General features: G+C 58.8%; 49 protein-coding genes, 3 tRNA genes and 1 other RNA gene (2 of these 53 only partly in view). 37 read left to right on the forward strand and 16 right to left on the reverse strand.

The window, feature by feature from the left end; genetic code table 11:
- Positions 1–1,705: the 3' portion of a type I restriction endonuclease subunit R gene (locus OC71_RS07760; protein ID WP_041066733.1), read on the forward strand. It extends 1,391 nt beyond the left edge of the window; 1,705 of the gene's 3,096 nt are visible here — the last part of the coding sequence; its start codon lies off the left edge, out of view; its stop codon occupies positions 1,703–1,705.
- 458 nt (positions 1,706–2,163) lie between these two features.
- On the opposite strand, the gene OC71_RS07765 is transcribed toward OC71_RS07760, so the two are convergent.
- From OC71_RS07765 to OC71_RS07800, 8 genes are all read right to left on the reverse strand, one after another.
- The gene (locus OC71_RS07765; protein WP_041066736.1) at positions 2,164–2,904 is read right to left on the reverse strand and encodes a hypothetical protein; all 741 of its coding nucleotides are present in this window, start codon (positions 2,902–2,904) and stop codon (positions 2,164–2,166) included.
- Between the two features lie 122 nt (positions 2,905–3,026).
- Positions 3,027–3,416, reverse strand: a transfer-messenger RNA (tmRNA) gene (ssrA, locus tag OC71_RS26840).
- Positions 3,417–3,513: 97 nt separating this feature from the next.
- A complete protein-coding gene (locus OC71_RS07775) occupies positions 3,514–3,792 on the reverse strand; it encodes a hypothetical protein (RefSeq protein ID WP_041066743.1) in 279 nt (92 codons plus the stop codon).
- A gap of 129 nt (positions 3,793–3,921) precedes the next feature.
- The gene (locus tag OC71_RS07780) at positions 3,922–6,732 is read right to left on the reverse strand and encodes an FAD-binding and (Fe-S)-binding domain-containing protein (RefSeq protein ID WP_041066746.1); all 2,811 of its coding nucleotides are present in this window, start codon (positions 6,730–6,732) and stop codon (positions 3,922–3,924) included.
- Complete coding sequence (locus tag OC71_RS07785; RefSeq protein ID WP_041066749.1) at positions 6,729–7,400, reverse strand: lactate utilization protein; 672 nt, start codon at positions 7,398–7,400, stop codon at positions 6,729–6,731. The genes OC71_RS07780 and OC71_RS07785 overlap by 4 nt, the downstream gene beginning before the upstream one ends.
- On the reverse strand, positions 7,400–8,854 hold the full coding sequence (locus OC71_RS07790) for a LutB/LldF family L-lactate oxidation iron-sulfur protein (RefSeq protein WP_041066752.1): 1,455 nt from the start codon (positions 8,852–8,854) through the stop codon (positions 7,400–7,402). The genes OC71_RS07785 and OC71_RS07790 overlap by 1 nt, the downstream gene beginning before the upstream one ends.
- Positions 8,851–9,675 carry a (Fe-S)-binding protein gene (locus OC71_RS07795; RefSeq protein WP_041066755.1) on the reverse strand — a complete coding sequence of 275 codons (825 nt, stop codon included), beginning with the start codon at positions 9,673–9,675 and terminating at the stop codon, positions 8,851–8,853. The genes OC71_RS07790 and OC71_RS07795 overlap by 4 nt, the downstream gene beginning before the upstream one ends.
- Positions 9,676–9,825: 150 nt before the next feature.
- Positions 9,826–11,520 carry a lactate permease LctP family transporter gene (locus OC71_RS07800; RefSeq protein WP_027610771.1) on the reverse strand — a complete coding sequence of 565 codons (1,695 nt, stop codon included), beginning with the start codon at positions 11,518–11,520 and terminating at the stop codon, positions 9,826–9,828.
- 261 nt (positions 11,521–11,781) lie between these two features.
- Here OC71_RS07800 and OC71_RS07805 point away from each other — a divergent pair, with 261 nt between their 5' ends.
- Positions 11,782–12,549 carry an FCD domain-containing protein gene (locus OC71_RS07805; RefSeq protein WP_041066759.1) on the forward strand — a complete coding sequence of 256 codons (768 nt, stop codon included), beginning with the start codon at positions 11,782–11,784 and terminating at the stop codon, positions 12,547–12,549.
- 129 nt (positions 12,550–12,678) lie between these two features.
- On the opposite strand, the gene smpB is transcribed toward OC71_RS07805, so the two are convergent.
- The gene (gene smpB, locus OC71_RS07810; RefSeq protein WP_003221505.1) at positions 12,679–13,161 is read right to left on the reverse strand and encodes an SsrA-binding protein SmpB; all 483 of its coding nucleotides are present in this window, start codon (positions 13,159–13,161) and stop codon (positions 12,679–12,681) included.
- A 119-nt stretch (positions 13,162–13,280) separates the two neighbouring features.
- Here smpB and OC71_RS07815 point away from each other — a divergent pair, with 119 nt between their 5' ends.
- From OC71_RS07815 to OC71_RS07825, 3 genes are read left to right on the forward strand one after another with little or no spacing between them, the layout of a single operon-like run.
- Positions 13,281–14,684 (forward strand): sodium-dependent transporter, encoded by a 1,404-nt coding sequence (locus OC71_RS07815; RefSeq protein ID WP_041066764.1) that lies wholly within the window; start codon positions 13,281–13,283, stop codon positions 14,682–14,684.
- A 7-nt stretch (positions 14,685–14,691) separates the two neighbouring features.
- Positions 14,692–15,126: a type II toxin-antitoxin system RatA family toxin gene (locus tag OC71_RS07820; RefSeq protein WP_003221509.1), complete on the forward strand. Its 435-nt coding sequence runs from the start codon at positions 14,692–14,694 to the stop codon at positions 15,124–15,126.
- Positions 15,119–15,433 (forward strand): RnfH family protein, encoded by a 315-nt coding sequence (locus tag OC71_RS07825; RefSeq protein ID WP_041066768.1) that lies wholly within the window; start codon positions 15,119–15,121, stop codon positions 15,431–15,433. Before OC71_RS07820 ends, OC71_RS07825 begins: the two co-directional genes overlap by 8 nt.
- A 61-nt stretch (positions 15,434–15,494) precedes the next feature.
- Here OC71_RS07825 and OC71_RS07830 read toward each other — a convergent pair whose 3' ends face one another.
- Positions 15,495–16,022, reverse strand: coding sequence for an outer membrane protein assembly factor BamE (locus OC71_RS07830; RefSeq protein WP_027610774.1), 528 nt, complete (start codon positions 16,020–16,022; stop codon positions 15,495–15,497).
- A gap of 97 nt (positions 16,023–16,119) precedes the next feature.
- On the opposite strand from OC71_RS07830, the gene fur reads away from it, so the two are divergent.
- Positions 16,120–16,524 (forward strand): ferric iron uptake transcriptional regulator, encoded by a 405-nt coding sequence (gene fur, locus OC71_RS07835; RefSeq protein ID WP_003221515.1) that lies wholly within the window; start codon positions 16,120–16,122, stop codon positions 16,522–16,524.
- Between the two features lie 75 nt (positions 16,525–16,599).
- Here the strand turns inward: fur and recN are convergent, their stop codons facing one another.
- Positions 16,600–18,273 carry a DNA repair protein RecN gene (gene recN / locus OC71_RS07840; RefSeq protein ID WP_041066773.1) on the reverse strand — a complete coding sequence of 558 codons (1,674 nt, stop codon included), beginning with the start codon at positions 18,271–18,273 and terminating at the stop codon, positions 16,600–16,602.
- A gap of 240 nt (positions 18,274–18,513) precedes the next feature.
- On the opposite strand from recN, the gene grpE reads away from it, so the two are divergent.
- The 8 genes from grpE to OC71_RS07880 all read left to right on the forward strand — a co-directional run bounded on the left by grpE (position 18,514) and on the right by OC71_RS07880 (position 28,984).
- Complete coding sequence (grpE, locus tag OC71_RS07845; protein ID WP_007961425.1) at positions 18,514–19,080, forward strand: nucleotide exchange factor GrpE; 567 nt, start codon at positions 18,514–18,516, stop codon at positions 19,078–19,080.
- 102 nt (positions 19,081–19,182) lie between these two features.
- A complete protein-coding gene (dnaK, locus tag OC71_RS07850; RefSeq protein WP_041066777.1) occupies positions 19,183–21,099 on the forward strand; it encodes a molecular chaperone DnaK in 1,917 nt (638 codons plus the stop codon).
- Positions 21,100–21,395: 296 nt separating this feature from the next.
- Positions 21,396–22,520, forward strand: a complete 1,125-nt coding sequence (gene dnaJ / locus OC71_RS07855) for a molecular chaperone DnaJ (protein WP_003221522.1) — start codon at positions 21,396–21,398, stop codon at positions 22,518–22,520.
- Between the two features lie 9 nt (positions 22,521–22,529).
- Positions 22,530–23,336 carry a 4-hydroxy-tetrahydrodipicolinate reductase gene (gene dapB, locus OC71_RS07860; RefSeq protein ID WP_041066780.1) on the forward strand — a complete coding sequence of 269 codons (807 nt, stop codon included), beginning with the start codon at positions 22,530–22,532 and terminating at the stop codon, positions 23,334–23,336.
- 257 nt (positions 23,337–23,593) lie between these two features.
- Positions 23,594–24,730 (forward strand): glutamine-hydrolyzing carbamoyl-phosphate synthase small subunit, encoded by a 1,137-nt coding sequence (gene carA / locus OC71_RS07865; RefSeq protein ID WP_041066782.1) that lies wholly within the window; start codon positions 23,594–23,596, stop codon positions 24,728–24,730.
- 126 nt (positions 24,731–24,856) lie between these two features.
- The gene (gene carB, locus OC71_RS07870) at positions 24,857–28,078 is read left to right on the forward strand and encodes a carbamoyl-phosphate synthase large subunit (protein ID WP_041066785.1); all 3,222 of its coding nucleotides are present in this window, start codon (positions 24,857–24,859) and stop codon (positions 28,076–28,078) included.
- Positions 28,075–28,551 carry a transcription elongation factor GreA gene (gene greA / locus OC71_RS07875; RefSeq protein WP_041066788.1) on the forward strand — a complete coding sequence of 159 codons (477 nt, stop codon included), beginning with the start codon at positions 28,075–28,077 and terminating at the stop codon, positions 28,549–28,551. Before carB ends, greA begins: the two co-directional genes overlap by 4 nt.
- 28 nt (positions 28,552–28,579) lie before the next feature.
- Entirely contained in the window at positions 28,580–28,984 is a 405-nt protein-coding gene (locus tag OC71_RS07880) for a hypothetical protein (protein ID WP_041066791.1), read from the forward strand.
- Between the two features lie 9 nt (positions 28,985–28,993).
- Here OC71_RS07880 and OC71_RS07885 read toward each other — a convergent pair whose 3' ends face one another.
- Positions 28,994–29,302: a YhbY family RNA-binding protein gene (locus tag OC71_RS07885; RefSeq protein WP_003221534.1), complete on the reverse strand. Its 309-nt coding sequence runs from the start codon at positions 29,300–29,302 to the stop codon at positions 28,994–28,996.
- Between the two features lie 101 nt (positions 29,303–29,403).
- Between OC71_RS07885 and rlmE the strand changes: the two genes are divergently transcribed.
- The 16 genes from rlmE to OC71_RS07965 all read left to right on the forward strand — a co-directional run bounded on the left by rlmE (position 29,404) and on the right by OC71_RS07965 (position 45,045).
- Positions 29,404–30,033 carry a 23S rRNA (uridine(2552)-2'-O)-methyltransferase RlmE gene (rlmE, locus tag OC71_RS07890; protein ID WP_003221536.1) on the forward strand — a complete coding sequence of 210 codons (630 nt, stop codon included), beginning with the start codon at positions 29,404–29,406 and terminating at the stop codon, positions 30,031–30,033.
- A gap of 202 nt (positions 30,034–30,235) precedes the next feature.
- Positions 30,236–32,143, forward strand: coding sequence for an ATP-dependent zinc metalloprotease FtsH (gene ftsH / locus OC71_RS07895; RefSeq protein WP_027610779.1), 1,908 nt, complete (start codon positions 30,236–30,238; stop codon positions 32,141–32,143).
- Between the two features lie 8 nt (positions 32,144–32,151).
- Positions 32,152–33,003, forward strand: a complete 852-nt coding sequence (gene folP / locus OC71_RS07900) for a dihydropteroate synthase (RefSeq protein WP_041066794.1) — start codon at positions 32,152–32,154, stop codon at positions 33,001–33,003.
- 16 nt (positions 33,004–33,019) lie between these two features.
- Positions 33,020–34,357, forward strand: coding sequence for a phosphoglucosamine mutase (gene glmM / locus OC71_RS07905; protein WP_041066797.1), 1,338 nt, complete (start codon positions 33,020–33,022; stop codon positions 34,355–34,357).
- 65 nt (positions 34,358–34,422) lie between these two features.
- Positions 34,423–35,178 carry a triose-phosphate isomerase gene (tpiA, locus tag OC71_RS07910; RefSeq protein WP_008088336.1) on the forward strand — a complete coding sequence of 252 codons (756 nt, stop codon included), beginning with the start codon at positions 34,423–34,425 and terminating at the stop codon, positions 35,176–35,178.
- Positions 35,179–35,182: 4 nt separating this feature from the next.
- Positions 35,183–35,569 (forward strand): preprotein translocase subunit SecG, encoded by a 387-nt coding sequence (secG, locus tag OC71_RS07915; protein ID WP_027610782.1) that lies wholly within the window; start codon positions 35,183–35,185, stop codon positions 35,567–35,569.
- A 22-nt stretch (positions 35,570–35,591) separates the two neighbouring features.
- A tRNA-Leu gene (locus tag OC71_RS07920) sits at positions 35,592–35,677 on the forward strand.
- A gap of 97 nt (positions 35,678–35,774) precedes the next feature.
- Positions 35,775–35,851 (forward strand) — tRNA-Met (locus tag OC71_RS07925).
- Positions 35,852–35,989: 138 nt separating this feature from the next.
- Positions 35,990–36,448 (forward strand): ribosome maturation factor RimP, encoded by a 459-nt coding sequence (gene rimP, locus OC71_RS07930; RefSeq protein WP_007973115.1) that lies wholly within the window; start codon positions 35,990–35,992, stop codon positions 36,446–36,448.
- Between the two features lie 47 nt (positions 36,449–36,495).
- Positions 36,496–37,977 carry a transcription termination factor NusA gene (nusA, locus tag OC71_RS07935; protein ID WP_003221546.1) on the forward strand — a complete coding sequence of 494 codons (1,482 nt, stop codon included), beginning with the start codon at positions 36,496–36,498 and terminating at the stop codon, positions 37,975–37,977.
- Positions 37,978–38,004: 27 nt separating this feature from the next.
- Complete coding sequence (gene infB, locus OC71_RS07940) at positions 38,005–40,524, forward strand: translation initiation factor IF-2 (RefSeq protein ID WP_041066807.1); 2,520 nt, start codon at positions 38,005–38,007, stop codon at positions 40,522–40,524.
- A gap of 160 nt (positions 40,525–40,684) precedes the next feature.
- On the forward strand, positions 40,685–41,083 hold the full coding sequence (gene rbfA / locus OC71_RS07945) for a 30S ribosome-binding factor RbfA (RefSeq protein ID WP_007961438.1): 399 nt from the start codon (positions 40,685–40,687) through the stop codon (positions 41,081–41,083).
- A 4-nt stretch (positions 41,084–41,087) separates the two neighbouring features.
- Positions 41,088–42,005, forward strand: a complete 918-nt coding sequence (gene truB, locus OC71_RS07950) for a tRNA pseudouridine(55) synthase TruB (protein WP_024011571.1) — start codon at positions 41,088–41,090, stop codon at positions 42,003–42,005.
- A gap of 141 nt (positions 42,006–42,146) precedes the next feature.
- On the forward strand, positions 42,147–42,416 hold the full coding sequence (rpsO, locus tag OC71_RS07955) for a 30S ribosomal protein S15 (protein WP_003221553.1): 270 nt from the start codon (positions 42,147–42,149) through the stop codon (positions 42,414–42,416).
- Between the two features lie 193 nt (positions 42,417–42,609).
- Positions 42,610–44,715: a polyribonucleotide nucleotidyltransferase gene (gene pnp / locus OC71_RS07960; protein ID WP_007961443.1), complete on the forward strand. Its 2,106-nt coding sequence runs from the start codon at positions 42,610–42,612 to the stop codon at positions 44,713–44,715.
- 254 nt (positions 44,716–44,969) lie between these two features.
- A tRNA-Thr gene (locus tag OC71_RS07965) sits at positions 44,970–45,045 on the forward strand.
- 6 nt (positions 45,046–45,051) lie between these two features.
- Here OC71_RS07965 and OC71_RS07970 read toward each other — a convergent pair.
- Positions 45,052–45,546, reverse strand: a complete 495-nt coding sequence (locus OC71_RS07970) for a hypothetical protein (RefSeq protein ID WP_041066814.1) — start codon at positions 45,544–45,546, stop codon at positions 45,052–45,054.
- Between the two features lie 276 nt (positions 45,547–45,822).
- On the opposite strand from OC71_RS07970, the gene OC71_RS07975 reads away from it, so the two are divergent.
- On the forward strand, positions 45,823–46,122 hold the full coding sequence (locus tag OC71_RS07975) for a DUF6388 family protein (protein WP_041066817.1): 300 nt from the start codon (positions 45,823–45,825) through the stop codon (positions 46,120–46,122).
- 51 nt (positions 46,123–46,173) lie between these two features.
- Here the strand turns inward: OC71_RS07975 and nadC are convergent, their stop codons facing one another.
- Positions 46,174–47,022, reverse strand: coding sequence for a carboxylating nicotinate-nucleotide diphosphorylase (nadC, locus tag OC71_RS07980; RefSeq protein WP_027610785.1), 849 nt, complete (start codon positions 47,020–47,022; stop codon positions 46,174–46,176).
- A 305-nt stretch (positions 47,023–47,327) separates the two neighbouring features.
- Between nadC and OC71_RS07985 the strand changes: the two genes are divergently transcribed.
- The 5 genes from OC71_RS07985 (at position 47,328) to OC71_RS08005 (ending at position 53,894) form a co-directional block, all read left to right on the forward strand.
- On the forward strand, positions 47,328–49,514 hold the full coding sequence (locus OC71_RS07985; protein ID WP_041066820.1) for a DUF1631 domain-containing protein: 2,187 nt from the start codon (positions 47,328–47,330) through the stop codon (positions 49,512–49,514).
- Between the two features lie 64 nt (positions 49,515–49,578).
- Positions 49,579–50,139 (forward strand): 1,6-anhydro-N-acetylmuramyl-L-alanine amidase AmpD, encoded by a 561-nt coding sequence (ampD, locus tag OC71_RS07990; RefSeq protein ID WP_041066823.1) that lies wholly within the window; start codon positions 49,579–49,581, stop codon positions 50,137–50,139.
- Positions 50,136–50,975 carry a regulatory signaling modulator protein AmpE gene (gene ampE / locus OC71_RS07995; protein ID WP_041066826.1) on the forward strand — a complete coding sequence of 280 codons (840 nt, stop codon included), beginning with the start codon at positions 50,136–50,138 and terminating at the stop codon, positions 50,973–50,975. Before ampD ends, ampE begins: the two co-directional genes overlap by 4 nt.
- A gap of 197 nt (positions 50,976–51,172) precedes the next feature.
- Positions 51,173–53,203, forward strand: coding sequence for a methyl-accepting chemotaxis protein (locus OC71_RS08000; RefSeq protein ID WP_041066829.1), 2,031 nt, complete (start codon positions 51,173–51,175; stop codon positions 53,201–53,203).
- Positions 53,204–53,498: 295 nt separating this feature from the next.
- Positions 53,499–53,894: a hypothetical protein gene (locus OC71_RS08005; RefSeq protein WP_041066832.1), complete on the forward strand. Its 396-nt coding sequence runs from the start codon at positions 53,499–53,501 to the stop codon at positions 53,892–53,894.
- Positions 53,895–53,990: 96 nt separating this feature from the next.
- On the opposite strand, the gene OC71_RS08010 is transcribed toward OC71_RS08005, so the two are convergent.
- Together OC71_RS08010 and cra are read right to left on the reverse strand one after the other, a co-directional pair.
- The gene (locus OC71_RS08010; RefSeq protein WP_041066835.1) at positions 53,991–54,767 is read right to left on the reverse strand and encodes a TatD family hydrolase; all 777 of its coding nucleotides are present in this window, start codon (positions 54,765–54,767) and stop codon (positions 53,991–53,993) included.
- A gap of 3 nt (positions 54,768–54,770) precedes the next feature.
- The gene (cra, locus tag OC71_RS08015) at positions 54,771–55,766 is read right to left on the reverse strand and encodes a catabolite repressor/activator (RefSeq protein ID WP_041066838.1); all 996 of its coding nucleotides are present in this window, start codon (positions 55,764–55,766) and stop codon (positions 54,771–54,773) included.
- A gap of 306 nt (positions 55,767–56,072) precedes the next feature.
- On the opposite strand from cra, the gene ptsP reads away from it, so the two are divergent.
- Positions 56,073–57,457: the start of a phosphoenolpyruvate--protein phosphotransferase gene (gene ptsP / locus OC71_RS08020; RefSeq protein WP_041066841.1), read on the forward strand. The gene runs 1,477 nt beyond the window's last position; the window shows 1,385 of its 2,862 coding nt (coding positions 1–1,385); the start codon lies at positions 56,073–56,075; its stop codon lies beyond the right edge, outside the window.

Consider the following 57,457-nt stretch of genomic DNA (forward strand, 5'->3'; position numbering starts at 1 on the left):
TGCCATCCGTGACGAGAAGGTGCTCAAATTCAAGGTGGACTACAACGATGTCCGTCCACAGTTCAAGGCTCTGGAAGCCGAGCAGGACGAGAAGAAGCTCAGCGCTGCGGAGAACCGCCAGGCTTTGCTCCACCCCACGCGCATCCGTGAAGTCTCGCAGTACCTGCTCACGCATTTTCGCCAGAAGACCCATCGTTTGCAGGGAGCAAACAAGGGCTTCAATGCCATGTTAGCGGTGAGCAGCGTTGATGCCGCCAAGGCTTACTACGAGACGCTGCAGGCGCTGCAGGACGGCAGTGACAAGCCGCTGCGCATAGCCACCATCTTCTCCTTTGCCCCCAATGAAGAACAGGACGCCATTGGCGACATTGTCGATGAGAGCTTCGAAGTGTTGGCGATGGATAGCACCGCTAAAGAGTTCCTGAGCGCGGCGATTGCTGACTACAACGCGTTGTTCAAAAGCAGTTTCGGCGTTGACAGCAAGGGCTTCCAGAACTACTACCGCGACTTGGCAAAGCGCGTGAAGGATCAGGACATCGACCTTCTGATCGTGGTAGGCATGTTCCTGACCGGCTTCGATGCGCCAACGCTCAACACGCTATTCGTCGACAAGAATCTGCGCTATCACGGCCTGATCCAGGCCTATTCACGTACCAACCGCATCTTCGATGCCACCAAGACTTTCGGTAATATCGTGACCTTCCGCGATCTGGAGCAGGCCACGGTCGACGCCATCACGCTGTTCGGTGACAAGAATACGCGCAACGTGGTGCTGGAAAAAAGTTATAAGGAGTATATGGAGGGCTTCACCGACACGATGACCGGTGAGGCGCGGCGTGGCTTCATGGATGTGGTGACGGAGCTGGAGCAGCGTTTTCCCGACCCGGCCAACATCATCAAGGAATCGGAGAAGAAAGCCTTCGCCAAGTTGTTCGGCGACTACTTGCGCGTGGAAAACGTGCTGCAGAACTACGACGAGTTTGCCGCGCTCAAGGCGCTGCAGACGGTCGATATCAGCGATGCTCAGGCCGTGGAAGCACTTAAGCTTGAACACCATCTGGATGACGAGAAGTTAGCCGAGCTGCAGACCATCCGCCTGCCTGTCGAGCGCAAAGTCCAGGATTACCGGTCCACCTACAATGACATCCGAGATTGGCTGCGGCGGGAGAAAGTGGGTAACGAAGTAGGGAAATCCACTATTGACTGGGATGATGTGGTGTTCGAAGTGGATCTGCTCAAGTCCCAAGAAATCAACTTGGATTACATCCTCGAGCTGATCTTCGAGAAGAACAAGAAGGTCAAGGGCAAGGCGGCACTGGTCGAGGAGATGCGCCGGGTGATTCGCGCCAGCTTGGGCAATCGCGCCAAAGAAAGCTTGGTGGTGGACTTCATCAACCAGACCGAGCTTGATCGGATTGGTGACAAGGCTAGTGTGATCGACGCTTTTTACTCTTTCGCTCAATCAGAGCAGCGGCGCGAGGCGCAAGAGCTGATCAGCGATGAGGAACTGAATGAAGGGGCAGCTAAGCGCTACATCGCCACTTCGCTAAAGCGGGAATTCGCTAGCGATAATGGAACTGAGCTCAGTTCCGTTTTACCTAAGATGAGTCCGCTTAATCCGGCTTATTTGGCAAAGAAACAAAGTGTCTTTCAAAAAATTGCTATTTTTGTTGATAAGTTTAAGGGTGTTGGGGGGCAAATTTAAAGGGCGACCTGTTAGCGATACCTTGCCTAATATTTGGAGTGCTGGAATGATTGTTATACACCGTCCCCTCCGAGAATAAACTGAAAAGTTCTCGCGCAGCCCACGCGATTGGGCTGTAGGCTTCTCATACCCAGTAAGTGCAGTCATTTCGTCTTTCGTTAGAAACATAATGTTCCGCTCGTCCGATGATGCATTCGTGCCGCACCTGCCCCAAACTCATGTTCAAAGAGTTAATCATCGCCATCGACCATGAACTGATCGCGTTACAGGCGTGCACAATTCACTGTGCGACAATCACACGCTGACAGGGCGTGTCTGGTCGAGGCCTTGATTTCGGACTTTGCTTACAATGCAGGCGACTTTGAGCTGCTCGAAAGCCCTGGATAGAAGATGGGCATCCAGATGTAGACTGAAAAGTTACCAGTTTTGACATCTGGGCGATCGGTCATTTATAGGGTTCAGTTGATCAGTGGTAGCAAAAGAGTCAGCGCAGCGGATGATGCTATCTGAGCGGTTGTCTGATACCCGGAAACCAAATCATTGACCTTGCCCAAAACGTTAAAAAAGTCAGCAATAAATGCTTTCCCAGTTTCCGACTCGGATTTTATATTCTCTCCATGCCTGAGCATTGCGCCGACCGCGCCATCAACCGCCGCCTCTAGGGCTTCAGGCCCATCGACTAAGAAACCAAGAATCGCGGCTCTGATTGACTCCAAGTGTTTGATGAACACTTTTTTCAATGCTGGAGTCATTTCTGACTCAAGGCATTCGGCGAGTAGTTGATCTAGTTTTTGCACGAAGCCGTCGATTTTTCCTGATTTCTCTGGTGACGTAGCTGGATGAAACTGCGACATCGCATATACGCCGAATTCCAGTGCAAGCATTGTATTTTCGTCCAGATAGCTGACGTAACTGCTCCATTGCGCATTCAAATCCATTTGCTTGAGTAACTGTTGCGTGCGTTCTAGTGGAGCAATAAATTTTTGTTTGTCGCCTGGAATAAATTTTTCAGCGAGCTCCTTGCATTGCTGGACCTCGGCATCCAGGTCCATCAGCGCCCTTGCGATATCAACCACGCCCGTGGCGGGAACGCCCAGAGTCAAAGCCCACGCTCTGAGCACTGTCAAGTGTGTAGCTTGCCCTCGTGCTTTATCAAGCCGCTCGTAGATTCGCGCAAACGGATTCTGTAACTCGCCCATGCCCTTTTCCCCCGCGGAATTGGTGACGCTACTAAGGTGGCATAACGAGCCAAAAACCACCCATTCAGACACAAAAAAGGCACTCGCGAGAAACGCTAAGTGCCTTATTTGTAACGCTTATTTGGTGGAGCCGGGGGGATTTGAACCCCCGTCCGCCAGTGCTCCGCTGTCGGTACTACATGCGTAGCCGTGTCTATTAAGTTAACCCTCAGCGACCCGACGGGCAGGGTGCTTTGGGCGAGTTGTGTAAGTTTTAGCCGCTTCGTCCACAACGTACTGCACGGCGATTCTGTTCTATATGACAATCATTTCGGGTTTACAGACATCCCCTGATGATTGCTGGGCCCGAAGGCACCAGGAGTGCATGTCAGCTGCAATTAAGCAGCGAGAGCAGCACCGTATTGGTCGTCATTGGCAACTATAAGAAGTTGCAACAGTGGATTTACGACTTCTGTTACCAAGTCGGCATGCACCTAAAGTTTCGTCACCGGCGTCGAATCCTAATCGGCCCCGAACTCATTGCCTCGTACATCAGCTGAGGCAACAAGCCTGTGCAGTGTACGCCAAACGGCCGGCAAGGCCAACCCGAAGGTTGGCCGAGGCCTTGAATCAGTTGTTGGTGCCGGTGGATTTACGCAGTTCTGTGATGGTTTGCGAGGTTTCCGCTACGCAGTCATCAATCTTGCCCTGGGCTTTCAGCGCCTGTGCCTTGCTCACACTGGCTTCGGCACGCTGACTGAGTTCCGGGTTCGCTGACAACTGCCCCTTGGCATTGTTGATGGTCTGGATGTTGGCATCGCACAGGTCGGCAGGTTTGTCGGCGGCGAACGAGGTGGAGGCCATCATCGAGGCAGTAACGAACAGACCTAACAGTACAGAACGTTTCATGTGTATCTCCTTGAACTGAGGGATCCAGACTGCGCTGGCCGTCAGGACGGGCAACCGATGGGAGGAAAAGCCCCGTTTTCCGGGGCCTGTTCTGTGGACTACGGTCGCACGCAAGGGTTCTATTTTTCTTCAGCAGGCCTTGGCCCGGGTCACCCGATCCACCAGATAGACCAGTCCGTGATAGTCGATACCGCCGTGTTGCGTCAGGCCGATCTCACAGGTGCGGCTGGTGGAAATCCCCTCGCTGCAATGCTGCACCGCGTCCTTGAGGGTGCGCAGCGAATGGCTGTTCAATTCCGGGGTGGTGAAGCCCTTGTCGCCGGCAAACCCGCAGCAATGAATGCCTTCGGGGATGACCACGTTTTTGCTGCATTTGCGCGCCAGATCGATCAGCGCCTGGCTTTCGCCCAGATGCTGCGTGCTGCAGGTCACATGAACCGCAATCGGTGCCTCTTGCGGGGTGAACTCCAGTCGATCGAGAAGATGCGTACGAATGAAGCGCACCGGGTCGTACAGATCCAGGCGCACATCTCCCACGTGCTGCACCAGGCGCAAGGTGCAGGGGCTGGTGTCGCAATAGATCGGATCGAGCCCGCCACGACTGGCATGGAGGAGGGCGCTAATCAGTTCCTGGCGTTTGTGTTCGGCCTGCTCGGCGTAGCCCTTGGAGGCAAACGGCTGACCGCAGCAGAGGTTGTCCTGATTGTCCGGGATCACCACTTGGTAACCGGCCTTTTCCAGTAGGCCACGGGTTTTGTCGTACAGCGACATCTGCTCCTTGTCACCCGCCGCCGGGCCCATCACCCGCGATACGCAGGCCGCCAGATACACCACGCGCGGGCGTTCGTCGGAGACGCTCGGGCTGAAGCGAATGGCTTTTTCCGGTTGCGGCATCGCGTTGGTCCACAGCGGCACCTGGCCCTTGGACAAGCGCGTCAGGGTTGCCGACAGCTTCGCCAGACGCGGTGCGCCCAGCAGCATCCGTGCGCCATTGGCCACGTGCAAAGTGAAACGTGCACCTTGCAGGGTCTTGGCGAAATTTCCTTCGATCCAGTCAGCGGTTTTCTGATGCGTCGCGTGTCGGCCGCGAAGCTTTTTCACCAGTTCGCCGGTATTGATGCCCACAGGGCAACGCTGAGCGCACAATCCGGTCGCGGCGCAGGTCTCGATGCCTTGGTACTCGTAGGCCTTTTCCAGCTCGGTGGTGTCAACGCCGGCGCGTTTTTTCGCCTGAATGTCACGCCAGATCACGATGCGCTGGCGCGGGCTGAGGGTCAGGCCTTTCGACGGGCAGACCGGTTCGCAGAAGCCGCATTCGATGCATTTATCGACAATCTCGTCAGCTGCCGGCAGCGGTTTCAGGTGCTTGAGGTGGATCTGCGGATCTTCGCTGAGCACCACGTCCGGGTTGAGGATGCCGTTAGGGTCGAGCAGGCGTTTGAGCTGCCACATCAACTGATACGCATCGCTGCCCCATTCCAGCTCAACGAACGGCGCCATGTTGCGCCCGGTGCCGTGTTCAGCCTTCAGCGAACCGCCGAACTCCACCGCCACCAGTTGCGCGACGTCGTCCATGAACGCTTGATAGCGTGCGACTTCTTCCGGACTGTTGAAGCCTTGGGTGAAGACGAAGTGCAGATTGCCCTCCAGCGCGTGTCCGAAAAGGATCGCTTCGTCGTAGGCATGTTTGTCGAACAGCTCGATCAGGCGGTTGACGCCGATCGCCAGTTGCTCGACCGGGAAGGTCACGTCTTCGATGATCACCGTGGTGCCGGTTTTACGCACGGCACCGACGGCGGGAAAGGTGTCCTTGCGGATGGCCCAGAGCTTGGCGTTCTCGGCCGGGTCTTCGGTGAAGTCGACCTGCTTTTCCACTGGGAAACGGGTCAGCGAAGCCATGATCTGCGCCAGTTGTTCCTGCAGCAACGTGGAAGAGGCGGCGCGGGATTCGATCAGCAGCGCGCAGGCATTGTTCGACAGGTGTTGTACGAAATCCGGCATGCCCGGTTTGTCCTGCACCGAACGCAGACTGCGTCGGTCCAGCAGTTCCACCGCTGACACCGGTTGGTTTTTCAGCACCGTGACCGCGTTGCAGCAGGTTTCCACATCCGGGAACACGATCAGCGCCGAGGCCTTGTTCGGGTGATCGATCACCGTGTCGTAGGTCACCGCACTGATGAAGCCGAGCGTGCCTTCGGAGCCGACCAGCAGGTGGCTCAAGATATCCACAGGCTCGTCGAAATCCACCAGGGCGTTGAGCGACAGGCCGGTGGTATTTTTCAGACGGTATTTGTGGCGGATTCTCGCCGCCAGTTCGGCATTGGCGCGGGTCTCGCGGCCCAACGTCGCCAGGCGCTCCAGCAGTTCGCCGTGGCTTTCGCGAAACGCGGCGACACTGGCTGCGTCTTCGGTGTCGAGCCGGCTGCCGTCGGCCAGTACCAGACGAATTCCGGCGAGTGTGTGATAGGTGTTTTGCGCGGTGCCGCAGCACATGCCGCTGGCGTTGTTGGCGACGATGCCGCCGATTTTGCAGGCGTTGATCGATGCCGGATCCGGGCCGATCTTGCGCCCGAACGGTGCCAGCCACGCGTTCGCTTGTGCGCCGATCACGCCAGGCTGCAGGCGGATTTGCAGGCCCTGATCGCGAATTTCGCGAGCGTTCCAGTTATCCCCCAGCACAATCAGCACCGAATCGCTGATCGCCTGCCCGGACAAACTGGTGCCGGCGGCGCGGAAGGTCACCGGGACTTGATCGCGCTGGGCCAGTTTCAGCAGCGCTACCACTTCATCTTCGGACTCGACGCGGATCACCAGTTTGGGAATCAGCCGATAAAAACTGGCGTCGGTGCCGAAGGCCAAGGTCGACAGCGGATCGTCGAAGCGGCGCTCCGCTGGAATCAGTTGCTGCGCATCACGCAGGAAATTCACCGGAAGCGTCATTGGTCCTCCAGGATCAGTACCACCAGGTCTTTCGGGCCGTGGGCGCCGTAGGCCAACACTTGTTCGATGTCGGCGGTTTTCGACGGGCCGGACACCAGCAGCGCGTTGGTCGGCATGCCTTGGGCCCACTCGAATTCCTGTTGCACCTGATAGAAGTTGTCGCGGATTTCGCTGGCCTTGAGCAGGGCGAAATGCACCGGCGGCACCAGGCTCATCAGTCGCGGCTCTTCACGGGTTGGCCAGAGGATCAGGCTGCCGGTGGCGGCGATGGCGCCGAGGGTGCCGGTCAGGCTGGCCGGGGTGTCGTTGAACAGCTCGGCTTTCCACTCTTCCATCGGGCGGTTGTAGGACTTCAGCGTCGGCAGATCAGGATTGTTCGCCCAGTGTTGTGAGATGCGCTGCCCGTGAGGCGTCGTCGGTGCGATCAGCAGGCTTGGCAGTTGACGGTCACGCAGCAATTGCGCGAGCAGCGCCGGCCAGTCTGCGCCGGTAGTCAGATGGATTTCGGTGTGTACCGCTTCCATCAGTTTGCGCAGTTGCGGGATGCGTTGCTCGGCGCTGTAGGTATAAGGCTGGGTCACCAGATCGACGTCGAAGTCGTCGGCAATCGGTGTGGCGCCGGTCAGACTTTTCTGTAGCTTGGCGAGGATATTTTGCTTGGCGCTCATCAGCGGTCTCCCTGTTTGGCCAGATGTTCGCGGGCCATGTCGTGCAGTGAGCGGGCGGCGGGTTTCGGTGCGCTGTGGTTTTGCGTCCATGGCCCGACATTGCTCGGGGTCAGGGCGCGCAGGCGCGTGGCGAAGAACCCAAACAACCGATACAGCGTCGGCGAGCTGTTGAGTTTCGCCCAGGCGTTCCAGATGAAGCGTTCCTTGCGCGAATACTTGCTGCCCTGGCCGCGCATCACTTGATGCGGACTGTCCGGGGCTTTGACGTTTTCTTCGCGCAATCGGCGCAGAATTGCCGGGATCGGAATTTTCACCGGGCACACTTCACCGCAGGCACCGCACAACGACGAAGCGCTCGGGTGATCCGGGACTTTCGCCAGACCGACCATGTGCGGGGTGATGATTTTGCCGATCGGTCCCGGGTACACCTCGCCGTAGGTGTGGCCTCCGACGCGGGTGTAAACCGGGCAATGGTTCATGCAGGCACCGCAGCGGATGCAGTTGAGGGTCTGGCGCAGTTCGCTGTCGGCAAAGGCCTGGCTGCGACCGTTATCGAGCAGCACCAGATGCACTTCTTGCGGGCCGTCGAGTTCATGTTCCTTGCGCGGACCGGAGATCATGTTGACGTAAGTGGTGATCGGAATGCCCAACGCCGAGCGGGTCAGCAGCGACAACAGCGGCACCACGTCGCGCAGGTTTTCCACGACCTTTTCGATGCCGGTGACGGCGATGTGCACCGGCGGCACGGTGGTGGTCATGCGCCCGTTGCCTTCGTTTTCCACCAGCAGCAGAGTGCCGGTTTCGGCCACGGCGAAGTTGACGCCGGAAACGCCGATGTCCGCTTCGAAGAATTTCTGCCGCAGGACTCTGCGACCGATCTGAATGAGTTGGTCAACGTCCTTGGTGTACTCCACGCCAAGTTTGTCGTGGAACAAGGACGCGACCTGACCGGCATTCTTGTGGATCGCCGGCATAATGATGTGTGAAGGCTTCTCGTGGTCGAGTTGGACGATGTATTCCCCCATGTCGGACTCCAGGCATTCAACACCTTGAGCCTCGAGGAAATGGTTCATCTCCATCTCTTCGCTGACCATCGATTTGCCCTTGATCACTTGCCGCGCCTCGTGAGCGCGGATGATCGAAAGGACGATGCCATTGGCCTCGTCCACCGTTTCCGCCCAGTGCACTGTCACACCGTTGCGGGTCAGGTTCTGTTCCAGTTGCTCGAGCAGGTCGGGCAACTTGGAGAGCGCACGCGCCCTGATCGAGTTGCCCAGGGCACGCAAGTGTTCTCTTTCATGGGCATCGCTGAACGCCGCGGCCCGCTTGGTCATCAGTGAATCCATGGCAGTACGGAAGTTGTTCCGTAACTGCTGATCACCCAAGGCGTTATGCGCCCGGGTGCGGAAGTCTTCTTCTACGGCAACCGTAGGAATAATCGTCGAGGTGCTCATTGCGCACCTCCGGTCCGTTGCCAAAGAAAGCTGGCGAGATGTTGCCCGCGCAGCGCTTCTTTTTGTTTCTCCAATGCGCCGTTGATGTTCATCAAACAGCCACAGTCGGCGCTCAAGACCTGATGCGCGCCGGATTCCTTCAACGCCCGGGTCTTGTCCGCCACCATCGCGCCGGAAATGTCTGGCATACGGACGCTGAATGTCCCACCAAAGCCACAGCATTCGCTTTCGTGATCGTGGTTGACCCGTTCCACGTTGCTCAACTGCGCCAACAGCTCGCGGCCGTGCAGGTGGGTATTCATTTCGCGACGTGCCGAACACGAAGTGTGCAGCGCCACTTTGACCGGTTCGCCGCTGTCCTTGAGCTGCACCTTGCAGACGAACAGCAGGAACTCGGCCAGTTCATAGGTGCGGGCCGCGAGGGCCTGTACCTGTTTCAGCGTTGCCGGCTCGTCCTTGAACAAGTCGGCGTAATGCTCGCGCAGCATGCCTGCGCAGGAACCCGACGGCACCACCACCGGATAATCCCCGGCAAACAGCGCCAGTTGCGCGCGCGCGACCGTCCGCGCCTGCTCGGTGTAACCCGAGGTGTAGGCCGGTTGCCCGCAGCAGCTCTGCCCTTGCGGGTACTCCACACGGATGCCTTCGCGCTCCAGCAAGTGGATCGCGTCCATCCCGGCTTCGGGGTAGAACAGGTCTACCACGCAGGTGCCGAACAGGTAGACCCGCGACGGTTTTTCGCTGGGGTACTGCCGAGGTTCGGGCAGTGGCGGTGCGACGCGCGTGGCGTTGGGCACAGCGTTGTAAAAAAGCTCGCTCATCAGGCGTGTCTCCGGGTGGGCCCGGTTATCCGTCTGTGGCGGCTGCTGAATATAAAGCGCCTTGCTTTCAGCAGCCTTACAGACCGGGTGGTGAATTGCTGACGCCGGAATCACGAACCGGCGTCGGTTATTTCCGTTTTGTTTATAGGATTAGTGCACCAGCATGCCGGTGAACCAGTAGGCCTGGGCCAGAGTGATCAGGCCGACAATCGTGGCAAAGAATAGGCTGTGCTTGAGGGTAAAGCGGAACAGATCCGATTCCTTGCCCACCAGCCCGGTCGCAGCGCAGGCGACGGCAATCGATTGTGGCGAGATCATCTTGCCGGTCACGCCGCCGCTGGTGTTGGCCGCCACCAGCAATGTGTCGTTGACGCCGATCTGGTGTGCGGTGGTCGCCTGCAGCGAACTGAACAGGGCGTTGGACGAGGTATCCGAGCCGGTGAGGAACACGCCCAGCCAGCCGAGGAACGGCGAGAAGAACGGGAAGGCTGCGCCGGTCGCGGCCAGGACCAGCGCCATGGTCGAAGACATGCCCGAGTAGTTGGTGACGAAGGCGAACGCCAGGACCATGCCGATCGACAGAATCGGCCAGCGCAGTTCGTAGAAGGTCTCTTTCAAAGTGGTCAGACCAGTTTTGAAGTTGATCTTCAGTACCAGCATCGAGATCAGCGCCGAGAAGAAAATCGCCGTGCCGGTCGCCGAGATCGGGTCAAGTTTGAATACGGCCGGAATCGCGGTCGGGGTAGCGACGATCGGAGCCGTCTTGATCACCAGTTGATCCAGGTGCGGGATGGCAAAGTTGAACACCCAGGCATACATCGAACCGCCGGCGGCGAACATGGCTTTGAAGGGTTTCAGCGTCCAGATGGTTACCAGCACGGTGAGGATCAGGAACGGCGACCAGGCAATGAAAATTTCCCAGAGGCTGTAAGGCGACGCCACGGTGCTGCGTTTCTGGCCGAAACCGCCGGCGCTGGCGGTTACCACCGAGGCTGACACGGCGCCGGCGATGTGCTGACCGGCGGCGCGTTTTGGCTGCCAGACTTTGAGGAACAGGGTCAGGGAAATCAGGCTGGCCAGGGCCGAGGTGATGTCCGGCAGCTCCGGGCCGATGAAGTTCGAAGTGAAGTACTGGGTCACGGCGAAGCTCAGGCCTGCAACCAGCGCTGCCGGCCAGGTTTCACGCACGCCACGCAGGCCGTCCATCATGAACACCAGCCAGAACGGCACGAACAGCGACAGCAGCGGTAGCTGGCGGCCGGTCATGGCGCCGATCTTGAACGCGTCGATGCCAGTGACCTGGCCGGCCACGATGATCGGAATCCCCAGTGCGCCGAAGGCAACCGGCGCGGTGTTGGCAATCAGGCACAGGCCGGCGGCGTACAGCGGGTTGAAGCCGAGACCGACCAGCAGCGCGGCGGTAATCGCCACTGGCGCGCCGAAGCCGGCGGCACCTTCAAGAAATGCACCGAAGCAGAAACCGATCAGCAACACCTGCAGGCGCTGGTCGTCGGTGATCGACAGTACCGAACTGCGAATGACCTCGAACTGACCACTCTTGACCGTCAGTTTGTAGAGGAACACCGCCGCGACGATGATCCAGGCAATCGGCCACAGACCATAGGCAAAGCCGTATCCGGCAGCGGCGAAAGCCATGTCGACCGGCATGTGGAAGGCGAAAATCGCCACGGCAATCGACAGGGCGAGCGTGATGCTGCCGGCCACATGACCCTTGAGGCGGAACACCGCCAGAGCCAGGAAGAAGAAAACGATGGGGATGACGGCCGCGAGTGCGGAGACGCCGAGACTGCCGAGCGGGGTATAGAGCTGTTGCCAGGTTTGCATATGGGGTGGCCCCTAATTGTTGTTGGTCAGGCACTGTCAGCGTTCTTGGTTAATTGGTAATACCAATTTACAATCGCTGTTGGCTAGGGTAAAAGCCTTGATATCGGTGTGTCAATTTGTCGCCCTGAAACTTTTGTCGAATAAGCGGTGCAGAAGGCATCTGATCCGGTCGGGCAAATGTGCTCTGACAGGTGTCGGCGGGGCGCCGATAGGCCAGAATAGAGAGCCCGGCGAGCGGTCGGGATCGTGGAGAAATGAGTTATGGGGTTTGATCAGATTCGTCAGCGCCGTTTGTCTGACGATATTGTCGAGCGCCTCGAGGGGATGATCCTCGAGGGCACGCTGAAGTCCGGCGAGCGGCTTCCGGCTGAGCGCACCTTGGCCGAGCAGTTCGGCGTGTCGCGTCCGTCGTTGCGTGAAGCGATCCAGAAACTGGCGGCCAAGGGCTTGCTGGTCAGTCGCCAGGGCGGCGGCAATTACGTGGTGGAAACCCTCGGATCGACCTTCAGCGACCCCCTGCTATTGCTGCTGGAGAGCAACCCCGAAGCACAGCGCGATTTGCTGGAGTTTCGGCATACACTGGAGGCATCGTGTGCCTATTACGCAGCATTGCGCGCCACGGATGTGGATCGTGAGCGCCTGACCGCAGCGTTCAACGAGCTGCAGGATTGCTACACGCGGCATGACGAAGTGAGCCGGGTGGAAGAGGGCGCGGCGGATGCGAAGTTTCATTTGGCGATTGCCGAAGCCAGCCACAACGCGGTGCTGCTGCACACCATTCGCGGGCTTTTCGATTTGCTCAAGCGCAACGTGGTGACCAACATCGGCGGTATGTACAAACAACGCACGGAAACCCGCGACATGCTGATCTCTCAGCACCGGGAGCTGTATCTGGCGATTATCGAAGGGCGTGCGGAGCAGGCGCGGGAGGTTTCCAGTCGGCACATTCTGTATGTGCAGGAAGTGCTGGAAGAGGTGCGGCAGGAAGTTCAGCGCATGGCTCGGGCGGAGCGGCGCAAGGGAATGTGACGGCAGTTTGATTGTGGCGAGGGAGCTTGCTCCCGCTCGCATGTGCAGCAGAAGCCCTCTGCTAAAGCGAGGGCCGCTACGCGCCCCAGCGGGAGCAAGCTCCCTCGCCACAGTATCAGGCAGAAGAAATTATTCTTCCTTGCCCTTGTTGCGCACAGCGCGCTGCAGCTCTCGACCGGCGTCGCGTTCGCGCTCGGTGTCACGCTTGTCGTATTCCTTCTTGCCCTTGCCCAGAGCAATCTCGCACTTGACCATGTGCTTGCTCCAGTAGAAGGACAGGCACACGCAGGCATAGCCTTTCTGTTGCACGGCAGCGGCGAGTTTTTCCAGCTCGCGCTTATTGAGCAGCAGTTTGCGGGTGCGGGTCGGATCGGCGATGACGTGGGTGCTGGCGGTCATCAACGGCGTGATGTGACTGCCGAGAAGCCAAGCTTCGCCGTCCTTGAGCAGCACGTAACTGTCGACCAGTTGCAGCTTGCTTGCCCGCAGACTTTTTACTTCCCAGCCGGCCAGGACCAGACCAGCCTCGAAACGATGTTCGATGAAGTAATCGTGTCGCGCCTTTTTGTTCTGCGCGATGGTCCCTGTTGGGTGTTTCTTCTGTTTAGCCATAGGGGCGGCATTATATGGAGATAAATGATCCTCGGCTACGGTGATGCTGCGTGCTTGAGCAGGTTGAGTGAATCCCGGACAATGCGGCCTCTTTTTCTAACGCTTGGGCGTGATATTCAATGTCGACAGACAAGGTTTCTGTCCACGGCAGTTGGGCTAGCCGCTGGGTTTTCATATTCGCCGCGACCGGTTCGGCCGTGGGACTGGGCAGCATCTGGAAATTCCCCTACATGGTCGGGGTCTACGGCGGCGGCGCCTTCGTGCTGATGTTTCTCGCCTGCATCGCATTGATCGGGATCCCGGTCATGCTGGCTGAAACCCTGATCGGCCGGCGCGCGCGGCAGAGTCCGGCGAACGCTTTGAAGGTGTTGGCGCGGGAGGCCGGGCATTCGGGCAAGTGGTCGTGGGGCGCGTTTGCCGGGATGATCACGGCGCTGCTGATCCTGTCTTTCTATAGTGTGGTCGGCGGCTGGTCGCTGGATTACATCATCGACATGGGGCGCGGCGACTTCCAGGGCGCTACGGCGGAGCAGGTCGGCGCTTATTTTGGCAATGTGATCTCCGATCCCTGGCGTCTGACACTTTGGCACACAGTTTTCATGCTGTTGTCGGCCGTAGTGATCGCCAAAGGCGTGGTTGCCGGGCTGGAGCGCAGCCTGCGGATCATGATGCCGCTGCTGTTCGTGATGGTGTTGGTATTGCTGGGTTACAGCATGACTACCGGGCATTTCATGGAAGGCGTGCATTTCATGTTCGACTTCCATCCGGAAAAAGTCCTCGACGGCTTGCTGCCCGCCATGGGCCACGCGTTCTTTTCCCTGAGTGTGGGCGTCGGCTCGATCATGATCTACGGCGCTTACATGACCAAGGAAGCCTCGTTGTCCGGCACCGTGGTCGGTGTGGCACTGCTCGACACCTTCGTGTCGCTGGTGGCCGGTCTGGCGTTGTTTCCGATTGTGTTTGCTGGCGGCTTGAACCCTAGCGAAGGCCCGGGCCTGATGTTTGTCAGTCTGCCATTTGCCTTCGGTAACGTGGTTTTCGGCCAGTTGATGGGCGTGGTGTTCTTTGTCCTGGTGGCGATTGCCGCCTGGAGCTCGGCGATTTCCTTGCTTGAACCGATGGTGGCCTATCTGGTTGAACGCACGAAAATCAGCCGTGGCTGGGTGACTTTCTGGCTGGCGTTCATCTGCTGGTTCGTCGGTCTGGGTACGGTTTTCTCTTTCAATATCTGGAAGGAAGCCAAATTTTTCGTGAACGAAGGCGGGCTGTTCCATCTCTACCAATGGGGTGCGACGGGCGGTCTGGACTTCTTCGGCGTGATCGACTTCTTCACCTCGCGGATCATGTTGCCGCTCGGTGGCCTGTGCTTCGTGCTGTTTGCCGGTTGGGTGATGGGGCGTGAGGCGGTGCGTGACGAGTTGTCGATTCGTAACCCGGCGCTGTTTGCCCTGTCCTTGTTCTTGATGCGCTACGTGGCGCCTATCGGCATTCTTGTAGTGTTTGCCGCTCAGCTCTGGAAGTAACGCTTACATGACGACACATATTCAACGTTCGGCGTTGCTGCCCTACCCGGCGCAATTCCTTTACGACCTGGTCAACGACGTCGCGCGTTACCCGGAATTCCTGCCGTGGTGCTCGTCCGCCGAAGTGCTGGAAAGCTCGCCTGAACACATGCGCGCCAGCGTTGGCGTGGCCAAGGGCGGTCTCAGTCAGCACTTCGTCACGCGCAATACGCTGGTGCCGGGGCAGTCGATCGAGATGAACCTGGAAGAAGGCCCGTTCAATCAGCTGCATGGTGTCTGGGTCTTCAAGGCATTGAACGAGAAGGCCTGCAAGATCAGTCTTGACCTGTCTTTCGACTACGCCGGCCCGCTGGTGCGCGCAACACTCGGCCCGCTGTTCAATCAGGCGGCGAATACGTTGGTGGATGCGTTCTGCCAGCGTGCCAAGCAGATGCATGGTTGATCCGGTGATCGAGATTGAAGTGGTGTATGCCGCCGTGGATCGTCAGCTTCTGCGCACTTTGAGCGTCCCTGAAGGGACGACAGTGCGTGAGGCGGTGCTCAAGTCAGGTATTGGCGATGAATTTCCGGAGCTGGATCTGAGTGATTGTCCGCTGGGGATCTTCGGCAAGGTGGTAGCTGATCCACAGGGTCGCTTGATTCAGGCGGGGGAGCGCATCGAGATCTACCGGCCGTTGTTGGCGGATCCGAAAGAGGTGCGACGCCTGCGGGCGGCCAAGGCTGCCGAGGCCAAAGCGCGAAATCAGTAGCCTGGCCAGATCGCAGGCAATAAAAAACCCGGAAATTCCGGGTTTTTTATTGCCTCGCACATTACTGCGGCGAGGTGTCCAGCGGTTCAGGCGTCGGAACCGGAACGGTTTCAACACCGTCCACATCCTTCTGGATCGAATCCAGCAAGGAGCCTGGTTTGGCGGGTTGTTCCGGCTTCGGCTTCTCGGCGTTTTCAGCAGGTGCGGTCACGCTGGTGCCACTGTCCTTACCGAGAATGGCCTCGTCACGGCTTACGCCCGGCATGAAGTCACCGGACAGGCTGACAAGCTGGTCGTTGGAGTTGAAATTAACACTCACGCGCTCCTGCTGGCGTTCACCGCCACCAGGTTGCAGGCTGTACAGATAATCCCAGCGATCGGCATGGAACGTGTCGGTCAGCAGAGGGTTGCCCATGATAAACCGTACTTGCCGACGGGTCATTCCCGGGCGTAACTGGTCTATCATGTCCTGCGTGACGACATTGCCCTGCTGGATGTCGATTTTGTAAACCCCGGGGAATGAACAACCGGCGAGTGCGAGCAGTCCCACAAAGGTGAAACTGGTTAGCAAGAGCTTGGTGTTTTGCATCGGTGGGCGACTTCCACTATCTTGGCTGGGACAACGTAAACGCCGATCATACCCGCATTAAGAGAAGCTGCGAAGCAGCATCGCGAGAAAGCTGACCATGGTTGAAAATAGCGAACTACGCAAAGCCGGCCTCAAAGTGACCCTGCCACGGGTCAAGATCCTGCAAATGCTCGACTCTACCGAGCAGCGTCACATGAGTGCCGAAGACGTCTACAAGGCGTTGATGGAAGCGGGCGAGGACGTCGGTCTGGCCACGGTTTACCGTGTTCTGACCCAGTTCGAAGCTGCTGGCCTCGTGGTCCGTCACAACTTCGACGGTGGCCACGCGGTATTCGAACTGGCCGACGGTGGCCACCACGACCATATGGTCAACGTGGAAACCGGTGAAGTCGTCGAATTCGTCAGTCCGGAAATCGAAAAGCTCCAGAAGGCAATTGCCGAGGAGCACGGTGTTGATCTGGTAGATCACAATCTGGTGCTGTACGTACGCAAGAAAAAGTAAGCATGTCGCGCGAATTTCAGGTTCGCGAAACGAACGAAGGCGACCCAAGGGTCGCCTTCGTGCTTTCTGCCGTTCTTAAACTTTTGCCGTGACCACCATTTTTTTCGCGTGAGCCAAGGACTCTTTGGTCAAGTCGATGCCGCCTAGCATCCGCGCCACTTCTTCTATACGGTCGTTCTTGCTCAGTTTGGACACGGCGGTGTGGGTAGCCTGTTCACCGCGAACCTTGTGCACAAATAAATGCTGATGACCCTGCGCCGCCACTTGCGGCAAATGCGTCACGGTCAGCACCTGGCCGCGATCGCCAAGACGCCGCAACAACTGACCGACGATTTCCGCTGTCGGCCCGCCGATGCCCACGTCCACTTCGTCGAATACCAGGGTTGGCACCCGTGAGGTCTGTGCGGTGATCACCTGAATTGCCAGGCTGATCCGCGACAGCTCGCCACCGGAGGCTACTTTGGCCAGCGCTTTGAGCGGCTGGCCAGGGTTGGCGCTGACCAGCAGTTCGACTTGCTCCAGGCCGTTAGGCTGTAGTTCGTCGCTGGTGTTGGCGCGCAGCTCGATGGTGAAGCGTCCGCCCGGCATGCCCAGACGCTGGATCTCTTGCTCCACGGCGCTGGCGAGGCTGCTGGCGGCCTGATGGCGCAAGTCGCTCAGCTCCCGGGCCTTCTCTTGATAATGGCGGGCATAAGAGGCCAGTTCATCACCCAGGCGTTCGATGGATTCGTCGTTGGCATTCAATGTCTCGATTTCATCGAGCAATTTCTGCTGCATCTCGGCGACTTCGGTTGGCTGGATCCGGTGCTTGCGCGCCAAGGTGTAAATCGCGTCGAGGCGTTCTTCCAGATATTGCAGGCGCGCCGGATCGGCATCGAAGTTGTCGAGGAAGCGATTGAGCTCGCCCACGGCTTCTTCGACCTGGATCTGCGCGCTGGTCAGCAAGCTGCTGGCTTCGCCCAGTGCGCCCACCGAGTTGTTCACGCTCGACAGGCGGTTGAGGCTGGCGGTCAGTGCATTCAGTACGTTGCCGGAATCGCTTTCGCTGCACTGCTCGACCACCTGTCGGCAAATGCCAAGCAGGGTTTCGGCGTTGGTCAGGTTCTTGTGTTCCTGCTCTAGCTGTTCCAGCTCGTTTTCGCCGAGGCCGAGGTTCTCCAGTTCTTCGAGCTGGTAGCTGAGCAATTGGTGGCGCGCGCGTTGCTCGTCACCCGAGTTGGAGAGGCGCTCCAGTTCCTGGCGGGTCTGGCGCCAGCGCTGCGCGGCGAGTTGCACCTGACGGGCCAGATCAGTAGCGCCGGCATATTCGTCGAGCAGGCGCCGGTGAGTGTCGGTTTTCAGCAGGGACTGGTGTTCGTGCTGGCTGTGGATATCGATCAGCAGTTCGCCGAGGGCCTTGAGATCACCGAGCGGGCAAGGTGTGCCATTGATATAGCCGCGCGAACGGCCTTCGGCGGTGATCACCCGGCGCAGGATGCACGGGCCGTCGTTTTCGAGGTCGCGCTCGGCCAGCCAGGCATGAGCTTCGGGAATGTCGACCAGGTCGAAAGTGGCCAGAATGTCGGCCTTGTCGGCGCCCGGGCGAACCACGCCGCTGTCGGCGCGGTCGCCAAGGGTCAGGCCCAGGGCGTCGAGCATGATCGACTTGCCGGCGCCGGTTTCCCCTGTGATCACGCTCATCCCGCGATCAAGTTCGAGATCGAGATGTTCAACGATGGCGTAGTTATGTACGGACAGGTGCACCAGCATAAAGGCCGCTCCCAGGCTTTAGGTCTGGTTATTTATACAGTGTTTTGTTTCAGGCTGACAATGCCCTCGCTTAGCTCGATTTGCTTGATCCGATCAAATGCTTAGTCCGAGCGGGAATGACAATGCAGCACTTTTTTGTAGGGTTAATCATTGCAGGCCCTTGAAGCCTGATTTTGCGGCCCCATATATCGGGGCAGAAGCGCGAGTACAGCTCGCGGACGTAATTGAAAGGAGAATTCTATGGCTGACGAACAGACAGTAGATACGCAAAATCCAGAAGCCAATCAGGCGCCCGAAACTTCGGGTGACGACCTGGCGACCCGTGTACAAGTGCTCGAAGAGCAGTTGGCCGCCGCGCAGGATCAGTCGCTGCGCGTAGCTGCCGATCTGCAGAACGTCCGCCGCCGTGCCGAGCAGGATGTCGAGAAGGCGCACAAGTTTGCGCTGGAAAAATTCGCCGGTGACTTGCTGCCGATCGTTGACAGCCTGGAGCGCGGTCTCGAGTTGTCGAGCCCGGACGACGAAAGCATCCGTCCGATGCGCGAAGGCATCGAGCTGACCCTGAAAATGTTCCACGACACCCTCAAGCGTTATCAGCTTGAAGCGATCGATCCGCATGGCGAACCGTTCAACGCCGTTCATCATCAGGCGATGGCCATGCAGGAAAGCGCCGACGTCGAACCGAACAGCGTTCTGAAGGTGTTCCAGAAGGGCTACCAGCTCAACGGTCGCCTGTTGCGTCCGGCCATGGTTGTGGTCAGCAAGGCGCCGGCGCCAATTTCGCCTTCGATTGACGAGAAGGCTTGAAATTAGCCGCAAGGCCCCCATTTAGAAGTCAAGCGTTTAAGTATTACCGCAGTTAGCCACCACTGCTGCGGCAACAAAATCCAAAGTTTCGGGAGAGTGAACATGGGCAAAATTATCGGTATCGACCTGGGGACTACCAACTCCTGCGTCTCCGTGCTGGAAAACGGCGTAGCCAAAGTTATTGAAAACGCCGAAGGCGCGCGCACCACGCCGTCGATCATCGCTTACGCCAACGATGGTGAAATCCTCGTTGGTCAGTCGGCCAAGCGTCAGGCAGTGACCAACCCGCACAACACCCTGTATGCGGTGAAGCGTCTGATCGGTCGCAAGTTCGACGAAGAAGTCGTACAGAAAGACATCAAGATGGTCCCGTACAAAATCGCCAAGGCTGACAACGGCGACGCCTGGGTTGAAGTGAACGGCCAGAAAATGGCGCCGCCACAAATCTCGGCTGAAATCCTGAAGAAGATGAAGAAAACCGCCGAAGACTACCTCGGCGAGCCTGTGACTGAAGCGGTGATCACCGTTCCGGCCTACTTCAACGACAGCCAGCGTCAGGCGACCAAAGACGCCGGTCGCATCGCCGGTCTGGACGTTAAACGTATCATCAACGAACCAACCGCAGCGGCTCTGGCTTACGGTATGGACAAGGCCAAGGGCGATCACACCGTGATCGTTTACGACCTGGGTGGCGGTACTTTCGACGTGTCCGTGATCGAGATCGCTGAAGTTGACGGCGAGCACCAGTTCGAAGTGTTGGCCACCAACGGTGACACCTTCCTCGGCGGTGAAGACTTCGACATTCGTCTGATCGACTACCTCGTTGACGAATTCAAGAAAGAAAGCGGCATGAACCTCAAAGGTGACCCGCTGGCCATGCAGCGCCTGAAAGAAGCCGCTGAGAAAGCCAAGATCGAGCTGTCGTCCGCGCAGTCGACCGACGTCAACCTGCCGTACATCACTGCAGACGCCACCGGTCCTAAGCACCTGAACGTGAAGATTTCGCGTGCCAAGCTCGAAGCACTGGTTGAAGACCTGGTTCAGCGCACCATCGAACCTTGCCGTATCGCAATGAAAGACGCCGGTATCGACGTTGGCGCGATCAACGACGTGATTCTGGTCGGCGGTCAGACCCGTATGCCGCTCGTACAGAAGCTGGTGACTGATTTCTTCGGTAAAGAAGCACGTAAAGACGTGAACCCGGACGAAGCGGTTGCCATGGGTGCTGCGATTCAGGGCGCCGTTCTGGCCGGTGACGTGAAAGACGTTCTGCTGCTCGACGTCAGTCCGCTGACCCTGGGTATCGAAACCATGGGTGGCGTGATGACCGCGCTGATCGAGAAAAACACCACGATTCCTACCAAGAAATCGCAAGTGTTCTCGACTGCCGACGACAACCAGGGCGCCGTGACCATTCACGTCCTGCAAGGTGAGCGTAAGCAAGCTGCGCAGAACAAATCGCTGGGCAAATTCGACCTGGCCGACATTCCACCAGCTCCACGTGGCGTGCCGCAGATCGAAGTGACCTTCGACATCGACGCAAACGGCATCCTGCACGTTGGCGCGAAAGACAAGGCGACCGGCAAAGAGCAGAAGATCACCATCAAGGCCAACTCCGGTCTGTCGGATGAAGAAATTCAGAAGATGGTTCGCGACGCCGAGCTGAACGCTGAGGAAGACCGCAAGTTCGAAGAGCTGGCCGCTGCCCGTAACCAGGGTGATGCACTGGTTCACTCGACTCGTAAAATGGTCACCGAAGCGGGCGACAAGGTCAGCGCCGAAGAGAAGACCGCGATCGAAGCTGCCGTGGTTGCACTGGAAGCCGCTGTGAAAGGCGACGACAAGGCTGCCATCGAAGCGAAGATCGAAGAGCTGTCGAAAGTCTCGGCTCCGGTTGCCCAGAAGATGTACGCCGAACAGGCTCAGCCTGCTGAAGGCGCGGCGCCGCACGACGAGAAAGCTGAAAAGGCTGACGATGTTGTCGATGCCGAGTTCGAAGAAGTCAAAGACCACAAGTAAGTTGTTGGTCGGCCGGTTGACTGCCTTGCGGCGGTGACTGGTAGGATGTCGCCGCGCGGGAGCTTGCTCCCGCGTTGGCGTATCTGGAATACATGAATTTTTACAGCATGCGACAAGCCTTGCGTGCTGTTGGTATGGCCGGGAATGCTCCTGCTTTTCGCGCCGCAAGTACCACAAGAAACAAAGACCAGGATCGTTGAATTGACGTGAGTTGGGTCCGGGCCTGTATTGGGGCTCAACGAGTTTGGCCATCCTCAGGAGGGGTTTGCCGAACGTCCTCAAGAGTGCAAAGACTTATGGCAAAGCGTGACTATTACGAAGTGTTGGGTGTAGAGCGTGGTTCAAGCGATGCAGACCTGAAAAAGGCCTATCGTCGCCTGGCGATGAAGCACCACCCGGACCGTAATCCTGATGACAAAGCGTCGGAAGAACTGTTCAAAGAGGCCAACGAGGCCTACGAAGTATTGTCCGATTCGAGCAAGCGCGCGGCCTACGACCAGTACGGTCATGCTGGCGTCGACCCAAGCATGGGTGGCGGTGGTGCCGGTTTCGGCGGGCAGAATTTCTCTGACATCTTTGGTGATGTCTTCAGTGACTTCTTCGGTGGCGGTCGCGGCGGTTCCCGTGGCGGCGCCCAGCGCGGCAGCGATTTGCGCTACACCCTGGAGCTGAATCTGGAAGAAGCGGTGCGCGGCACTACCGTGAATATCCGCGTTCCGACACTGGTCAATTGCAAGCCATGTGATGGTTCTGGCGCGAAGAAAGGCTCGTCGCCATCGACCTGCCCGACCTGCGGCGGCATCGGTCAGGTGCGCATGCAGCAGGGCTTCTTCTCGGTGCAGCAGACCTGCCCGCGCTGCCATGGTCAGGGCAAGATCATTTCCGATCCGTGCGATTCCTGCCACGGCGACGGTCGCGTCGAAGAGTACAAGACCCTGTCGGTGAAGGTGCCGGCTGGCGTTGATACTGGCGACCGCATTCGTCTGTCTGGCGAAGGCGAGGCGGGTACCCAGGGCGGCCCGACCGGCGACCTGTACGTGGTGATCAACGTGCGCGAGCACGACATCTTCCAGCGCGATGGCAAACATCTGTTCTGCGAAGTGCCGATCAGCTTTGTTGATGCGGCGCTCGGCGGCGAACTGGAAATCCCGACTCTCGACGGTCGCGTCAAATTGAAAATCCCCGAAGGCACCCAGACCGGCAAGCAGTTCCGTGTACGCGGCAAAGGCGTGGCGCCGGTGCGTGGCGGTGGTGCGGGCGATCTGATGTGCCGCGTAGCGGTCGAGACCCCGGTCAATCTGAATCGTCGTCAGCGCGAATTGCTCGAGGAATTCCGCAGCTCGCTGGCGGACGATAACAGCCACTCGCCGAAAACCACTGGTTGGTTCGATGGTGTGAAGCGATTCTTCGGCGATCTGTAAGGAGTCGGCATGCGACGTATAGCTGTGATGGGCGCCGCCGGGCGCATGGGCAAGATTCTGGTCGAAGCCGTGCAACAGCGCGCGCCATTGACCGGCCTGACCGCGGCGATCGTTCGTCCCGGCAGTACGCTGATCGGGGTGGACGCCGGTGAGCTGGCTTCGCTGGGTCGCATCGGTGTGCCGTTGTCCGGCAATCTCGAATCGGTGGCTGAAGAGTTCGATGTGCTGATCGATTTCACCCTGCCGGAAGTCATGCTGAAAAACCTCGCGTTCTGTCGCAAGGCTGGCAAGGCCATGGTCATCGGCACCACCGGGCTCGACGCTGCGCAAAAGCAGCTGCTGGCCGAGGCGGGCAAGGATATTCCGATCGTGTTTGCGGCCAACTTCAGCGTCGGGGTCAACCTGTCGCTGAAGCTGCTCGAAATGACTGCCCGGGTGCTGGGCGACGAGGCCGACATCGAAATCATCGAAGCGCATCACCGGCACAAGATTGACGCGCCTTCGGGCACGGCGCTGCGCATGGGTGAAGTGATCGCCGATGCGCTGGATCGTGATCTGCAGAAAGTCGCGGTCTATGGTCGTGAAGGTCACACCGGTGCGCGCGAGCGGGAAACCATTGGTTTCGCCACCGTTCGCGGTGGTGATGTGGTCGGCGATCACACCGTGCTGTTTGCCTGCGAAGGCGAGCGCCTGGAGATTACGCACAAGGCTTCCAGTCGCATGACCTTCGCCAAGGGCGCGGTGCGTGCGGCGTTGTGGCTCGATGGCCGCGAGCCGGGTCTGTATGACATGCAGGACGTGCTCGACCTGCATTGATAGACGGATTTACCCAGCGCAAACGCCCGGTTTGCGCTGGTTTTTCTACATCGCGCGACGGCCTGTCGCATTCTCCGGCCTTTTAGGCTCTTTAGCGGTGGACCAAAAAAGCCTTTTTCTGTAAGCTACAGCTTTAGTGTGTCCACTAAAAGCGCGCAGAATAATTCAGTGAAGAAGCGGGGTGACGTGTCCATACGTCACTCCGCTTTTTTACAACCTGCGATTGCCCTTTCATGCGTTATTTACGGGAGGTCTTCTTGACTAAGCCAGCCATACTCGCCCTTGCTGATGGCAGCATTTTTCGCGGCGAAGCCATTGGAGCCGACGGTCAAACCGTTGGTGAGGTGGTGTTCAACACCGCAATGACCGGCTATCAGGAAATCCTTACCGATCCTTCCTACGCCCAACAGATCGTTACCCTGACTTACCCGCACATCGGCAACACTGGCACCACGCCGGAAGATGCCGAGTCCGACCGCGTATGGTCCGCTGGTCTGGTCATCCGTGACCTGCCACTGGTAGCGAGCAACTGGCGTAACACGATGTCCCTGTCCGACTACCTGAAAGCCAACAACGTTGTGGCAATCGCCGGTATCGACACCCGCCGCCTAACCCGCATCCTGCGTGAAAAAGGCGCACAGAACGGCTGCATCATGGCCGGCGACAACATCTCCGAAGAAGCTGCAATTGCCGCCGCGCAGGGTTTCCCGGGCCTGAAGGGCATGGATCTGGCGAAAGTCGTCAGCACCAAGGAAAAGTACGAATGGCGCTCCACTGTCTGGGATCTGAAGACCGACAGCCACGCGACCATCGAGGCGTCCGAGCTGCCATACCACGTGGTTGCCTACGACTACGGCGTCAAACTGAACATCCTGCGCATGCTGGTCGAGCGCGGCTGCTGCGTGACCGTGGTGCCGGCGCAAACCCCGGCAGCCGACGTGCTGGCGCTCAAGCCGGACGGTGTGTTCCTGTCCAACGGCCCTGGTGATCCGGAGCCTTGCGACTACGCGATCAAGGCGATCAAGGAAGTGCTGGAAACCGAGATTCCGGTCTTCGGTATCTGCCTTGGTCACCAGCTGCTGGCTCTGGCCTCCGGCGCCAAGACCCTGAAAATGGGTCACGGCCACCACGGTGCCAACCACCCGGTACAGGATCTGGACACTGGCGTCGTGATGATCACCAGCCAGAACCACGGTTTCGCGGTTGACGAAGCGACCCTGCCAGCCAACGTGCGTGCGATCCATAAATCGTTGTTCGACGGCACCCTGCAAGGCATCGAGCGCACTGACAAGAGCGCGTTCAGCTTCCAGGGCCACCCTGAAGCGAGCCCGGGCCCGAACGATGTGGCGCCCCTGTTCGACCGCTTCATCAACGAGATGGCCAAGCGACGCTAAGCGTTCGCCTTGAGACTGTAGCGAGAAGCCCTCGAGGGCGGCCCCGACACCGGTGGCGCCCCTCAGGGCTTCAGAAATCGATCAAGACGGCTTGCCGACTGACCTGCGGATTTGAGTGACAAACCCATGCCAAAACGTACAGACATTAAAAGCATCCTGATTCTCGGCGCTGGCCCGATCGTTATCGGCCAGGCCTGTGAATTCGACTACTCCGGCGCCCAGGCCTGCAAAGCCCTGCGCGAAGAGGGTTACCGCGTCATCCTGGTGAACTCCAACCCGGCCACCATCATGACCGACCCGGACATGGCCGACGCCACGTACATCGAGCCGATCAAGTGGCAGACCGTGGCCAAGATCATCGAAAAAGAGCGCCCGGACGCGGTGCTGCCAACCATGGGCGGCCAGACTGCACTGAACTGCGCCCTGGATCTGGAGCGCGAAGGCGTTCTGGAAAAGTTCGGCGTGGAAATGATCGGTGCCAACGCCGACACCATCGACAAGGCTGAAGACCGTTCGCGTTTCGACAAGGCCATGAAATCCATCGGTCTGGAATGCCCGCGTTCCGGTATCGCCCACAGCATGGAAGAAGCCAACGCCGTCCTCGAGCGTCTGGGCTTCCCGTGCATCATCCGTCCGTCCTTCACCATGGGTGGCACCGGTGGCGGTATCGCCTACAACCGTGAAGAGTTCGAAGAAATCTGCGCCCGCGGTCTGGACCTGTCGCCGACCAAAGAGCTGCTGATCGACGAATCGCTGATCGGCTGGAAAGAATATGAAATGGAAGTTGTCCGCGACAAAAAGGACAACTGCATCATCGTCTGCTCGATCGAGAACTTCGACCCGATGGGCGTGCACACCGGTGACTCCATCACCGTTGCTCCGGCACAGACCCTGACCGACAAGGAATATCAGATCCTGCGTAACGCCTCGCTGGCGGTACTGCGCGAGATCGGCGTCGAGACCGGCGGCTCCAACGTGCAATTCGGTATCTGCCCGGACACTGGCCGCATGGTCGTGATCGAGATGAACCCGCGCGTATCGCGTTCCTCGGCATTGGCTTCGAAAGCCACCGGTTTCCCGATTGCCAAAGTCGCGGCCAAACTGGCTGTGGGCTACACCCTCGACGAACTGTCGAACGACATCACTGGCGGCAAGACCCCGGCGTCCTTCGAGCCGTCGATCGACTACGTCGTGACCAAGCTGCCACGTTTCGCCTTCGAGAAATTCGCCAAGGCTGACGCACGCCTGACCACGCAAATGAAGTCGGTGGGTGAAGTCATGGCCATCGGCCGTACTTTCCAGGAATCCCTGCAGAAAGCCCTGCGCGGTCTGGAAGTCGGTGTTTGCGGTCTGGACGAGAAGCTCGACCTGAGCAATCCGGAAAGCATGAGCATCCTCAAGCGCGAGCTGACCGTGCCGGGCGCCGAGCGTATCTGGTACGTGGCGGACGCGTTCCGTGCTGGTCTGACCGTCGAAGACATTTTCGGCATGAACATGATCGACCCGTGGTTCCTGGTGCAGATCGAAGATCTGATCAAGGAAGAAGAGAAGGTCAAGACTCTCGGTCTGTCCGCTATCGACCGCGACCTGATGTTCAAGCTCAAGCGCAAAGGCTTCTCTGATCAGCGTCTGGCCAAGCTGCTGGGTGTGACCGAGAAGAATCTGCGTACTCACCGTCAAAAACTGGAAGTGTTCCCGGTCTACAAGCGCGTTGACACCTGTGCTGCCGAGTTCGCCACCGACACCGCGTACCTCTACTCGACGTACGAGGAAGAGTGCGAAGCGGCGCCGTCCGGTCGCGACAAGATCATGATTCTGGGTGGCGGTCCGAACCGTATCGGCCAGGGCATCGAGTTCGACTACTGCTGCGTACACGCCGCTCTTGCACTGCGCGAAGACGGCTATGAAACCATCATGGTCAACTGCAACCCGGAAACCGTTTCCACCGACTACGACACGTCCGACCGTCTGTACTTCGAGCCAGTAACCCTGGAAGACGTGCTGGAAATCTGCCGCGTCGAGAAGCCCAAAGGCGTGATCGTCCAGTACGGCGGCCAGACGCCGCTGAAACTGGCGCGTGCCCTGGAAGCTGCTGGCGTGCCGATCATCGGTACCAGCCCTGATGCCATCGACCGTGCCGAAGACCGTGAGCGCTTCCAGCAAATGGTTGAGCGTCTTAACCTGCGTCAGCCGCCAAACGCCACCGTACGCAGCGAAGACGAAGCCGTTCGCGCTGCCGCGAAAATCGGTTATCCGCTGGTGGTGCGTCCGTCCTACGTACTGGGCGGCCGCGCGATGGAAATCGTTTACAAGGAAGACGAACTCAAGCGCTACCTGCGTGATGCGGTGCAAGTCTCCAACGACAGCCCGGTGCTGCTCGACCACTTCCTCAACTGCGCCATCGAGATGGACGTGGATGCGGTCTGCGACGGCAAAGACGTGGTGATCGGCGCGATCATGCAGCACATCGAACAGGCGGGCGTTCACTCCGGTGACTCCGCGTGCTCGCTGCCGCCGTACTCGCTGCCGGCACACATCCAGGACGAGATGCGCGAACAGGTCAAGAAAATGGCCCTGGAACTGGGCGTTGTCGGCCTGATGAACGTGCAACTGGCGCTGCAGGGCGAAGACATCTACGTCATCGAAGTCAACCCGCGCGCTTCGCGGACCGTACCGTTCGTGTCCAAGTGCATCGGTGTCTCCCTGGCAATGATCGCGGCTCGCGTCATGGCCGGTAAGACTCTGAAAGAAGTCGGCTTCACCAAGGAAATCATCCCGAACTTCTACAGCGTGAAAGAGGCGGTGTTCCCGTTCGCCAAATTCCCTGGTGTTGACCCGATCCTCGGCCCAGAGATGAAGTCCACCGGTGAAGTGATGGGCGTCGGCGACACCTTCGGTGAAGCATTCGCCAAGGCCCAGATGGGCGCCAGCGAAGTGCTGCCGACCGGCGGTACCGCGTTCATCAGCGTGCGTGACGATGACAAGCCGCTGGTTGCAGGCGTGGCCCGTGATCTGATCAACTTGGGCTTCGAAGTGGTCGCCACTGCCGGTACTGCCAAGCTGATCGAAGCCGCAGGCCTGAAAGTGCGCCGCGTGAACAAGGTGACCGAGGGTCGTCCGCACGTGGTCGACATGATCAAGAATGACGAAGTCACCCTGATCATCAACACCACCGAAGGTCGTCAGTCGATCGCTGATTCCTACTCCATTCGTCGCAATGCTCTGCAGCACAAGATCTACTGCACCACCACCATTGCTGCGGGCGAGGCTATCTGTGAAGCGCTGAAGTTCGGTCCCGAGAAGACCGTACGCCGCTTGCAGGATCTACACGCAGGATTGAAGGCATGATCAAGTACCCAATGACCGTCCAGGGTGCAAAAGCCCTGGAAGAAGAACACGCTCACCTGACCAAGGTCGTTCGTCCGAAGCTCAGCCAGGACATCGGTACGGCTCGCGAGCTGGGTGACCTGAAGGAAAACGCCGAATACCATGCCGCCCGCGAACAGCAGGGCATGGTCGAGGCGCGGATCCGCGATATCGAAGGCCGGATCCAGAATCAGGTCATCATTGATGTCACGACCATTCCGCACACCGGCAAAGTGATCTTCGGTACCACCGTCGAAATCGCCAACGTCGAGACGGATGAAAGCGTCGCTTACCACATCGTGGGTGAGGATGAGGCTGACTTCAAACTCGGCAAGATTTCGGTCGGCTCGCCCTTGGCCCGTGCCTTGATCGGCAAGGAAGAGGGTGACGTGGTTGCCGTGAAAACGCCGAGTGGTGTTATCGAGTACGAGATTGTCGAAGTCCGTCACATCTGAAGGCAGGCGCCCGCTACGTGCGGGCGCCATGCTTTGGCAGCTGACCCAGATGTTGTGGGTCGGCGGCTTCTGGTTGATTCACCTCGGTTTGCGACCGGTGCTGGGCAAGATTGGTCTGGCACCGTTGCTGATCGATGAAGTTGCCGATGCATTCGAAGTACCGGTGGCGGGTTTTGCCGCGGCATGCGTGATTTTTCAGGCTTTGGTGCTGGTACAGGCCGAGGGCCTTGCCAGTCTGTGGCGGGACTTTCGCGGGCAGGTGCTGCTGATGGCACTTTATGCGTGTGCGATGTTTGTCGCCGTGCATGTCGGCTGGCCGCAAGCGCAGCGCTGGCAGGCATTCAGTTTTCTGCTGTTGGGCTTCTCCGGGCTGGTGCTGGTGTTGCAGCCGCTGCCGGGATGGAGTGGCAGGGTGCGCGAAGCACACCCTTGACCCTTGTCATCACTTGAAGCGATGAACGTTCGACAGCTGCTTGTTGACGCTGAAGTTCTTGCGATAAACCAGCGCCATCTTGCCGATGACCTGTACCAGATCAGCCTTGCCGACCTTGCACAGCTCTGCAATGTGCGCCAGGCGCGACTCGCGGTCGAGGATGTTGAGCTTGATCTTGATCAACTCGTGATCCGCCAAGGCGCGTTCAAGTTCGGCTAATACACCCTCAGTCAGACCGTTGTCCGCCACCGTCAAAACCGGTTTCAGGTGGTGACCAATGGATTTGTACTGTTTCTTCTGCTCTGGAGTGAGCGGCATAATCTGACCCTTTCGTCTGGATTCTGTAAAATGGCGGCCATTTTACCCGAGGGTTCGTGGATCCGCCCAATTAATCACGACCCTTATTATCGAGGTGCCCAATGGCGCGTTCCAAGACAAGCCTTGGTTGGCTGAAACGACATGTCAACGATCCTTATGTGAAGCAGGCGCAGAAGGATGGCTACCGCTCGCGTGCGAGTTACAAGCTTCTGGAGATCCAGGAGAAATACAAGCTGATCCGCTCCGGCATGAGCGTTGTCGACCTGGGCGCGGCGCCTGGCGGCTGGTCACAGGTCACCAGCCGGCTGATTGGTGGTCAGGGGCGACTGATCGCTTCGGACATCCTGGAAATGGACAGCATTCCGGACGTGACCTTCATTCAAGGTGACTTCACCGAGGACGAAGTGCTCGCGCGAATCCTTGAAGCCGTGGGTAATTCACAGGTGGACCTTGTGATTTCCGATATGGCCCCCAATATGAGTGGTACGCCTGAAGTGGACATGCCCAAAGCCATGTTCCTTTGCGAGCTGGCGCTTGATCTGGCAGAGCGGATACTCAAGCCGGGTGGTAATTTCGTGATCAAGATTTTTCAGGGCGAAGGTTTTGATGTCTACCTGAAGGATGCTCGGAAAAAGTTCGACAAGATCCAGATGATCAAGCCGGACTCTTCCCGTGGCAGCTCCCGCGAGCAATACATGCTGGCTTGGGGCTACCGCGGAGGTAATGAGTAAAACGAGGTTTTTTGGCAGGGTGATAGGTTTTTCGTATTTTGCCCCGCGTGCATAAGCGAATATTGTGTAGAAAGTGTTTCACAAAGGGTTACAGACGGCGCCTGCAAGAGTTGTAGGTAATGTAGTAAGTTAGGCCGGTGAATATCATGCGAAGCGCGCGCCAGTAGCGGAGCTTGCTTCAGAGGGTAGTTAATTGAACGATATGGCAAAGAATCTGATCCTGTGGTTGATCATCGCGGCAGTCCTCGTGACGGTGATGAACAACTTCTCCAGCCCTAACGAGCCGCAGACCCTCAACTATTCCGACTTCATCCAGCAGGTCAAGGATGGCAAGGTCGAGCGCGTAGCCGTTGACGGCTATGTGATTACCGGCAAGCGCAACGATGGCGACAGCTTCAAGACCATTCGTCCGGCGATCCAGGACAATGGCCTGATCGGCGATCTGGTCGACAATCACGTTGTGGTTGAAGGCAAGCAGCCTGAGCAGCAAAGCATCTGGACCCAACTTCTGGTGGCCAGCTTCCCGATCCTGGTGATCATCGCGGTGTTCATGTTCTTCATGCGCCAGATGCAGGGTGGTGCCGGCGGCAAGGGTGGACCGATGAGCTTTGGCAAGAGCAAGGCACGCCTGCTCTCCGAAGATCAGGTGAAGACCACGCTGGCTGACGTTGCTGGTTGCGACGAAGCCAAGGAAGAAGTTGGTGAGCTGGTTGAGTTCCTGCGTGATCCGGGCAAGTTCCAGCGCCTCGGCGGTCGTATTCCTCGCGGCGTATTGATGGTCGGCCCTCCGGGTACCGGTAAAACCTTGCTGGCCAAGGCGATTGCCGGCGAAGCGAAAGTGCCGTTCTTCACCATCTCCGGTTCCGACTTCGTTGAAATGTTTGTGGGTGTTGGTGCAAGCCGCGTTCGCGACATGTTCGAGCAGGCCAAGAAGCACGCGCCTTGCATCATCTTCATCGACGAGATCGACGCCGTCGGTCGCCACCGTGGCGCCGGCATGGGCGGCGGTCACGACGAGCGTGAGCAGACTCTCAACCAGTTGCTGGTAGAGATGGACGGCTTCGAAATGAATGACGGCATCATCGTGATTGCAGCGACCAACCGTCCCGACGTGCTCGACCCTGCGCTGCTGCGTCCGGGCCGTTTCGACCGTCAGGTCGTTGTAGGTTTGCCGGACATCCGTGGTCGCGAGCAGATCCTCAAGGTTCACATGCGTAAAGTGCCAATGGGTGATGATGTGGCTCCGGCCGTTATCGCGCGCGGTACCCCGGGCTTCTCCGGCGCGGATCTGGCCAACCTGGTCAACGAAGCGTCGCTGTTCGCTGCACGCAGCGGCAAGCGCATCGTCGAAATGAAAGAGTTCGAACTGGCCAAAGACAAGATCATGATGGGCGCCGAACGCAAATCCATGGTCATGTCCGAGAAAGAGAAACAGAACACCGCTTATCACGAAGCGGGTCATGCGATCGTTGGGCGCGTTGTGCCTGAGCATGATCCTGTCTACAAGGTTTCGATCATTCCACGTGGTCGTGCGCTGGGTGTGACCATGTTCCTGCCGGAAGAGGATCGCTACAGCCTGTCCAAGCGTGCGCTGATCAGCCAGATCTGCTCGCTGTACGGTGGGCGTATCGCCGAAGAAATGACTCTTGGTTTCGACGGTGTGACCACCGGCGCGTCCAATGACATCATGCGTGCCAGTCAGATTGCGCGGAACATGGTGACCAAGTGGGGGCTGTCGGAAAAACTCGGTCCGCTGATGTACGCCGAAGAAGAGGGAGAGGTGTTCCTCGGTCGCGGTGGTGGCGGTCAGAATGCCAGCTTCTCCGGTGAGACAGCCAAACTTATCGACTCTGAAGTGCGCAGCATCATTGATCAGTGCTACGGCACGGCCAAGCAGATCCTCACGGACAACCGTGACAAACTGGATGCCATGGCTGATGCGCTGATGAAGTATGAAACTATTGATGCCGAGCAGATCGACGACATCATGGCGGGTCGTACGCCACGTGAACCGCGTGACTGGACAGGTGGCACGGGTACGCCTCCGCCTCCGGTGATTCAGGATGAGCGTCCGGAAACACCGATCGGCGGTCCGGCTGCTGACGTTTAAGGTTTGAAATGACTTCTGTACAGTCCCTGACCCGGTTGCCTTGCGGCAACCGGGTTCTTGATTTGGCCCAGACGCATGTCATGGGCATTCTCAATGTCACTCCCGATTCCTTCTCCGATGGCGGCCGGTACAATCAACTCGACGTGGCCTTGCGTCACGCCGAGGCCATGGTGGCTGCTGGTGCGACGCTGATCGATGTTGGCGGCGAATCGACCCGGCCTGGTGCTCGAGCGGTTTCGCCGTTGGAAGAGTTGGAGCGCGTAGCTCCGATCGTGGAGTTGATCAATCGCGAGCTGGATGTGGTCATCTCGGTCGATACTTCGACGCCAGCGGTGATGCGTGAAACGGCGCGCCTGGGCGCCGGGTTGATCAATGATGTGCGTTCGCTGCGCCGTGATGGCGCGCTGGATGCAGCAGCGGCGACCGGATTGCCGGTCTGTCTGATGCATATGCTCGGCGAGCCGGGTGACATGCAAGACAATCCGCACTATCAGGACGTCACTCGGGAGGTGGGAGAGTTTCTGGCAGAGCGCATGGCTCAATGTGCGGCGGTGGGCATTCCTGCAGAGCGGATCATTCTTGATCCCGGTTTCGGTTTCGCGAAAACCCTGCAGCACAATCTAAGCTTGTTCAAGCATATGGAAGCCCTGCATGCGCTGGGGCGTCCGCTATTGGTTGGTGTCTCGCGCAAAAGCATGATTGGCCAGGCGCTGAATCGCCCCGTGGGCGAGCGTCTGCATGGCGGTCTGGCCCTCGCGGCACTGGCGTCGGTGAAAGGTGCGCGTATCCTGCGCGTCCATGATGTGGCGGAAACGGTAGACGTGGTGCGCATGCTAGCGGCCGTGGAATCAGCCGAATAAGAATGATGGAGCACTTATGAGCAAGAAATACTTTGGTACTGACGGTATTCGTGGCCGTGTCGGTGAATATCCGATCACTCCGGACTTCATGCTCAAGCTCGGCTGGGCGGCCGGTATGGCCTTTCGCAAGATGGGCGCGTGCAAGGTGCTGGTTGGCAAGGACACGCGAATCTCCGGCTACATGTTCGAATCGGCGCTTGAGGCAGGTCTGACATCGGCGGGCGCCGATGTGATGCTGCTCGGTCCGATGCCGACGCCCGCCATTGCCTATCTGTCGCGCACGTTTCAAGCCGAAGCCGGGATCGTGATCAGTGCTTCACATAACCCGCATGACGATAACGGTATCAAGTTCTTTTCGGGTAAAGGCACCAAACTGCCTGACGAGCTGGAGCTGATGATCGAAGAATTGCTCGATACCCCGATGACCGTGGTTGAGTCGAGCAAAATTGGCAAGGTGTCGCGTATCAACGACGCCTCGGGTCGCTACATCGAATTCTGTAAAAGCAGTGTGCCTACCGGTACCAGCTTTTCCGGTTTGAAAATTGTGATCGACTGCGCACACGGAGCGACCTACAAAGTTGCTCCTAGTGTCTTTCGTGAGTTGGGCGCTGAAGTGGTCGTGCTGTCGGCTCAGCCCAATGGTCTGAACATCAATGACAATTGCGGTTCGACCCATATGGGGCCGCTGCAGGCCGCTGTTCTCGCCGAGCACGCTGATCTGGGGATCGCCTTTGATGGTGACGGTGACCGGGTGTTGATGGTCGATCACACGGGCGCCATTGTCGATGGCGACGAGCTGCTGTTCATCATTGCGCGTGATCTGCACGAGCGTGGCAAGTTGCAGGGTGGCGTAGTCGGTACCCTGATGAGCAATCTGGGGCTTGAACTCGCACTGGCAGATCTTTCGATACCGTTCATTCGAGCCAATGTCGGTGACCGTTACGTGATCGCCGAGTTGCTGGAACGTAACTGGCTGGTTGGTGGTGAGAACTCGGGACATGTCGTTTGTTTCAATCACACCACTACAGGTGATGCAATCATTGCTGCGCTGCAGGTGCTGATGGCACTGAAAACCCGCAATGAAGGTCTTGCGCAAACGCGTCAGGCTTTGCGCAAGTGCCCTCAGGTACTGATCAATGTGCGCTTCGGTGGTGGCGAAAGTCCGCTTGAGCACCCGGCTGTCAAGGAAGCCAGTGCGCGTGTAACCGAGGCAATGGCGGGTCGTGGTCGCGTGCTTCTGCGCAAGTCCGGCACAGAGCCATTGGTGCGTGTGATGGTCGAAGGCGAGGATGAAACTCAGGTTCGCAGCTACGCCGAAGAGCTGGCAAAACTGGTAACTGAAGTTTCTGCCTGATTCGGCTTGCCAGCCATGATTGTGTTGGGTAACATCTGCGCCCACTTTGACCGACGAGGTACAGCATGCGTCGCCCTATGGTAGCTGGTAACTGGAAGATGCACGGTACCCGCGCCAGCGTCGCTGAGCTGATCAACGGCCTTCGTCATCTGGCCTTGCCAAGCGGTGTTGATGTCGCGGTATTCCCGCCTTGCTTGCATATCAATCAAGTGATTGATGGCTTGAAAGGTAAATCGATTTCGGTCGGTGCGCAGAATTCTGCGGTGGAATCCATGCAAGGTGCGTTGACTGGCGAGATTGCTCCTAGTCAGTTGGTGGATGCAGGTTGTTCCCTGGTGCTTGTCGGGCACTCCGAGCGCCGCCAGATAATGGGCGAGCGAGACGGGATGCTGAATCGCAAGTTCGCAGCGGCACAGGCATGTGGCTTGATTCCGGTGTTGTGTGTAGGGGAGACCCTCGAACAGCGCGAAGCCGGAAAAACTCTTGAGGTTGTCGGGCGTCAGTTGGGCAGCATCATCGAGGAGCTGGGTGTTGGTGCCTTTGCCAAGGCAGTCATTGCTTACGAGCCTGTCTGGGCCATTGGTACCGGGCTGACTGCAACGCCGCAACAGGCTCAGGATGTGCATAAGGCCATTCGAGAGCAATTGGCGGCAGAGAATTCTGAAGTCGCGCGAGGTGTGCGGCTTCTATACGGCGGCAGCGTGAAGGCGGCCAATGCGGTCGAACTGTTCGGCATGCCGGATATCGATGGGGGGCTCATTGGTGGAGCTTCCCTGAATGCAGATGAGTTCGGTGCGATTTGTCGCGCCGCGGGAAACTGAAAAAATGCTGGAAACAGTCGTAGTCGTTTTTCATCTGCTGGGTGCATTGGGCGTAGTTGCTCTGGTTTTGCTGCAGCAGGGTAAAGGTGCGGACGCTGGCGCGTCTTTCGGAGCAGGTGCTTCAAATACTGTGTTCGGAAGCCAAGGTTCCTCTACCTTTCTTAGTAAGTTTACTGCTATACTTGCCGCCGGTTTCTTCATAACCAGCTTGGGGTTAGGTTACTTTGCTAAAGAGAAGGCTCATCAGCTGACTCAAGCAGGTTTACCAGATCCAGCAGTGTTGGAAGTACCTAAGCAACAACAACCGGCTTCTGATGATGTCCCGGTGCTTCAAGAGCAAAAGTCGGCTACTCCAGCGACTGACGTACCTCCAGCTCAAGAGCAGAAGTAAGAAGAGTTTCAAACGTAGTTTTGCCGAGGTGGTGGAATTGGTAGACACGCAACCTTGAGGTGGTTGTGCCCATAGGGTGTAGGGGTTCGAGTCCCCTTCTCGGTACCAATTAGTCAGGAGAGCCCGCTGTTGCGGGCTTTCTTGCAGGTGGAAGGTTACATTGACCCTATAAGGGATCGGTCGTATACTTCCGCCCCAGCTTTGTCGCGGGATGGAGCAGTCTGGTAGCTCGTCGGGCTCATAACCCGAAGGTCGTCGGTTCAAATCCGGCTCCCGCAACCAGTTTAAGGAGCCCCTTTTCAGGGGCTTTTTGTTAGCTGGACACTTTCTACGCCGATGTTCGACGGCGTTTCAAGGATGGGCGTTTCGCCCATTTTTTTATTTTGCAGCGCATGCATTTACATGCACGAGGGGGTTCAGGTGTCGAGCAAGCTAGAAGAGTTGCAGGCCTTGTTGGCCCCGGTGGTCGTGGCCCTAGGCTATGAATGCTGGGGTATCGAGTTTTCGGCTCAAGGTCGTCACTCGATGTTGCGCGTTTATATCGATAAAGAGGGTGGCGTGCTGGTGGACGATTGCGCCATTGTCAGCCGTCAGATCAGCGGTGTCCTGGATGTTGAAGATCCGATCTCCGTTGAATACACCCTCGAAGTTTCCTCGCCTGGCATGGAACGCCCACTGTTCACTCTTGAGCAGTTTGCAAAATTTGCCGGTGAACAAGTGAAGATCAAGCTGCGCTCGCCTTTTGAGGGTCGACGCAACTTTCAGGGCCTTCTGCGCGGTGTAGAAGAACAGGACGTCGTGGTGCAGGTAGAAGACCATGAGTTCCTGTTGCCGATCGATATGATCGACAAGGCCAACATTATTCCCAGTTTTGACTGAGACGCGGATCCCGCGGATCCAATGGCTTGCGAAAGGCGAGGCGTACGATGAGCAAAGAAGTACTGCTGGTTGTTGAGTCGGTATCCAATGAAAAGGGTGTACCGGCAAGCGTGATTTTTGAAGCGCTGGAGCTGGCTCTGGCCACTGCTACCAAAAAGCGTTTTGAAGACGAAGTTGACCTGCGTGTGGAAATTAACCGCCACACCGGTTCCTACGAGACTTTCCGTCGCTGGACAGTCGTCGAAGAGAATGATCTCGACGATCCTGCGATCGAAACCTGGCCAAGCAAGGTTGCCGAAACGCATCCGGGCGCCAAGGTCGGCGACGTCGTCGAAGAAAAGATCGAATCCATCGAGTTCGGGCGCATTGCAGCACAGACCGCCAAACAGGTCATCGTGCAGAAAGTGCGTGAAGCCGAGCGCGCTCAAGTGGTCGACGCCTATCGCGAGCGCCTGGGAGAAATCATCTCCGGCACCGTGAAGAAAGTCACCCGCGACAACGTGATCGTCGATCTGGGCAACAACGCCGAAGCGTTGCTGGCCCGTGAAGACATCATTTCTCGCGAAACCTTCCGTGTCGGTGTGCGTCTGCGTGCACTGCTCAAGGAAATCCGCACCGAGAACCGCGGCCCGCAGTTGATCCTGTCGCGTACCGCGCCGGAAATGCTGATCGAGTTGTTCCGCATCGAAGTGCCGGAAATCGCCGAAGGCCTGATTGAAGTCATGGCGGCGTCCCGTGATCCGGGTTCGCGTGCCAAGATCGCTGTCCGTTCCAAGGACAAACGCATCGACCCGCAGGGCGCGTGCATCGGTATGCGCGGTTCGCGCGTCCAGGCCGTGTCGGGCGAGTTGGGTGGCGAGCGTGTCGATATCGTCCTGTGGGACGATAACCCGGCGCAGTTCGTGATCAATGCCATGTCGCCGGCAGAAGTGGCGGCCATTATCGTTGACGAGGATGCCCATGCAATGGACATCGCCGTTGGCGCAGACAACCTGGCTCAGGCCATCGGTCGAGGTGGTCAGAACGTGCGTCTGGCGAGCCAGTTGACTGGCTGGACCCTGAACGTGATGACCGAATCGGACATCCAGGCTAAGCAGCAAGCAGAAACCGGCGACATCCTGCGCAACTTCATCGACGAGCTGGAAGTCGACGAAGAGCTGGCTCAGGTGCTGGTAGATGAAGGCTTCACCAGCCTGGAAGAGATTGCCTACGTACCGTTGGAAGAAATGCTCAACATCGACGGCTTTGACGAAGACATCGTCAACGAGCTTCGCGCTCGTGCCAAGGATCGTTTGTTGACCAAAGCCATCGCTACTGAGGAAAAGCTGGCAGACGCCCATCCGGCCGAAGACCTGCTCTCGCTTGAGGGTATGGACAAGGATTTGGCGATGGAACTGGCGGTGCGCGGCGTAATTACCCGCGAAGACCTGGCCGAGCAGTCTATTGACGACCTGCTCGACATCGACGGCATTGACGATGATCGTGCCGGCAAGTTGATCATGGCCGCCCGAGCCCACTGGTTCGAGTAATTAGGCGCGGCCTGAGGAGAGAAGTGCATGACGCAAGTCACGGTGAAACAACTGGCCGATGAGGTCAAAACACCGGTAGAGCGCCTGTTGCAGCAGATGCGTGAGGCAGGTCTGCCGCACACCGCCGCCGAAGAACATGTGACTGACAGTGAGAAGCAATCCCTGCTGACTCACTTGAAAAGCAGCCACAAGGCGAAAGTGGAAGAACCACGCAAAATCACGCTGCAGCGTAAAACCACCAGCACCCTGCGTGTGGCTGGTAGCAAGAGCATCAGCGTAGAAGTTCGCAAGAAGAAGGTTTTCGTACAGCGTAGCCCGGAAGAAATCGAAGCCGAGCGCCAGCGTGAACTGGAAGAGCGTCGCGCAGTAGAAAATGCTGCCCGTCAGAAGGCTGAAGAAGAAGCCAAGCAGCGCGCTGAAGAAGAAGCGCGTCGCCAGCCTGCTGCTGCGCCGAGCGCTCCTGCCGAAGCTGTTGCAGCACCTGCGCCAGTCGCTGAACCTGTGCGCGAAGCCGCACCGGTTGTCGCTGCTGCGCCAGCTGCCGACACGCGCAAGCGTGACGAACAGCGCCGTCCGGACAAACCACGTGCCGACGATAACAGTCGTCGTGGCGGCGGCGATGGCGAGCGCAAAAACGCTCCGCATCGCGCATCGGTCAAAGAAAAAGCGCCGGCTCCACGAGTGGCGCCACGCACTACCGACGAAGAAAGCGATGGCTTCCGTCGTGGTGGTCGCGGCAAGGCCAAGCTGAAGAAGCGCAACGCTCACGGTTTCCAGAACCCTACCGGTCCTGTCGTGCGTGAAGTGAAGATCGGCGAGACCATCACTGTTGGCGATCTTGCCCAGCAGATGTCGGTCAAGGCTGCTGAAATCATCAAGTTCATGTTCAAACTGGGCACTCCAGCGACCATCAACCAGGTACTCGATCAGGAAACTGCTCAACTGGTAGCTGAAGAACTGGGCCACAAAGTGACCCTGGTCAGCGACACCGCCCTGGAAGATTCCCTGGCCGAGTCCCTGAAGTTTGAAGGCGAGGCAGTTTCCCGTGCGCCAGTCGTGACCGTAATGGGCCACGTTGACCACGGTAAGACTTCCCTGCTCGACTACATCCGTCGTGCCAAGGTAGCTGCAGGCGAAGCCGGCGGCATTACCCAGCACATCGGTGCATACCACGTTGAAACCGACCGTGGCATGGTGACGTTCCTCGACACCCCTGGTCACGCTGCGTTTACCGCAATGCGTGCCCGTGGTGCCAAGGCGACCGACATCGTGATCCTGGTCGTTGCGGCGGACGACGGCGTGATGCCGCAAACCATCGAGGCTGTTCAGCATGCTCAGGCGGCTGGCGTTCCCCTGGTGGTTGCGGTGAACAAGATCGACAAGCCAGGTGCCGACCTCGATCGCATCCGCAGCGAACTGTCGGTTCACGGCGTGACTTCCGAAGACTGGGGCGGCGACACGCCATTTGTACCGGTTTCGGCGAAAATGGGTACCGGCGTTGACGAACTGCTCGAAGCCGTTCTGCTGCAGGCCGAAGTGCTCGAACTGACCGCCACCCCATCGGCTCCTGGCCGTGGTGTTGTCGTCGAATCGCGTCTGGACAAGGGTCGTGGCCCGGTAGCCACTGTTCTGGTTCAGGACGGTACGCTGCGTCAAGGCGACATGGTGCTGGTCGGCTCGAACTATGGCCGCGTGCGCGCCATGCTCGACGAGAACGGCAAGCCAATCAAGGAAGCCGGTCCGGCCATTCCGGTCGAGATCCTGGGTCTTGACGGTACGCCGGACGCTGGCGACGAGATGAGCGTGGTTGCCGACGAGAAGAAAGCCCGTGAAGTGGCTCTGTTCCGTCAAGGCAAGTTCCGCGAAGTCAAACTGGCTCGCGCTCACGCCGGCAAGCTGGAAAACATCTTCGAAAACATGGGCCAGGAAGAGAAGAAGACGCTCAACATCGTCCTCAAATCCGACGTCCGTGGTTCGCTGGAAGCTTTGCAGGGCGCTCTGAACGGCCTGGGCAACGACGAAGTGCAAGTGCGCGTAGTCGGTGGCGGTGTCGGTGGTATCACCGAATCCGACGCCAACCTGGCACTGGCTTCCAACGCTGTACTGTTCGGCTTCAACGTGCGTGCCGATGCTGGCGCACGCAAGATCGTCGAGCAGGAAGGTCTGGACATGCGTTACTACAACGTGATCTACGACATCATCGAAGACGTCAAGAAAGCCCTGACCGGCATGCTCGGCAGCGATGTTCGCGAGAACATCCTGGGTGTGGCCGAAGTGCGTGACGTGTTCCGTTCGCCGAAGTTTGGCGCGATCGCCGGTTGCATGGTGATCGAAGGTGTTGTGCACCGTAACCGTCCGATCCGTGTACTGCGTGAAGACATCGTTATCTTCGAAGGCGAGCTGGAATCCCTGCGCCGCTTCAAGGATGACGCTTCCGAAGTACGTGCCGGCATGGAATGCGGTATCGGCGTGAAGAGCTACAACGACGTCAAAGTCGGTGACAAGATCGAAGTCTTCGAGAAGGTTCAGGTTGCTCGCAGCCTCTGACTCGCGCACTTCAAGGGCCACGCCGAGCCGCCGCATGCAGATGCGCGCCACGGCGTCAGGACTCTAAACGCAACGCCCGGTCTGGCTTTTGTCAGGCCGGGCGTTTGCCGCTTTCAGACCTTGCGGGTTTCACCGTAGGGCAGTAACAGGTAACAAAATCATGGCAAAAGAATACAGCCGTACCCAACGTATCGGCGATCAGATGCAGCGTGAGCTGGCCCAGCTGATCCGTCGTGAAGTCAAAGACCCGCGCGTCGGCCTGGTCACCATTACTGCTGTGGAAGTCAGCCGTGACGTCGGTCACGCGAAGATCTTCATCACCGTGATGGGGCAGGACAACGCCGAAGACATCGCGCAAAGCATCAAGGTGCTCAACGCTGCCGCAGGTTTCCTGCGCATGCAACTGGCTCGTGAAATGAAGCTGCGCAGCGTGCCGCAATTGCACTTCCACTACGACGAAAGCGTCGTGCGTGGCGCGCATCTGTCGGCCCTGATCGAGCGCGCCGTGGCTGAGGACAATCAGCACGTGGCTGCTGCACCTGAAGACACCAAGGAGTAATTCGGTGGCTCAGGTCAAACGTATCCGTCGTAACGTCAGCGGTATCATCCTGCTCGACAAGCCGCTGGGGTTCACCTCCAACGCCGCGTTGCAGAAGGTTCGCTGGTTGCTCAACGCCGAGAAGGCCGGTCACACCGGCAGCCTCGACCCGTTGGCCACCGGTGTATTGCCGCTGTGCTTTGGCGAAGCAACCAAGTTCTCGCAATACCTGCTCGATTCCGACAAGGGTTACGAAACCCTCGCGCAACTGGGCAAGACCACCACCACGGCGGACGCTGAGGGTGAGGTTTTGCAGGAGCGCCCGGTGACCGTTGGTCGCGCCGATGTCGAAGCGGTTCTGCCGAAATTTCGCGGGCAAATCAGTCAGATACCGCCGATGTACTCGGCACTCAAGCGTGATGGTCAGCCGCTGTACAAGCTGGCCCGTGCAGGCGAAGTAGTGGAGCGCGAACCGCGTTCTGTTACTATTGCGCGCTTGGAATTGCTGGCCTTCGAAGGCGATACTGCGCGTCTTGCGGTGGATTGCAGCAAGGGCACCTATATTCGCACTTTGGTGGAGGATATCGGTGAGCAACTCGGTTGTGGTGCGTACGTCGCAGAACTGCGTCGTACCCAGGCCGGGCCTTTCACCCTGGCGCAGACCGTGACCCTCGAAGAGCTGGAAGCGGTACATGCCGAAGGCGGCAACGAAGCGGTCGACCGTTTCCTGATGCCATCGGACAGCGGCCTGCAGGATTGGCCGCTGCTGCACTTCTCCGAAGCGAGTGCGTTCTACTGGCTCAACGGCCAGCCAGTACGTGCCCCGGATGCGCCGAAGTTCGGCATGGTACGGGTACAGGATCACAACGGTCGCTTCATCGGTATCGGTGAAGTGAGCGAAGACGGGCGCATCGCGCCGCGTCGACTGATTCGGTCAGAATGACCGGAAACCGGTCTGTGTAACAGCAGGCCGGCGAGTGTGGCTGTCAACAGGCACGGTCACTACTCATTTATAGATACAGGGATTTGTCCCTGGCCTGTTGAAACTGTTTTTGAAACAGTTTCCTGATAAAAGGATTGCCTCATGGCTCTCGACGTTCAAGAAAAAGCTCAAATCGTTGCCGACTACCAGCAAGCTGTTGGTGATACTGGTTCGCCAGAAGTGCAAGTTGCACTGCTGACCGCCAACATCAACAAACTGCAAGGTCACTTCAAGGCCAACGGTAAAGACCACCACTCCCGTCGTGGTCTGATCCGCATGGTAAACCAGCGTCGCAAGCTGCTGGACTACCTGAAAGGCAAGGATCTGAGCCGTTACAGCGCTCTGATCGGCCGCCTGGGTCTGCGTCGCTAATCAGCGATTGCGCTATGAGGTTGGTTGTCTGTCAGGCATCAGCGGTTTTCCGCTGGTGGCTGGCAGGCTCCCAGCCTCAAGTTTTATCTGCACTACCGTTTTACCCGGACAGTCAGCGGGCCGATTCCCGACATTGCCCAAGAATTTCGCAAGAAACCAGTTCCCCCAAGAGCCACAAAGAAGGTAGGACACCGTGAACCCGGTAATCAAAAAATTCCAGTTCGGTCAGTCGACCGTTACCCTCGAGACCGGCCGTATCGCCCGTCAGGCCTCCGGCGCAGTATTGGTCACCGTTGACGACGACGTCAGCGTATTGGTGACCGTAGTCGGTGCCAAGCAAGCCGATCCAGGCAAGGGTTTCTTCCCTCTGTCCGTTCACTACCAGGAAAAAACTTACGCTGCCGGTAAGATCCCTGGCGGTTTCTTCAAGCGTGAAGGCCGTCCTTCCGAGAAAGAAACCCTGACTTCCCGACTGATCGACCGTCCGATCCGTCCGCTGTTCCCAGAAGGTTTCATGAACGAAGTGCAGGTTGTCTGCACCGTCGTTTCCACTAGCAAGAAGACCGATCCGGACATCGCTGCGATGATCGGTACCTCGGCTGCCCTGGCCATCTCCGGTATTCCGTTCGACGGCCCGATCGGCGCCGCTCGCGTCGCTTTCCACGAAAGCACCGGCTACCTGCTGAACCCGACCTACGAGCAGCAAGCTGCTTCGAGCCTGGACATGGTCGTTGCCGGCACCTCCGACGCCGTACTGATGGTTGAATCGGAAGCCAAAGAGCTGACCGAAGACCAGATGCTGGGCGCGGTACTGTTTGCTCACGACGAGTTCCAGGTGGTGATCAACGCCGTCAAGGAACTGGCCGCTGAAGCTGCCAAGCCAACCTGGACCTGGGCGCCTGCTCCAGAAGCCACCGAACTGCTGGGCGCGATCCGTGCCGAGTTCGGCGAAGCGATCTCCCAGGCTTACACCATCACCGTCAAGGCTGACCGCTACGCACGTCTGGGCGAGCTGAAAGACCAGGTCGTTGCCAAGCTGTCCGGCGAAGAAGGCCAGCCTTCTGCTGCTGACGTCAAAGCCGCTTTCGGCGAAATCGAATACCGCACCGTTCGCGAAAACATCGTTAACGGCAAGCCACGTATCGACGGCCGCGACACCCGCACCGTACGTCCGCTGAACATCGAAGTCGGCGTTCTGCCTAAGACTCACGGTTCGGCGCTGTTCACCCGTGGCGAAACCCAGGCTCTGGTAGTCGCGACGCTGGGTACTGCCCGTGACGCACAGCTGCTGGACACCCTGGAAGGCGAGAAAAAAGACCCGTTCATGCTGCACTACAACTTCCCTCCGTTCTCGGTGGGCGAGTGTGGTCGCATGGGTGGCGCTGGTCGTCGTGAAATCGGTCACGGCCGTCTGGCCCGTCGTTCGGTTTCGGCCATGCTGCCAGCCGCTGACGTTTTCCCGTACACCATCCGTGTGGTTTCGGAAATCACCGAATCCAACGGTTCGAGCTCGATGGCTTCCGTTTGCGGCGCTTCCCTGGCCCTGATGGACGCTGGTGTGCCAATGAAGGCGCCGGTTGCCGGTATCGCCATGGGTCTGGTCAAAGAAGGCGAGAAATTCGCCGTCCTGACCGACATCCTGGGTGACGAAGACCACCTGGGCGACATGGACTTCAAAGTAGCCGGTACCGCCAAAGGCGTTACTGCGCTGCAGATGGATATCAAGATCAAGGGCATCACCGAAGAGATCATGGAAATCGCTCTGGGCCAGGCCCTGGAAGCGCGCCTGAACATCCTCGGCCAGATGAACCAGATCATCGGTCAGTCGCGTACCGAGCTGTCGGCCAACGCGCCGACCATGATCGCGATGAAGATCGATACCGACAAGATCCGTGACGTTATCGGTAAAGGTGGCGCGACCATCCGTGCGATCTGCGAAGAAACCAAGGCCTCGATCGACATCGAAGACGACGGTTCGATCAAGATCTTCGGCGAAACCAAGGATGCCGCAGAAGCTGCTCGCCAGCGCGTTCTGAGCATCACTGCAGAAGCTGAAATCGGCAAGATCTACGTCGGCAAGGTTGAGCGCATTGTCGACTTCGGCGCATTCGTCAACATCCTGCCGGGCAAGGACGGTCTGGTGCACATCTCGATGCTGAGCGACGCTCGCGTAGAGAAAGTCACCGACATCCTGAAAGAAGGCCAGGAAGTGGAAGTGCTGGTACTGGACGTGGACAACCGCGGCCGTATCAAGCTGTCCATCAAAGACGTGGCAGCGGCCAAGGCTTCGGGCGTTTAATCAGCCCCCAGCTTTAGCGCAATGAAAATGCCCCGCCGTGAAAACGGCGGGGCATTTTTTTGTCTGCCATAAACGCATTTGTGGCGAGGGCGCTTGCTCCCGCTCGGCTGGGCAGCAGTCGTAAAAATCAGCCTCAGAAAGCATGGGGTCGCTGCGCAACCCAGCGGGAGCAAGCTCCCTCGCCACAAGTGATAATCAGCAGAAACATGCTCAAATTTGCCGCAGCCCGAGACCGGTGCTAGGTTTAGCCCACCGCCCGTGTAGCTCAGCCGGTAGAGCAGCGCACTCGTAACGCGAAGGTCGCAGGTTCGATTCCTGTCTCGGGCACCACTTCCCTTATTTCACTTTGCGGCTCAGATCCTCGACGGTTCGTTTGAGTTGTTCCATGGCGCGATCCTGATCGTTGATTTTCTGCTTCAGGCTGGAAATCTCGCTGCTGGCGGAATTCGAGCTCGAGCCGCTGTTGCGCTTGAGGTCTTCGACCTGGCGTCCGAGGGTGTCCAGTTGCCGGTCCTGATCCTTGACCTTGCTCTTCAGGTCATCGATTTCCTTGCTGCTGGAATTCGAACTCGAACCGCTGCTGCGTTTGAGTTCTTCAATCTGACGTGACTGATCGCGGACGGTATCGCGGATCTTTTGCAGTTCATCAATGCTGATATCGCTTTTGATGACAACATCCTTGCCGTAGTCATTGTGAATCAGCGAAACCTTGTCGCCATAGGATGAGCTGCTGTTGCTCAATTCAAGCGCCATGGCGCTGGCCGGCAACAGCATGGCGGCGAGCAAGGCACTGGCAGACACAACGGAACAAATCTTCGAAAAGCTGCGCATCACTGGTTTTCCTTGTGAACAGCAAGAGTGAGTGCTGAAGTGGCACATCGCTATGACTCAAAATCCGTATTTATGTTCCGCAGGTCAACTTTTTGTGCAAGAGATGTAAAGAGCCGTGTAATTCGTCATGCAAACGTCCTATATTCGGTGCCTGCATGAGCATCGCTTAGCAGTTTTCAGATGATCCCGAATGGTTCCGAAGGCCGGACAATCCGCGTCAGAGAGATCCTTGATGATCCAGATCCATCCTCCATTCTTACGATCAGCGAGAACGCCATGACCGAATTAACTCAAGAGCAACGTCACGAACAAGCGCTGGAGAAATACAAGCTCGACGCGCCCCAACTGCTGGAAGAGATCAAGGACCTGAGTCCTGATGAGCAGAAGGACCAGATCCAGTGGGCGTTCGAGGACGAAGCCGAGGCCCAGGGCTTGCAGCCGTGGGAGTTGACGCTCAAGTACACCAGCACCCCTGAAGAGTTTGAGGCCAAGCGTCTGGAACTGCACAAGGAGGCGGCCGAAGTGTTGGGCGTCGATTGGGAAGAGTACTGCGAGATGAACAATCTGGTGGTCTGAAACAAAAACGCCAGCCTTAACCGGGCTGGCGTTTTTTATGGCGTGAGGGCCTCAGAGGCTCAGACGCATCGACAGGTCCACTGCCTTCACATCCTTGGTCATCGCACCGATCGAGATGTAATCCACCCCGGTCTCGGCAATCGGCAGCAGCGTGCTTTCGTTGATGCCGCCACTGGCTTCCAGTTTGGCCTTGCCGCCGTTCAGGCGCACGGCTTCGCGCATGTCATCCAGGCTCAGCTCGTCGAGCATGATGATGTCGGCGCCGGCTGTCAGCGCTTCTTTCAGCTCTTCCAGACTTTCCACTTCGACTTCCACCGGTTTGCCCGGCGCGATCTTGTGCGCGGCGGCGATGGCCTGCGCAATGCCGCCGCTGGCGGCGATGTGGTTTTCCTTGATCAGGAACGCGTCGTAGAGGCCGATGCGGTGGTTGTGGCAGCCGCCGCAGGTCACTGCGTATTTCTGCGCCAGACGCAGGCCCGGCAGTGTCTTGCGGGTATCCAGCAGCTTGACCTGGGTCTGGGCCACGAAGTCCGCCAGGTACTGCGCACGCGTCGCCACGCCGGACAGCAGTTGCAGGAAGTTCAGCGCGCTGCGCTCGCCCGTCAGCAACGAACGCGCCGGGCCTTCCAGATGAAACAGCGGCTGATTGGGTTTGACCCGTTCGCCATCCCGCACCTGCCAATGCACCGCGACGCGCGGATCGAGCTGGCGAAACACCGTGTCGACCCACGCCGTGCCGCAGATGACGGCCTCATCGCGAGTAATAATGGTGGCTTTGGCCAGACGTTCGGCCGGGATCAGTTGCGCGGTGATGTCGCCGCTGCCGACGTCTTCGAGCAACGCGCGGCGCACGTTGGCTTCGATTTCGGCGGTCAGATCGGCGAGACGTAGATTCGGCATAACGGGCTCCACAAACTAAGTGCGCCGATTATAGGGGCATGGCGAGAGCCAACCCAAGGCGAGAACGCGCGTGGCAGACTGCAACTGGTCGATTTTCTGTGAGCAAAGCAGCGCTTCTCATGGTCACTGGAAGGTGTTGCAGGCATAGGGGAAACCCTGACGGCTATAGCGCCCGCGACAAGTTTTGCAAGATAATCCGCCTTGCATTTGACGTCATGGCTTTGACGCTGATGTGAGAGCAAGCCCGCTCCCACAGGGAATTGCGCGGTAACTGCCCAGTGGAATCACCGTTTCAGGAGGCTTGGATGCACAACGACGGGAATGTAGTGCCTTTGCACAAGGCCGCTACCGATCAGGCGAATCACTCGCCGCTCGCCCGCCTGCCTGTGATTCTGCTTCAGGTCCGCGACAAGGCGGCCCAGCAACTGCGCCACGGTTTGCAGGAGTTGTTCGATAACGCCGACGACACCCTGTTTGAAATGGCCGACCGGGCGCGCAACGATGTCGAACAGAACATCTTTTTCGAAGCCATGCGCGACCTGCGCCTCAAACGCAAAAACATCGAGCGCGGGTTTCTCGAACAATTTTTCGAAGCCTTCGTCGCCCTCATCCGGTACGACCCCGTTCAGCACACGTTGCCCGATTCGTTGATGTTCGAAGAGTCGGCACCGCGCACCGACGACATGGAGCGCAATGTAGCGGTCGAGACCATGGTCGGTCGGGTGCTCAAGCGTGACGGCTTTGCCCTCAATCAACTGACCGCGCGGCTCAACGTGTTGCTGGGCAAGAATTTCGACAACCAGCACAACCCGCTCGGGCCGACGATGCTCTGCGAGTTTTTTCTGCAAGCCGGGCGCAACCTGGGGGTGGAGATCAAGGTCAAGCTGATCTTGCTCAAACTGTTCGAACGCTACGTACTGGCCGACACCGAGCCGTTGTACGCCGAAGCCAATCAATTGCTGGTCGCCACTGGCGTGCTGCCCGAGTTGAAACCAGCACCTGCGCGTCGCGCGATCGAGCGTGCGGCAGCGAGCATCAGCAGCGAAGAAAGCGACGAGCCGGCTCCCGCCGACGAAGGTGTACAGGAAGTTTTCGCCGCGTTGCAGGAGTTGCTCCTGCACGTGCGCGGCAGCGTCGCGCCGACCCTGGAGCCGAGCGTCGCGACGCAGCCGATCAGTACCCGCGATCTGTTGCGCCTGCTCTCGCATCTGCAGCAATACGTCCCGGCGCTGGCGGCGCAGGATGACTTCGACCTGCGCAACCAGCTCGAACAATTGCTGACGCGGGTCAGCGTCAGGAGCGGCAAATCGCGCATCGTCGACGGTGCGGATGAAGACGTGATCAATCTGATTGCGATGGTCTTCGACTGCATCCTCGAAGACCCTAACCTGCCGGATTCGCTCAAGGCGTTGATCGCCCGTTTGCAGATTCCGATGCTCAAAGTGGCGGTGCTCGACAAAAGCTTCTTCAGCCGTGGCAGCCACCCGGCGCGACGCCTGCTCAATGAAATCGCCGATGCCGCCATGGGCTGGGGCGATTGCAGCGGCGAGGCGCGTGACAGTCTGTATCTGCGCATTGAACAAGTGGTGCAGCGCCTGCTCACCGAGTTCGTTGACGACCCGGCGATCTTCTCCGAATTGCTCGCAGACTTCCTCGCCTTCACCAGCGATGAGCGGCGGCGCAGCGAATTGCTTGAGCAGCGTTTGCGCGACGCCGAAGAAGGGCGAGCGAAAACCGAGTTGGCCCGGCAGCGGGTCGAGCAGGTGTTGAATCTGGCGCTGCTGGGGAAAGTCCTGCCGCCTTCGGTGGTAATGTTCGTGCGTGATGCGTGGAGCAAAGTGTTGCTGCTGACGTGCCTCAAGCATGGCGACCAGTCGGCTGAATGGCAGGCCGATGTACAGACCATGGAACAATTGATCTGGAGCGTGCAGCGTCATGACGAGGCGGACGCCGGTCTGCGATTGCTGGCGCTGGTGCCCGGTTTGCTCAAATCATTGCGTGATGGCCTGAGCAGTTCGGCGTTCGATCCGTTCGCCACCAGCGAATTTTTCAGCGAGCTGGAAGCGTTGCATGTGCGGGTGCTTGAGCCCTCATCCGAGCCGCCGCCGGCCGATGCGCCGGCGCTGGTTGAAGTGTCGCAGCACATTACCCTGCGCAGCGCTGATGAGGGCGCGATCGGCCTGAATGCCAGTGGCCTGGCGCATGACGACCCCGGCCTGCGTCAGGTGGAGCAACTGCGTCTGGGCAGTTGGGTCGCCTTTCAGGAAGACGACGAGCACAGCCTGCGCTGCAAGCTCGCGGCGGTCATCGAAGCCACCGGCAAATACGTGTTTGTCGATCGTACCGGGATGAAAGTGCTGGAGCGCAGCCGCATCGACCTGGCCCTTGAATTCCGCCGGGGCGCGGTGCGGGCGCTGGATGACACCTTGCTGTTTGATCGGGCGCTGGAGTCGGTGCTCGGCAATCTGCGGCGCCTCAATCGCGGCAAGTGATCGCGCGCCGGGGGCCGATCACGGCATACTGGGCGCCAACACAGTCGGCGTTGAAGGAATCGGTATGCAGTTGGATCCCGCTAGCGGGTGGTGTCACGGGGTGCAGGTCTGCCCATCGCCCAACTTCAATGAACGCCCTGCGGGCGAAATCTCCCTGTTGGTGATCCACAACATCAGCCTGCCGCCGGCGCAGTTCGCCACCGGCAAGGTGCAGGAATTTTTCCAGAATCGTCTGGATGTCACCGAGCATCCCTATTTTGCAGGGATTGCCGACTTGCGCGTCTCGGCGCATTTTCTGATCGAACGTGACGGCCGCGTCACCCAGTTTGTCTCCTGTCTGGAGCGGGCGTGGCATGCGGGCGTGTCGATGTTCGAAGGCCGGGAAACCTGTAACGATTTTTCCGTGGGCATCGAGCTCGAAGGCACCGATGATCTGCCCTTTACCGATGCGCAGTATCAGGCGCTGATCACGCTGACGCGTCAGCTGCAAACCGCATTTCCGGCCATCACCGGCGCCCGTATCTGCGGGCACAGCGACATCGCACCCGGGCGCAAGACCGATCCTGGCCCGGCATTCGACTGGGCGCGTTACCGCGCAGCCCTGGCACAAGAGGAAGGACAATGAGTTTTCTGGTGTTACTGCTGGCGGTCTGGATCGAGAAGTTCTCGGCCTTGCGCCATCGGGTTCAACGCGATGGCGGATGGATCCGCGAGCTGCACAAACTCGAAAGCAGCCCACGATTATCGAATCGACCGTGGCTGGTGCTGACCATTCTGGTGTTGCTGCCGGTGGCGCTGCTCGGCTTGTTGCTGCTGGTACTGGAACCCGTCGCGTACGGCTTGTTGGCCTTGCCGGTGCATTTGGTGGTGGTGATTTACGCCTTGGGCCGCGGTGATCTGCTCGGAGGGCTCGGGCCGTTCCGTGACGCCTGGCGGCGTGAAGACCTGCAAGCGGCCGCGCATGTGGCCAAGCGTGATCTGGATATCTGTGCCGACAGCGGTGAGCAATTGCTGGAACAGGTCCAGAGTCACTTGCTGTGGCAGGCCTATCAGAGCTTCTTCGCGGTGATTTTCTGGTACTTCGTGCTCGGTCCGGTCGCGGCGCTGGCTTATCGCTTACTGGCATTGGCGGAAGAAAACAGCCAGAACCCGGCGCTCGCCGAACGTGCCGGCCAGTTACGTCACGCCTTTGACTGGTTGCCGGTGCGCCTGCTGGCTGCCAGCCTTGCACTGGTCGGCAACTTCGTCGCGGTCAGCCGGGTGATGTTGCACGAGCTGTTGAACTGGAACATCAGCGCCGCGCATCTGATCAACAAGGTCGGCCTGGCAGCAGGCGAGATCCCGCCGCCGGTGGTCGGCCCTGAAGGTATCAATACCCTCGATTGCCTGTGGGAACTGCTGCTGCGCGCGGCGGTGCTGTGGTATGCCGGGTTTGCCTTGTGGACGGTGCTGATTCACTAAGAAATCCAAGTAAACACTTTGTGGCGAGGGAGCAAGCTCCCTCGCCACAGTGGTCTTTGTCTCGCCCTGAAGTCGTTAACCTTAAGTTACAAAACCTCCCGCCGATTTGAGCTATACAGAGACAGCGCCCGATAGTGGCTATCTGCTTTCGCCCCGCGCCTGCCAATAAAAACAAGAAAAACCAAGGGAGACTTCCAGTGAAGAGCTTGCTCTATCCCGCCGTCTCGCTGATGAACCGTCTGAGCTTCGGCATGAAGTTCAGCCTGATCAGCGTGCTGTTCCTGGTGCCGATGCTGGTGACCAATTTCTACCTGGTGCGCGATTCCTACCGCGAATTCCAGGGCACCCGGGTCGAATTGCAGAGCCTCGATCTGCTGGGCAGCAGCCTGAGCCTGCGCCGGGATCTGGAAACGCTGAATAATCTGGTGCAGATCAACGTTGTCCTCGGGCAGTCCGGCAAGGCCGACAACCTCGAGGCGCAGATCAGCAGCCTGGAGCAAGCCGTGCTGGCGCGCTTGCAAGGTCTGCAGGCGATGACCGACGATCCCGTACAGATCAAACTGTTCGACGGCAAACGCGATGAGATGATCAGCGCGTTCAAGGCCCAACAGGTGGAAAGCTCCCTGCAAAGCAAAAGCGCAATGATCGGCAAGCTGCTCGGCAACGCGCAGATTTTCAGCCAGATCATCGCCAGTCAGGCCGGTTTGAGCCGTGACAACCAGAGCGACATCCGCCAGCTCAGCGAGCTGCTCACCACTATCACTCCGGCTGTGACGCAGACTCTCGGCGAAGGTCGGGCCATCGGTTCGTATTCGTTGGGGCAGGGTTTTCTCAACAGTTCGTCGAGCAGCCGTTTCGACGAGTTGCTGGCGCAGATCGAAAAGCTCCAGGCTGAATACGCGCTGAAACTGGCAGACGCCCTCGACTCCAGCCAGGCTGCGCGCGCCAGCCTCAGTGTGCCGTCCGACAGCAGCAAGACCTCGCTCAAACAGGCCAGTGAACTGTTTGAAGCAAAAGTCGTGGTGGCTGAGACCCTCGATACTCCGTGGCAGACGTTTTACGACCAAGTCACCGGGCTGATGGCGCAGACCTACCAGCTCAATGACGCGACCTTGAAATTTCTCGATACCCAACTGCAACAGCGCCTGGCGCAAAACCGCACGCACATGGTGTTGCAGGCGGTGGCGTTGTCGGTGGTGTTCGTGCTGATTTTCTATCTCTACGCGGGTTTCTACGCCTCGACCCGCACCACGCTCAAGCGTTTGGGCGCGATGATGGACAAGGTCGCGGCCGGTGACATGACGGTCAATTTCAAGGCCAGCAGCCGCGATGAACTCGGCGAGCTGGGTGAGGTGTTCAACGGCACCGTAAGGAAGATCCACGACCTGATCGAACGGGTCGGCCATACGGTGGCCGAGGTCGAGCGCCAGGCCGGGCAGGTAGAAAATGTCTCCGCGCAAAGCAATCAGGCGGTGGCCGGGCAGCGCACGCAGATCGAGCAAGTGGCGACCGCGATGAATCAGATGTCGGCGACCTCGCTGGAAGTTGCACGCAGCGCGGCGGCAGCGGTGAGCAGTGCGCACAGCGTCAACGATGAAACCGTCAGCGGCCGCACACTGGTGGAGTCGCAGCAGGGCAGCATTGCCGCGCTGGCCAGCGAGATCGACCAATCGGTGCTGGTGATCAATCAGTTGGCCAGCGACAGCCAGTCGATCAGCCGCGTGCTGGAAGTGATCAAGAGCATTGCCGAGCAGACCAATCTGCTGGCGCTTAACGCGGCCATCGAAGCGGCCCGTGCCGGCGAGCAGGGCCGTGGCTTCGCCGTGGTGGCAGATGAAGTGCGTACGTTGGCCAAGCGCACTCAGCAATCGACCGAAGAAATCGAACAGATGATCGCCAAACTGCATGGCGGCGTCGGCGCGGCGGTGAAAGCCATGGGCGTCAGCCATCAGATGGCCAACGGCACGGTCGGGCAGTCGGAAAAGGTCCAGCAGGCATTGGAAAACATCCTGGGGGCGGTAGGCATGATCGTCGATCAGAACCAGCAGATCGCCGCTGCCGTGGAGCAGCAGACCGCCGTCGCGCATGACATCGACCAGAACATCGTCGAGATCAACCGCGCCGGTGAACGCACGGCCCAAGGTGCGCATCAGACCGAGGACGCCAGCCGGGCATTGTCGGCGCAGGTGGTGGAACTCAAACAGCTGATCAGTGCGTTCCGCGTCTGAATCATGCCGCGCCCCCTTGGCAGAAAACCTGTAGGGAGGGGATTCATCCCCGATGGGACGCGCAGCGTCCCGCCCCAAGCCTGTAAGTGATCAGGGACCGCTGCGCAGTCCATCGGGTATGAATCCCCTCACTACATGCTCATTCCAACAGGGGGAGCAGGGCAGATGTCAGAACATTTTGTAATGCATTGATACTTACGCGTGTAAGCCAATTCCTGTTTTCTTTCGACGGCTGGCTTTTCGTCATTAATGAGCCAGTATCCGAGTTCCGCTGATTGCGTCGAGGAGGCCGCTCATGTCCGTTGCAACCCTGGGAATCCAGGGCCGTTGTGCTCATTGCCAGACCCTACAGGTACTCAAACCCTGGCAACTCAACGCCATCGCAATCAACGAACCGTTCACCTGCGCACACTGCGAGAAAGCACTGGAGCTGCGCTGCCCTAAACAGATCAAACGCTTCAAGTCCCTCGATTCGCTGGGATTGCTGCGCTTCAGCGCGTCGGTAACCGTGTGCACTGCGCTGCTGGTGGCGTTGGTCATGGAATGGATCGGGCTGCTCAGCGTGACTGAACAGTTGAATGCGTCACTGATCGTGCTTTTCGCGTACTTCGCGCTGCTGCGTTTTTTTCACCACCGTCAGCACATGACCCTGATCCTCGACGCAGCCAGAGCGCATGCGAACCGACTGTAGGAGCTGCCGAGTGAAACGAGGCTGCGATCTTTTGATCTTGTTTTGAGGGCGAGGAGCAAAAGATCGCAGCGTGCCGCAGCTCCTACAGAAGGCGTGTTACCAACCGAATACTTCGCAGCTGTTGGCAGTGCTGGCAGCGGCCAGTTGTTCCGGGCTGATGTTCATCAACTCGGCGAGCGCCGCACAGATCGCCGGCAAGTGTGCCGGTGTATTGCGTACGCCGGGAAACATCGCCGGGGCCATGTCTGGCGAATCGGTCTCGAGCACGATCGAATCCAGTGGCAGATCCGCCAGCACGCGATGCATGCGCAACGCCTGCGGCCAGGTTGGCGCGCCGCCCAGACCCAGTTTGAACCCGAGTTTGATGTATTCGCGTGCCTCTTCGCGGCTGCCGGCGAAGGCGTGGATGATCCCGGCGCGTTTGAGCTTGAAGCGCTTGAGCGTGGCGATTACGGCTGCGTGGCTGCGGCGGACGTGGATCAGCGCCGGCAAATCGAAGTCTGCCGCCAGTTGCAGTTGCGCGTCGAACAGCGCTTGCTGGCGTTCGCGGTCGAGGGTTTCGATGAAATAATCCAGACCGATCTCGCCCACCGCACACAGTTGCCGATGGCCGCGCAGCCGCGTCAGCCAGTCACCGAGTGCGCGCAGGTCTTCGGGTCGATGCTGATCGAGGTACACCGGATGCAGACCGAACGCTGCATACAAGTCGGCATCGCTCTGCACCAGATCCCACAGCCGTTGCCAATTGCCCTGATAAACCCCCAGCACCACCATCCGCCGCACGCCGAGAGCGCGGCTTTCGGCGAGCAACGCCGCGCGATCGGCGTCGAAGTCGGGGAAGTCGAGGTGGGTGTGGCTGTCGATCAGCTCCACGGCTCAGTCCCGGTGAATACGCTGCTTGAAGGTCCGCGCGATAGCCTGCACGCCAGGCTTGTATTCGGCTTGCTCAACCGCAGCCAATGCCAGCTCCAGCGCCTTGTCGGCGATCAACTGATGTTGCTGGGCCATGGCGTTGACCGGCAATGGCAGGAAGTCGAGCAACTGCGTGTCACCGAAGGTGCCTAGGCGCAGCGGACGGGATTTGAGCGGGAAGTCATGCAGCGCATCGAACACGCCCTGCAGCAGCACGTAGGAGGTGGTCACCAGTGCATCCGGCAAATGCCCCAGACGTTGCAGGAGTTCTTCCATCAGTTGCTTGCCGCATTCGCGGCTGAAGGACTCGGCGTGCTCGATCAGCACTTCGCCTTTGAAGTCGAGCAGTGCCTGCTTGAAGCCGGCCGCACGTTCCTGACTGATGCTCAGCTCCGGACGTGCGCCGAGCAGCACGATCTGTTTTGGCTGCGGGGCGAGCAGGCTCTGAGTCAGGTGCAGGCTGGCTTCGCGGTCGTCACTGATCACCGAGCAGAAGTGCTCGGGTTCCATGACCCGGTCGATGGCGATGATCGGCAGACCCTTGGCCTGCAACTGGCGATAGCTGTCGTCACCGGCCGGCAGGCAACTGGCGACAATCAGCGCATCGCAGCGGCGCGCCTTGAACAGTTGCAGCAACTGGCGCTCGCTGTCCGGCGCGTCGTCGGAGCTGGCGATCAGCAACTGATAACCCCGCGCGCGCGCGCCTTGCTCGAGCAGTTTGGCGATCCGCGCATAACTGGGGTTTTCCAGATCCGGCAGAATAAAGCCCAACGTGCGCGTGTGCCGACTGCGCAACCCGGCCGCTTGTGGATTGGGGGTGAAGCCGTGCTGTTCGACGACCGCACGCACCCGCTCGACCGTGGCGTTGCTGATGCGTTGCTGTTCGGCCTTGCCGTTGATGACGTAGCTGGCGGTGGTCACGGACACTCCGGCCAACCGCGCGATATCACTGAGTTTCAACCCGGTATTTCCTTGTTTTTTCGAGCTTGCCGCGACATTTTCGCCAATCCTACCCGATTCAGGCAGACGACTATTGTCGCAGCGCATCCGACAAGTTGGACTTCAAGGATGAGACATTATCGAGTAACGTGCCGATCAATCTAGATTAAACGTTTCAGCAAGCGTATTTTCTACGTTTTAGACGCCTTTGGCCGGTTCTGCCGTGAAACCGCCAAAACGGCCGCTGAAAAGCAGGCTGACCAGCGCCTAAGCTGTGACCATTCAAAACAATATCCTGGCGCATCCATGTGCCAAAAAGGAGATCGCATGCTCGAGCTCACTATAGAGCAGATATCCATGGGCCAATCGGCTGTGGATAAACCCGCCGCCCTGCAATTGCTCGCCAATCATCTGGTGGCCGATGGCCTGGTCGCCGATGGCTACCTCGCCGGCTTGCAGGCCCGGGAAGCCCAGGGCTCGACCTTTCTCGGCCAGGGTATTGCCATCCCCCACGGTACGCCCGAGACCCGCGATCAGGTGTTCGCCACTGGCGTGCGGCTGATGCAGTTTCCCGAGGGCGTGGATTGGGGTGATGGCCAGATCGTGTATCTGGCGATCGGTATCGCTGCCAAATCCGACGAACACCTGCGCCTGCTGCAACTGCTGACCCGCGCCCTCGGCGAGACCGATCTGGGCCAGGCCCTGCGTCGCGCCAGCTCCCCGCAAGCGTTGCTGAAACTGCTGCAAGGTGCGCCGCAGGAACTGGCGCTGGATGCGCAGATGATCGGCCTCGGGGTGTCGGCTGACGATTTCGAAGAACTGGTCTGGCGTGGCGCGCGTCTGCTGCGGCAGGCCGATTGTGTGAGCAACGGATTTGCCGGCGTGCTGCAACAAGTCGAAGCGCTGCCGCTGGGCGATGGCCTGTGGTGGCTGCACAGCGAGCAGACCGTGAAGCGCCCGGGCCTGGCCTTCGTCACCCCGGACAAGCCGATGCGTTACCTCGGCCAGCCACTGAGCGGTCTGTTCTGCCTGGCCAGTTTGGGTGAGGCGCATCAGGCGCTGCTCGAACGTCTGTGCGCGTTGTTGATTGAAGGTCGCGGCCATGAGCTGGGCCGTGCCACCAGCAGCCGCAAAGTCCTCGAAGTGCTCGGTGGCGAACTGCCCGCCGACTGGCCGAGCGCGCGTATTGCCCTGGCCAATGCCCACGGTCTGCATGCACGTCCGGCGAAGATCCTTGCGCAACTGGCGAAGAGTTTTGACGGCGAAATCCGTGTGCGCATCGTCGACAGCGCGGACAGCGCCGTGTCGGTGAAAAGCCTGAGCAAACTGCTGAGCCTCGGTGCGCGGCGTGGTCAGGTGCTGGAGTTGATCGCCGAGCCGAGCATCGCCGCCGATGCCTTGCCTGCATTGCTGGCCGCTATCGAAGAAGGCCTCGGTGAAGAAGTCGAACCGCTGCCGGCCGTGAGCCAGCAACGCGAAGTCATCACCGATATTGCCGAGGTGCTGATCGCCCCGGCGTCCGGCGCGCAGTTGCAGGCGATCCCTGCTGCACCGGGCATCGCCATTGGCCCAGCGCACATTCAGGTGCAACAGGCTATCGATTACCCGTTGCGCGGCGAGTCCGCCGCCATCGAGCGCGAGCGCCTCAAGCAAGCGTTGAGCGATGTGCGCAGTGACATCCAGGGCCTGATCGAACGCAGCAAGGCCAAGGC

Origin of the sequence: Pseudomonas sp. W15Feb9B (assembly GCF_000828175.1) — a bacterium.
Taxonomy (GTDB): domain Bacteria; phylum Pseudomonadota; class Gammaproteobacteria; order Pseudomonadales; family Pseudomonadaceae; genus Aquipseudomonas; species Aquipseudomonas parakoreensis.

Excerpts from the sequence above, each read along its gene's own strand:
- OC71_RS07765 (WP_041066736.1), bottom strand. The coding sequence starts at position 2,904 with ATGGGCGAGTTACAGAATCCGTTTGCGCGAATCTACGAGCGGCTTGAT.
- OC71_RS07775 (WP_041066743.1), bottom strand. The coding sequence starts at position 3,792 with ATGAAACGTTCTGTACTGTTAGGTCTGTTCGTTACTGCCTCGATGATG.
- OC71_RS07780 (WP_041066746.1), bottom strand. The coding sequence starts at position 6,732 with ATGACGCTTCCGGTGAATTTCCTGCGTGATGCGCAGCAACTGATTCCA.
- OC71_RS07785 (WP_041066749.1), bottom strand. The coding sequence starts at position 7,400 with ATGAGCGCCAAGCAAAATATCCTCGCCAAGCTACAGAAAAGTCTGACC.
- OC71_RS07790 (WP_041066752.1), bottom strand. The coding sequence starts at position 8,854 with ATGAGCACCTCGACGATTATTCCTACGGTTGCCGTAGAAGAAGACTTC.
- OC71_RS07795 (WP_041066755.1), bottom strand. The coding sequence starts at position 9,675 with ATGAGCGAGCTTTTTTACAACGCTGTGCCCAACGCCACGCGCGTCGCA.
- OC71_RS07800 (WP_027610771.1), bottom strand. The coding sequence starts at position 11,520 with ATGCAAACCTGGCAACAGCTCTATACCCCGCTCGGCAGTCTCGGCGTC.
- OC71_RS07805 (WP_041066759.1), top strand. The coding sequence starts at position 11,782 with ATGGGGTTTGATCAGATTCGTCAGCGCCGTTTGTCTGACGATATTGTC.
- smpB (WP_003221505.1), bottom strand. The coding sequence starts at position 13,161 with ATGGCTAAACAGAAGAAACACCCAACAGGGACCATCGCGCAGAACAAA.
- OC71_RS07815 (WP_041066764.1), top strand. The coding sequence starts at position 13,281 with ATGTCGACAGACAAGGTTTCTGTCCACGGCAGTTGGGCTAGCCGCTGG.
- OC71_RS07820 (WP_003221509.1), top strand. The coding sequence starts at position 14,692 with ATGACGACACATATTCAACGTTCGGCGTTGCTGCCCTACCCGGCGCAA.
- OC71_RS07825 (WP_041066768.1), top strand. The coding sequence starts at position 15,119 with ATGGTTGATCCGGTGATCGAGATTGAAGTGGTGTATGCCGCCGTGGAT.
- OC71_RS07830 (WP_027610774.1), bottom strand. The coding sequence starts at position 16,022 with ATGCAAAACACCAAGCTCTTGCTAACCAGTTTCACCTTTGTGGGACTG.
- fur (WP_003221515.1), top strand. The coding sequence starts at position 16,120 with ATGGTTGAAAATAGCGAACTACGCAAAGCCGGCCTCAAAGTGACCCTG.
- recN (WP_041066773.1), bottom strand. The coding sequence starts at position 18,273 with ATGCTGGTGCACCTGTCCGTACATAACTACGCCATCGTTGAACATCTC.
- grpE (WP_007961425.1), top strand. The coding sequence starts at position 18,514 with ATGGCTGACGAACAGACAGTAGATACGCAAAATCCAGAAGCCAATCAG.
- dnaK (WP_041066777.1), top strand. The coding sequence starts at position 19,183 with ATGGGCAAAATTATCGGTATCGACCTGGGGACTACCAACTCCTGCGTC.
- dnaJ (WP_003221522.1), top strand. The coding sequence starts at position 21,396 with ATGGCAAAGCGTGACTATTACGAAGTGTTGGGTGTAGAGCGTGGTTCA.
- dapB (WP_041066780.1), top strand. The coding sequence starts at position 22,530 with ATGCGACGTATAGCTGTGATGGGCGCCGCCGGGCGCATGGGCAAGATT.
- carB (WP_041066785.1), top strand. The coding sequence starts at position 24,857 with ATGCCAAAACGTACAGACATTAAAAGCATCCTGATTCTCGGCGCTGGC.
- greA (WP_041066788.1), top strand. The coding sequence starts at position 28,075 with ATGATCAAGTACCCAATGACCGTCCAGGGTGCAAAAGCCCTGGAAGAA.
- OC71_RS07880 (WP_041066791.1), top strand. The coding sequence starts at position 28,580 with ATGCTTTGGCAGCTGACCCAGATGTTGTGGGTCGGCGGCTTCTGGTTG.
- OC71_RS07885 (WP_003221534.1), bottom strand. The coding sequence starts at position 29,302 with ATGCCGCTCACTCCAGAGCAGAAGAAACAGTACAAATCCATTGGTCAC.
- rlmE (WP_003221536.1), top strand. The coding sequence starts at position 29,404 with ATGGCGCGTTCCAAGACAAGCCTTGGTTGGCTGAAACGACATGTCAAC.
- ftsH (WP_027610779.1), top strand. The coding sequence starts at position 30,236 with ATGGCAAAGAATCTGATCCTGTGGTTGATCATCGCGGCAGTCCTCGTG.
- folP (WP_041066794.1), top strand. The coding sequence starts at position 32,152 with ATGACTTCTGTACAGTCCCTGACCCGGTTGCCTTGCGGCAACCGGGTT.
- glmM (WP_041066797.1), top strand. The coding sequence starts at position 33,020 with ATGAGCAAGAAATACTTTGGTACTGACGGTATTCGTGGCCGTGTCGGT.
- tpiA (WP_008088336.1), top strand. The coding sequence starts at position 34,423 with ATGCGTCGCCCTATGGTAGCTGGTAACTGGAAGATGCACGGTACCCGC.
- secG (WP_027610782.1), top strand. The coding sequence starts at position 35,183 with ATGCTGGAAACAGTCGTAGTCGTTTTTCATCTGCTGGGTGCATTGGGC.
- nusA (WP_003221546.1), top strand. The coding sequence starts at position 36,496 with ATGAGCAAAGAAGTACTGCTGGTTGTTGAGTCGGTATCCAATGAAAAG.
- infB (WP_041066807.1), top strand. The coding sequence starts at position 38,005 with ATGACGCAAGTCACGGTGAAACAACTGGCCGATGAGGTCAAAACACCG.
- rbfA (WP_007961438.1), top strand. The coding sequence starts at position 40,685 with ATGGCAAAAGAATACAGCCGTACCCAACGTATCGGCGATCAGATGCAG.
- rpsO (WP_003221553.1), top strand. The coding sequence starts at position 42,147 with ATGGCTCTCGACGTTCAAGAAAAAGCTCAAATCGTTGCCGACTACCAG.
- OC71_RS07970 (WP_041066814.1), bottom strand. The coding sequence starts at position 45,546 with ATGCGCAGCTTTTCGAAGATTTGTTCCGTTGTGTCTGCCAGTGCCTTG.
- OC71_RS07975 (WP_041066817.1), top strand. The coding sequence starts at position 45,823 with ATGACCGAATTAACTCAAGAGCAACGTCACGAACAAGCGCTGGAGAAA.
- nadC (WP_027610785.1), bottom strand. The coding sequence starts at position 47,022 with ATGCCGAATCTACGTCTCGCCGATCTGACCGCCGAAATCGAAGCCAAC.
- OC71_RS07985 (WP_041066820.1), top strand. The coding sequence starts at position 47,328 with ATGCACAACGACGGGAATGTAGTGCCTTTGCACAAGGCCGCTACCGAT.
- ampD (WP_041066823.1), top strand. The coding sequence starts at position 49,579 with ATGCAGTTGGATCCCGCTAGCGGGTGGTGTCACGGGGTGCAGGTCTGC.
- ampE (WP_041066826.1), top strand. The coding sequence starts at position 50,136 with ATGAGTTTTCTGGTGTTACTGCTGGCGGTCTGGATCGAGAAGTTCTCG.
- OC71_RS08005 (WP_041066832.1), top strand. The coding sequence starts at position 53,499 with ATGTCCGTTGCAACCCTGGGAATCCAGGGCCGTTGTGCTCATTGCCAG.